Source organism: Streptomyces sp. NPDC088745 (assembly GCF_044751045.1).
GTDB lineage: Bacteria > Actinomycetota > Actinomycetes > Streptomycetales > Streptomycetaceae > Streptomyces > Streptomyces cremeus.
In genome coordinates, this window is record NZ_JBIVLB010000004.1 from 265,729 (window position 1) to 323,399 (window position 57,671).

41 protein-coding genes (1 of these 41 running past the window's edge) are annotated in these 57,671 nt (G+C 70.9%); 24 read left to right on the forward strand and 17 right to left on the reverse strand.

The features are described from left to right. Positions 1-103 precede the first annotated feature (103 nt). Entirely contained in the window at positions 104-271 is a 168-nt protein-coding gene (locus tag ACIP93_RS14055) for a hypothetical protein (protein ID WP_401758349.1), read from the forward strand. Between the two features lie 109 nt (positions 272-380). On the opposite strand, the gene ACIP93_RS14060 is transcribed toward ACIP93_RS14055, so the two are convergent. Continuing rightward, the gene (locus ACIP93_RS14060) at positions 381-794 is read right to left on the reverse strand and encodes an SRPBCC family protein (RefSeq protein WP_401758352.1); all 414 of its coding nucleotides are present in this window, start codon (positions 792-794) and stop codon (positions 381-383) included. Between the two features lie 370 nt (positions 795-1,164). Between ACIP93_RS14060 and ACIP93_RS14065 the strand changes: the two genes are divergently transcribed. Next, a complete protein-coding gene (locus ACIP93_RS14065) occupies positions 1,165-1,968 on the forward strand; it encodes an NAD(P)-dependent oxidoreductase (protein WP_345217607.1) in 804 nt (267 codons plus the stop codon). A gap of 30 nt (positions 1,969-1,998) precedes the next feature. Here the strand turns inward: ACIP93_RS14065 and ACIP93_RS14070 are convergent, their stop codons facing one another. From ACIP93_RS14070 to ACIP93_RS14080, 3 genes are all read right to left on the reverse strand, one after another. Next, positions 1,999-3,528: a UDP-N-acetylglucosamine 1-carboxyvinyltransferase gene (locus ACIP93_RS14070; RefSeq protein WP_345217609.1), complete on the reverse strand. Its 1,530-nt coding sequence runs from the start codon at positions 3,526-3,528 to the stop codon at positions 1,999-2,001. A gap of 95 nt (positions 3,529-3,623) precedes the next feature. Further along, on the reverse strand, positions 3,624-5,000 hold the full coding sequence (locus ACIP93_RS14075; protein ID WP_401758356.1) for an FAD-binding oxidoreductase: 1,377 nt from the start codon (positions 4,998-5,000) through the stop codon (positions 3,624-3,626). A 108-nt stretch (positions 5,001-5,108) separates the two neighbouring features. Beyond that, positions 5,109-6,008, reverse strand: a complete 900-nt coding sequence (locus ACIP93_RS14080; RefSeq protein ID WP_401758359.1) for a virginiamycin B lyase — start codon at positions 6,006-6,008, stop codon at positions 5,109-5,111. Between the two features lie 297 nt (positions 6,009-6,305). Here ACIP93_RS14080 and ACIP93_RS14085 point away from each other — a divergent pair, with 297 nt between their 5' ends. Further along, on the forward strand, positions 6,306-7,220 hold the full coding sequence (locus tag ACIP93_RS14085; protein WP_401758840.1) for an aminoglycoside phosphotransferase family protein: 915 nt from the start codon (positions 6,306-6,308) through the stop codon (positions 7,218-7,220). A gap of 544 nt (positions 7,221-7,764) precedes the next feature. Here ACIP93_RS14085 and ACIP93_RS14090 read toward each other — a convergent pair. From ACIP93_RS14090 to ACIP93_RS14120, 7 genes are all read right to left on the reverse strand, one after another. Next, the gene (locus ACIP93_RS14090; RefSeq protein WP_401758361.1) at positions 7,765-8,304 is read right to left on the reverse strand and encodes a hypothetical protein; all 540 of its coding nucleotides are present in this window, start codon (positions 8,302-8,304) and stop codon (positions 7,765-7,767) included. 269 nt (positions 8,305-8,573) lie between these two features. Further along, a complete protein-coding gene (locus ACIP93_RS14095; RefSeq protein ID WP_401758364.1) occupies positions 8,574-9,245 on the reverse strand; it encodes a hypothetical protein in 672 nt (223 codons plus the stop codon). Positions 9,246-10,173: 928 nt separating this feature from the next. Next, positions 10,174-11,640, reverse strand: coding sequence for an ATP-dependent nuclease (locus ACIP93_RS14100; RefSeq protein WP_401758367.1), 1,467 nt, complete (start codon positions 11,638-11,640; stop codon positions 10,174-10,176). A gap of 180 nt (positions 11,641-11,820) precedes the next feature. Then, on the reverse strand, positions 11,821-12,459 hold the full coding sequence (locus ACIP93_RS14105; protein ID WP_401758369.1) for a hypothetical protein: 639 nt from the start codon (positions 12,457-12,459) through the stop codon (positions 11,821-11,823). Position 12,460: 1 nt separating this feature from the next. Further along, entirely contained in the window at positions 12,461-13,492 is a 1,032-nt protein-coding gene (locus ACIP93_RS14110) for an ATP-binding protein (RefSeq protein WP_356738713.1), read from the reverse strand. Next, the gene (locus tag ACIP93_RS14115) at positions 13,489-15,003 is read right to left on the reverse strand and encodes a Mu transposase C-terminal domain-containing protein (protein ID WP_401758842.1); all 1,515 of its coding nucleotides are present in this window, start codon (positions 15,001-15,003) and stop codon (positions 13,489-13,491) included. The genes ACIP93_RS14110 and ACIP93_RS14115 overlap by 4 nt, the downstream gene beginning before the upstream one ends. Positions 15,004-15,359: 356 nt before the next feature. Next, positions 15,360-16,112, reverse strand: a complete 753-nt coding sequence (locus ACIP93_RS14120) for a TnsA-like heteromeric transposase endonuclease subunit (protein WP_356738711.1) — start codon at positions 16,110-16,112, stop codon at positions 15,360-15,362. 305 nt (positions 16,113-16,417) lie between these two features. Here ACIP93_RS14120 and ACIP93_RS14125 point away from each other — a divergent pair, with 305 nt between their 5' ends. After that, positions 16,418-19,216, forward strand: a complete 2,799-nt coding sequence (locus ACIP93_RS14125; protein WP_345217612.1) for an aconitate hydratase — start codon at positions 16,418-16,420, stop codon at positions 19,214-19,216. Between the two features lie 81 nt (positions 19,217-19,297). Here the strand turns inward: ACIP93_RS14125 and ACIP93_RS14130 are convergent, their stop codons facing one another. Continuing rightward, entirely contained in the window at positions 19,298-20,236 is a 939-nt protein-coding gene (locus tag ACIP93_RS14130; RefSeq protein WP_401758374.1) for an FG-GAP repeat domain-containing protein, read from the reverse strand. Between the two features lie 198 nt (positions 20,237-20,434). Beyond that, positions 20,435-21,394, reverse strand: coding sequence for a VCBS repeat-containing protein (locus tag ACIP93_RS14135; protein WP_345217615.1), 960 nt, complete (start codon positions 21,392-21,394; stop codon positions 20,435-20,437). A gap of 243 nt (positions 21,395-21,637) precedes the next feature. Between ACIP93_RS14135 and ACIP93_RS14140 the strand changes: the two genes are divergently transcribed. Together ACIP93_RS14140 and ACIP93_RS14145 are read left to right on the forward strand one after the other, a co-directional pair. Then, a complete protein-coding gene (locus tag ACIP93_RS14140) occupies positions 21,638-23,425 on the forward strand; it encodes an ABC transporter ATP-binding protein (protein WP_345217617.1) in 1,788 nt (595 codons plus the stop codon). After that, the gene (locus ACIP93_RS14145; protein WP_401758378.1) at positions 23,422-25,290 is read left to right on the forward strand and encodes an ABC transporter ATP-binding protein; all 1,869 of its coding nucleotides are present in this window, start codon (positions 23,422-23,424) and stop codon (positions 25,288-25,290) included. The genes ACIP93_RS14140 and ACIP93_RS14145 overlap by 4 nt, the downstream gene beginning before the upstream one ends. A gap of 74 nt (positions 25,291-25,364) precedes the next feature. On the opposite strand, the gene ACIP93_RS14150 is transcribed toward ACIP93_RS14145, so the two are convergent. Continuing rightward, the gene (locus tag ACIP93_RS14150; protein ID WP_401758381.1) at positions 25,365-29,225 is read right to left on the reverse strand and encodes a GH92 family glycosyl hydrolase; all 3,861 of its coding nucleotides are present in this window, start codon (positions 29,223-29,225) and stop codon (positions 25,365-25,367) included. 429 nt (positions 29,226-29,654) lie between these two features. On the opposite strand from ACIP93_RS14150, the gene ngcE reads away from it, so the two are divergent. From ngcE to ACIP93_RS14215, 13 genes are all read left to right on the forward strand, one after another. Further along, on the forward strand, positions 29,655-31,091 hold the full coding sequence (ngcE, locus tag ACIP93_RS14155; RefSeq protein WP_345217623.1) for an N-acetylglucosamine/diacetylchitobiose ABC transporter substrate-binding protein: 1,437 nt from the start codon (positions 29,655-29,657) through the stop codon (positions 31,089-31,091). Positions 31,092-31,231: 140 nt separating this feature from the next. After that, a complete protein-coding gene (locus tag ACIP93_RS14160; RefSeq protein ID WP_345219026.1) occupies positions 31,232-32,152 on the forward strand; it encodes a sugar ABC transporter permease in 921 nt (306 codons plus the stop codon). A gap of 19 nt (positions 32,153-32,171) precedes the next feature. After that, positions 32,172-33,062, forward strand: a complete 891-nt coding sequence (locus ACIP93_RS14165; RefSeq protein WP_401758385.1) for a carbohydrate ABC transporter permease — start codon at positions 32,172-32,174, stop codon at positions 33,060-33,062. A gap of 292 nt (positions 33,063-33,354) precedes the next feature. Further along, a complete protein-coding gene (locus tag ACIP93_RS14170) occupies positions 33,355-34,635 on the forward strand; it encodes an extracellular solute-binding protein (RefSeq protein WP_401758388.1) in 1,281 nt (426 codons plus the stop codon). Positions 34,636-34,695: 60 nt separating this feature from the next. Further along, entirely contained in the window at positions 34,696-35,643 is a 948-nt protein-coding gene (locus tag ACIP93_RS14175) for a sugar ABC transporter permease (protein WP_345217629.1), read from the forward strand. Continuing rightward, a complete protein-coding gene (locus tag ACIP93_RS14180) occupies positions 35,643-36,521 on the forward strand; it encodes a carbohydrate ABC transporter permease (RefSeq protein ID WP_345217631.1) in 879 nt (292 codons plus the stop codon). Before ACIP93_RS14175 ends, ACIP93_RS14180 begins: the two co-directional genes overlap by 1 nt. Before the next feature lie 250 nt (positions 36,522-36,771). Beyond that, positions 36,772-37,995 carry an ROK family transcriptional regulator gene (locus ACIP93_RS14185; RefSeq protein ID WP_345217633.1) on the forward strand — a complete coding sequence of 408 codons (1,224 nt, stop codon included), beginning with the start codon at positions 36,772-36,774 and terminating at the stop codon, positions 37,993-37,995. A 121-nt stretch (positions 37,996-38,116) separates the two neighbouring features. Then, the gene (locus tag ACIP93_RS14190) at positions 38,117-39,199 is read left to right on the forward strand and encodes a substrate-binding domain-containing protein (RefSeq protein ID WP_345217635.1); all 1,083 of its coding nucleotides are present in this window, start codon (positions 38,117-38,119) and stop codon (positions 39,197-39,199) included. A gap of 711 nt (positions 39,200-39,910) precedes the next feature. Continuing rightward, on the forward strand, positions 39,911-40,690 hold the full coding sequence (locus ACIP93_RS14195; protein WP_345217636.1) for an ATP-binding cassette domain-containing protein: 780 nt from the start codon (positions 39,911-39,913) through the stop codon (positions 40,688-40,690). Then, positions 40,687-41,985 (forward strand): sugar ABC transporter permease, encoded by a 1,299-nt coding sequence (locus ACIP93_RS14200; protein ID WP_380836562.1) that lies wholly within the window; start codon positions 40,687-40,689, stop codon positions 41,983-41,985. Before ACIP93_RS14195 ends, ACIP93_RS14200 begins: the two co-directional genes overlap by 4 nt. A gap of 236 nt (positions 41,986-42,221) precedes the next feature. Continuing rightward, on the forward strand, positions 42,222-44,147 hold the full coding sequence (gene dxs / locus ACIP93_RS14205) for a 1-deoxy-D-xylulose-5-phosphate synthase (protein ID WP_401758394.1): 1,926 nt from the start codon (positions 42,222-42,224) through the stop codon (positions 44,145-44,147). Positions 44,148-44,503: 356 nt separating this feature from the next. Continuing rightward, positions 44,504-45,943, forward strand: a complete 1,440-nt coding sequence (locus tag ACIP93_RS14210; protein ID WP_401758846.1) for an amino acid permease — start codon at positions 44,504-44,506, stop codon at positions 45,941-45,943. A 112-nt stretch (positions 45,944-46,055) separates the two neighbouring features. Continuing rightward, entirely contained in the window at positions 46,056-47,486 is a 1,431-nt protein-coding gene (locus ACIP93_RS14215) for a glycosyltransferase family 39 protein (RefSeq protein ID WP_401758397.1), read from the forward strand. A 29-nt stretch (positions 47,487-47,515) separates the two neighbouring features. On the opposite strand, the gene ACIP93_RS14220 is transcribed toward ACIP93_RS14215, so the two are convergent. After that, a complete protein-coding gene (locus ACIP93_RS14220; protein WP_345217640.1) occupies positions 47,516-47,920 on the reverse strand; it encodes an NTP pyrophosphohydrolase in 405 nt (134 codons plus the stop codon). 94 nt (positions 47,921-48,014) lie between these two features. On the opposite strand from ACIP93_RS14220, the gene ACIP93_RS14225 reads away from it, so the two are divergent. After that, positions 48,015-49,190 carry a hypothetical protein gene (locus tag ACIP93_RS14225; RefSeq protein ID WP_401758400.1) on the forward strand — a complete coding sequence of 392 codons (1,176 nt, stop codon included), beginning with the start codon at positions 48,015-48,017 and terminating at the stop codon, positions 49,188-49,190. A 121-nt stretch (positions 49,191-49,311) separates the two neighbouring features. Here the strand turns inward: ACIP93_RS14225 and ACIP93_RS14230 are convergent, their stop codons facing one another. Beyond that, positions 49,312-51,468 (reverse strand): 3-hydroxyacyl-CoA dehydrogenase NAD-binding domain-containing protein, encoded by a 2,157-nt coding sequence (locus ACIP93_RS14230; protein WP_401758403.1) that lies wholly within the window; start codon positions 51,466-51,468, stop codon positions 49,312-49,314. Then, entirely contained in the window at positions 51,465-52,688 is a 1,224-nt protein-coding gene (locus tag ACIP93_RS14235; RefSeq protein WP_345217646.1) for an acetyl-CoA C-acyltransferase, read from the reverse strand. Before ACIP93_RS14235 ends, ACIP93_RS14230 begins: the two co-directional genes overlap by 4 nt. A 432-nt stretch (positions 52,689-53,120) precedes the next feature. Between ACIP93_RS14235 and ACIP93_RS14240 the strand changes: the two genes are divergently transcribed. The 4 genes from ACIP93_RS14240 to ACIP93_RS14255 all read left to right on the forward strand — a co-directional run. Continuing rightward, positions 53,121-54,365 carry an SAM-dependent methyltransferase gene (locus ACIP93_RS14240; protein ID WP_401758406.1) on the forward strand — a complete coding sequence of 415 codons (1,245 nt, stop codon included), beginning with the start codon at positions 53,121-53,123 and terminating at the stop codon, positions 54,363-54,365. Between the two features lie 204 nt (positions 54,366-54,569). Then, positions 54,570-56,084: a glycoside hydrolase family 3 protein gene (locus tag ACIP93_RS14245; protein WP_401758409.1), complete on the forward strand. Its 1,515-nt coding sequence runs from the start codon at positions 54,570-54,572 to the stop codon at positions 56,082-56,084. A 200-nt stretch (positions 56,085-56,284) separates the two neighbouring features. Continuing rightward, positions 56,285-56,974: a papain-like cysteine peptidase gene (locus ACIP93_RS14250; RefSeq protein WP_401758412.1), complete on the forward strand. Its 690-nt coding sequence runs from the start codon at positions 56,285-56,287 to the stop codon at positions 56,972-56,974. 35 nt (positions 56,975-57,009) lie between these two features. Further along, on the forward strand, positions 57,010-57,671 hold the 5' portion of the coding sequence (locus ACIP93_RS14255) for a PIG-L deacetylase family protein (RefSeq protein WP_401758414.1). The gene runs 82 nt beyond the window's last position; the window shows 662 of its 744 coding nt (coding positions 1-662); its start codon is at positions 57,010-57,012; its stop codon lies beyond the right edge, outside the window.

Genomic DNA, 57,671 nt, shown 5'->3' on the forward strand with positions numbered 1-57,671 from the left:
CCGGAGGAGCGGTCGGAGTCGCGGGCGGAAGGCGACGGGTGGAAGGTGAGGTACGGCGCGTCACCCGTGGCGCCGACACCCCCATCGGACAAGGAAGCCCGACATGAGTGAGCAGACACCGTCCCAGGCCGAGGGCGAGCGCACCGAGGACACCACGGCCGACGAGGAGCAGCCGGCTCCGGGCAGTGACGCCCCCGAGGTTCCCCGCACGACCCCTTCGCAGGCAGAGGGCGCCGACGACCAGGACCCGGAAACCGCGGAGAGCAGCTAGCCCGTGCGCCCGCGGCGGTCCGCTCCCGGCCCGCCGTGGCGCACGAGGCCGCCGACACGGCCGGGAACGGCGCCCGGTGCTGCCCGGTGCGCCACTACCGGGCCGCCGGTCAGCCGGCGGCGTTGTCGACGCGCAGCCGTACCTGCTGCTCCAGCCGCTCCAGGCTGCTGTCCAGGGCGGCGTGCACGGCCTGTTCACCCGGGTCGTGCGCGTCCTCGAAGAACGACAGGTGCACGGTCACCTCGCTGGCTCCGCTGTCGAGGCCGGCGACCTGGAGCCAGCCGGTGTAGGAGCCCTGCTCCCGGGTGCCCCATTCGAGCCGCATCTGCTCGGGCCGGGCACGCAGCAGGGCGGCCAGGTCCTTTCCGGTGCGGTCCTCGTGCACGGTGACGGACGGCGGGTCCTCGGCACGCACGTGCAGGTCCTGAGGCATCCAGGCGTCCAGTTGGTCCATGTCGGCGGCTTGGTCGAAGACGTGCTCGGGAAGTGCGGGCATCGTGCGCGCCCGTTCGTACTCGGTCATCGCGGCACCGGTTCTCGGCTCGGGAACATGTGACGGAACGCTTGCCCGGCTCGTGTGCGCCGTATCCGGCGCCGCACAGTTCCACCCGTTCGCCACGGCGGCAGCCGTTTCGGGAACCGGCCGCCGGCTGCCGTCCCGCCGTGACCCCGGCCAGGGCCACAGCGGGATCGCGGCGTGCACGGACGGCTTCGGACAGGGGGACCGCATGCCGTTCGCCGGTGACTGCGCCGTCGCGGCTCCGCACGGCGGGCGCGGGGCCCGAAAGGCCCCGTCTCCCGTTCAGCAGGCACCCGCTCCCGGTTCCCCACCTCCTTGATGAGTGGATCAACAGGCGCGAAGATGTGTGCTTGTCGAAGCCGGAGGAGGCGCAGTGAGTCTGGGCACGGTGGCGGTGACGGGGGCGGCGGGCACCATCGGTTCCGTGGCACGGGAGGCCCTGCGGGGCGAGGCGGAGCGGTTGATCCTGCTCGACCGGGCGCCGCTGCGCCAGGAGGCCGAGAACGAGGACGTGCGCCAGGTGGATCTGCGGGACGCCGCCGCCGTGGAGTCCGCCCTCACGGGAGCCGACCGGGTGCTCCATCTGGGCGGGATACCCGACGAGGCGCCCCTCCCCGAGCTGCTCGAAGCCAACGTGCTCGGCACCCACCACGTCCTGGAGGCCGCGCGGCGCACCGGCATCGAGCGGGTGGTGCTGGCCGGCAGCAACCGGGTGACCGGCTTCTACCCTGCCGCGCACCTCACCGGCCCCCAGGAACCGGTACGCCCTGACGGGCTCTACGGGGTGAGCAAAGCCGCCGTCGAGGCGCTCGGCCGGCTGTACGCCGACAAGTTCGGCCTGTCCGTCGTCTGCCTGCGCATCGGCAGCTTCGAGCGTCTGCCCACCGAACCCCGGCACCTGGCGACGTGGCTGAGTCCGCGCGACGCCGTCGGCTACATCCGGGCCGCCCTGACCGCACCGGCCTCCACCACCTTCGCCGTCGCGTACGCCGTCTCCGCCAACACCCGTCGTTTCTGGGAACTCCCCGACCCGGCGGAACTGGCCTACACCCCCGTCGACAACGCGGAACTCCACGCTGCGGACATCGCCCCGACGGACTCCCCGGCCGACCCGGCCCACCCCCAGGCCGGCCCCTACGCCCTGCCCGAGTTCACCCTCAAGCACCTTCGGCCCTGAACGCTCACCCGCACAGGAGACGCCCCGCTCTCAGATGTCCCGGAAGATCTCGATCTGCGCGCCCACCGAGTTCAAACGCTCCGCCAGGTCCTCGTAACCGCGGTTGATCACGTACACGTTGCGCAGTACGGACGTGCCCTCGGCCGCCATCATGGCCAGCAGGACGACGACGGCGGGGCGCAGTGCGGGCGGGCACATCATCTCGGCGGCGCGCCAGCGGGTCGGGCCCTCGACCAGCACGCGGTGCGGGTCCAGGAGTTGGAGCCGTCCGCCGAGGCGGTTGAGGTCCGTCAGGTAGATCGCCCGGTTGTCGTAGACCCAGTCGTGGATCAGGGTCTGGCCCTGGGCCGTCGCCGCGATCGCCGCGAAGAACGGCACGTTGTCGATGTTGAGGCCCGGGAAGGGCATCGGGTGGATCTTGTCGATCGGCGCTTCGAGCTTGGAGGGGCGGACGGTGAGGTCGACCAGCCGGGTGCGGCCGTTGTCCGCGCTGTACTCGGCGGAGCGGTCGTGGTCGAGGCACATCTCCTCCAGGACCGCGAGTTCGATTTCGAGGAACTCGATCGGCACCCGGCGGATCGTCAGCTCGGACTCCGTGACGACGGCCGCGGCCAGCAGGCTCATCGCCTCGACCGGGTCCTCGGAGGGGGAGTAGTCCACGTCCACGTCGATGTCCGGCACGCCGTGCACGGTCAGGGTGGTCGTGCCGACGCCCTCCACCCGGACGCCCAGCGCCTCCAGGAAGAAGCACAGGTCCTGGACCATGTAGTTGGAGGACGCGTTGCGGATGACCGTCGTGCCGTCGTGGCGGGCGGCGGCCAGCAGCGCGTTCTCGGTCACCGTGTCGCCGCGCTCGGTCAGCACGATCGGGCGGTCGGGACCGGCCGGCTTCTCGACCTCGGCGTGGTAGACGCCCTCGGTGGCCGTGATGTCCAGACCGAACCGGCGCAGCGCGATCATGTGCGGCTCGATCGTGCGCGTACCGAGGTCGCAACCGCCCGCGTACGGCAGCTTGAAGCGGTCCATGCGGTGCAGCAGCGGGCCCAGGAACATGATGATCGAGCGGGTGCGCCGGGCCGCGTCCGCGTCCATGGCCGCCATGTCCAGCTCGGCGGGCGGGACGATCTCCAGGTCCTTGCCGTCGTTGATCCAGCGGGTGCGCACGCCGATGGAGCTCAGTACCTCCAGAAGGCGGAACACCTCCTCGATCCGGGCCACCTTGCGCAGGACCGTGCGGCCCTTGTTCAGGAGCGAGGCGCACAGCAGCGCCACGCACGCGTTCTTGCTGGTCTTGACGTCGATCGCGCCGGAGAGGCGACGGCCCCCCACCACGCGAAGGTGCATCGGACCCGAGTACCCCAGCGACACGATCTCGCTGTCGAGGGCTTCACCGATTCGGGCGATCATCTCAAGGCTGATGTTTTGATTGCCGCGCTCGATCCGGTTCACCGCGCTCTGGCTGGTGCCGAGTGCCTCCGCGAGCTGCGTCTGCGTCCAGCCACGGTGCTGACGCGCGTCACGGATGAGCTTGCCGATGCGTACGAGGTAGTCGTCTGCCATGGGCGGAAGGCTATCTCAGATATGAGATGACAACTCACTGGGCTGGGCCGAAGGGGTGAGGCGCCTGTCACCCCGTCAGCTCCGCCGCCCCCCGTTCAGCCGGTCGCCGGAACGATGTTGCGGTTGTGCCGGAAGAGGTTGGCGGGGTCCAGCCGGGCCTTCAGCCGCGCCAGCCGGGCGTAGTCGCCGGGCGTGTAACCCCGCCTGGTCTGCGCCTCCGTGGCCCGCTCGCCGTCACCGAACTCGAACGGCAGCGCGCAGCCCAGCGTCCGCGCGGCGAGCGCCGTCCGCAGGTCCTGCTGTACGGAACGGGCGACCCCCAGCGACGCGTTCCCCGCCACCGGTGTGATGAGCTGCACAAGGTACTGGGCGTCCCGGTGCCCGAGCGCGCTCCCGCCGCCGTCCTGCGGCATGCGCGTCAGCGCACCCCCGAGGTGGCGCACGTTGAGCACGCACATGATGTCCGCGTCCGGCCCGCCCGCCTCGACCACCCCGGCCAGCGCGTCCTCGTCGATCCCCGCCAGCAGGACGTTCGTCGCGCTGTACGCGTGCGGGGAGGGCGGGTCGCTGTAGATCTCGGCGCTGTCCGTGTACGGCATCTCCCGCAGGCCGTCCTTCAGCGGCGGCGCGACCGCCCGCAGCGGCGCCACCAGCCGCTCGCCCTCCTCGGCGGGTCCGTCGAAGGCCACCGAGACCGTGGCGACGTACCGCCCGCGCAGCAGCTCGGGCAGCATCGGCAGGTCCGGATACGCGACGAACCCGATCCCCGAGGACACCGTCTCCGGCACGGTCCGCGTCCACGCGGTCCAGGTCCGCATCAGCTCCTCGGCGTGCTCGCCGTCGAAGACGAGCTGCCCGCCGTAGACCCGCTCGACCGGTACGAGGCCGACCTCGATCGCGGTCACCACGCCGAAGTTGTGCCCGGCCCCGCGCAGCGCCCACAACAGCTCCGGGTCACCGGCCGCGTCCACCGTCCGCACCTCGCCGTCCGCCGTGACGATCTCGGCCGCCTTCAGGTGGTCGGCCGCATACCCGAACTCCCGCGCCAGCACCCCGATGCCGCCGCCGAGCGTGTACGCCACCGCGCCGACCCCCGGGAACGATCCGCTGAGCGGCGCGAGCCCGAACCGGGCCGCCTCCTCGATCACCCGCCCCCAGGTCACGCCGGCCCCGATCCACGCCGTGCGCGCGCCGACGTCGATCCGTACGCCGTCCAGCCCACGGGTGACGACCAGGACCCCGCCCTCGTTCGCGACCGACAGTCCGTGCCCGGTGGCCTGCACGGCGACGCTCAGCCGGTGTTCTCGGGCATACGTCACGGCGGCCCGCACGTCCTCGGCGCTGCGGGCCGCGACGACCACGGCGGGCCGGTGCGTGTACGCGGTGTTGAACCCGGCGAGTTCCGCGTCGTACCCCTCGTCCCCGGGAACGTGGACGGAACCCTCGACGGCCGGGAAGTCCTTGCTCACCACGGTGCTGCTCCTCAAGTCGGTACCACCGGCACGGTGTTGTGCCGGTGCGCAGCAGCCTGCCCCGGATACCTGACAGCCTCCGTCATGTATCCGGAACCGTGCCCCCGGCTACTGCTCCTCCGCCGTCTCGACGCGCCCCAGCGCCCCCGACTCCAGGGCCGTCCAGAGCGTGCCGTCGGGGCCGAGTGCGATGCCGTGCGGCTCGGAGGCGCCCGCGGGGATCCCGTACGACTCGATCCGCGAACCGTCCACCGTGACCCGCCCGATCCGGTTCGCGCCCCACTCGGTGAACCACATCGCCCCGTCCGCCCCCGCCACCACCGCGTGCGGGCGCGCGGCGCGGCCGGGGAGGGGGAACTCCGTGACGTTCCCCTCGGCGTCGACGCGCCCCACCTGGCCGGCCATGATCTCGACGAACCACATCGCGCCGTCAGGACCGGCCGCGAGCCCGACCGGGCCGGCCGCTTCGGTGGGCAGGGGGTGCACCCGTATCTCCCCGGAGAGCTCGATCGAAGCGACCGCGTTGCCCTGGTTGAGTGTGAACCACAGGCGCCCGCCGGCCGGGTCCGCCGCGATCGCCGACGGGAAACCGCCCGTCACGGGCACCGGGAACTCCGTCACCTCGCCGTCGGGGGTGATCCGGCAGATCCGGTCGGTGTTCATCTCGGTGAACCACACCGCGCCGTCGGGGCCCGGCGCGATGCCGTACGGGCCCGCGTCCGGCCGCTCGTACGAGGTGACGGCGCCGTCGACGGCGATGCGGCCGACCCGGTTCCCCCGGTACTCGGTGAACCACAGCGCGCCGTCCGGGCCGGGCGCGATCACGGCGGGGCCGCCCTCCCGGTCCGCCAGCGGGTACGAGGTGAGCTCGCCGTCGGCGCCGAGCCGCCCGATCGCTCCCTCGCGGACCTTGGTGAACCACATGGCGCCGTCCGGGCCCGCCGTGACTCCGTAGGGGCCGGCCTTCTCGTCGGACACGGGGACGACGGTGATGGATGTGCGGGGCACTCGGAGACTCTCCTCGGTCGGTGGAACGCGGACACGCAGAAACACGGAAGCGCCGTACGCGCCGGGCGGCCCGCGGGCTGTCCCAGCGAAGTTAGTCGCAGCCCTGGAACTCCCCGCGGCGGGTACCGGCGGACCCGCGTGGAAGCCGCCGAACGGGGCGGCCGGAAAACCCGGTTGATCCCGACCGCGACACCGCGATACTGACTGTCGTCCCGGCCGACCCGGCACCCGGCCCAGCCGGACCGGGCCGCCCACGGGGCTTCGGACCGGACCGATGGAGGGCCTGCGAGCGTGACCATGCACGACGACCAGGTGGAGGTGGACGCCGACACCGTCGCCGCCCTGATCGAGGAGCAGTTCCCCCGGTGGCGCGGCAGGGCGGTCCGGCGCGTGTCCTCGACCGGGACGGTCAACGCCATCTTCCGGATCGGGGACGACCTCTCCGCACGATTCCCACTGCGCGCGTCCGACGCCGCCCAGGCGCTGACGGTCCTGGAGCGGGAGGCCCGCGCGGGCGCGGAACTGGCACAGGTGTCCCCGTTCCCGGTCCCGGAGCCCGTCGCGCTGGGAAGGCCAGGAGCGGGCTTCCCCATGCCGTGGTCGGTCCAGACCTGGGTGTCCGGAACGGACGCCTTCACCGCCGACCCGGGCGGGTCGGACGCCTTCGCCGAGGACCTCGCGGCCTTCATCACGGTCCTGCGGAAGGCCGGGACGCGGGGGCGGCGGTTCAGCGGGGGAGGCCGCGGCGGGGTGCTGACCGACCACGACGAGTGGATGGCGACGTGCTTCGAGGAGAGCGAGCGGCTGAGCGGGCGGCCGGACGGCGCTCCGCTCGACGTGCCCCGGCTGCGCCGCCTGTGGAGCCGCTTCCGCACATTGCCGCGCACGGGCGCCGACGTCATGAGCCACGGCGACCTGATTCCCGGCAACGTCCTGGTCACGGGCGACCGGCTCGGCGGCGTCCTCGACACCGGCGACTTCGGCCCGGCCGACCCCGCCCTGGACCTGGTCGGCGCCTGGCACCTGCTGCGGCCGGGCCCGCGGGAGGTGCTCCGCCGGACGCTGGCCTGTGACGACCTGGAGTGGGAGCGCGGCAAGGCATGGGCGTTCGAGCAGGCGATGGGCGTCGTCTGGTACTACGTCGACAGCAATCCGACGATGAGCGCCATGGGACGCCGGACGCTGGCCCGCATCCTGGAGTCGACGGAGTGACGGCGGCGCACCGGCCCGGCGGGGCAGCCGGGCATGACCGTACGGCCGTAGGGCCGTGGACGGCGGTCTCATCGAAGTTCGAGCAGGCGGGCACTGCCGGCCGCCGCCGGCGAGCTGGTGCCGACCTCGGCGGTCGAGGCGATCGACCAGCGCCTTGAGCACCCGGCTGAGAAAGGAGAAGGCGAACTCCCCGAGTACACGGACGAGCCGCTCGCCGCAGAACTGCGGAGGCGACTGCGGGATCTGGACCTCGTCGCACGCTGCTCGAAGGATCTCCGCCACTCCGTCCCGGGGCTTCCCGTCGACACCTCCATCCGGTCCCGCGTCGAGCTGCGCGCTCCTCTTTCCTGCCGGGAGCGAGCACACCGGAGGCCATGGCGGCGAAGGCGAACCAGGTCAACTGCGACGGCACGGGCCGACCTGTCGCCATGAAGTCAGTCGGGTGGGCTCCTGCTGACCTGCGCGGACCGTGTTCGGTGAGACGGGTGCCGCGAGGGTTCCTGGTGGATTTCATCTGACTGCGTCGCGCGGTGGCGACGCCCCTTCATCGCTCTCCGCCGACCTGACGCGCTTCGAGCCATGCTGCCTCGAACTCGGCCGGGGAGATTTCCAAGTCCGCCCACTCGGGATCGAACAGGTCCACAACCGGCGAGTTGAACGACCAGTCGTCCGGACTGCTCCGCAGCGCGGTTCCGTCGTCGCTGAGTTCCACCTGGCGCAACCTGCGGCCGTCGGAGCCGACCTCCATGAAGTAGGTCGCTGGTTCATCGCCGTCCCAGCGACGCCGCAGGTGCACGATGCTCCGGTCAGCGAGCGCGCCGAAACCGGGGCGGCCGCGCTGGGCGTCGCGCATGGTCCGCAGCTCGTCCAGGCCCGGAGGCATGGCCGGCTCATCGATGTCGACTTCGTCCAGGTTCCGGCCGGCCCGCTCGATGGCCTCCGGACTGTCGATCACCTCGACTTCCGCGAAGGTCTCAAGGACCTCTCGGGCTGATCGTGCGTGGATCCACCACCACGCACCGCCCATGCCGTAGTCGTTCAGGACGAGAAAGCGCGACTTCGGGGTGGAAGGAAGGTTTGTCATACCGGCTGAGCGTAGGGGGGCCTGTCGCGCCGCCGACCGCCCCTCGTACCGGCAGTACGGAACCAGCGACACACGTGGGAGCGCGAGTGCCCTTCAAGAGGGGCCGGCGCAGCGGCCCTTGCCCGTCGACGAACACGGCGGGTGTGGAGAGGAAGGCATCGGCGTTCCTCGGGCCGTGGGCGAAGTTGAACGTGTCCAGCCAGTATCACGAGTCCCGCATCCCTGCCGCACTGCTGAAGCGGTGGTTGAGCTGCCGGTGGACCCACTGGTCAGCAGTCGCCAGGCGACGAGTCCGCTGCTTGCGGAAGGTCTCTGATCCGGGGGTGCTTCAGCGGGGGGCCGATGTCCAGGTCTTCGCTGAGCTTGGCGATCAGGGCGGGGGCCAGTGCCGGCGCGTAACGGAAAGCCCATTGACCGGCGAGGGCGAGGAAACCGTGGAGCTTGTCGTGCACGGTGTGCAGAAGGTCCGGCAGGTCGGCCAGAGGAAGCTCGACGGGGGTCTTCGTTGGCGGGTCCGTGTCGGGCCACACCCTGACGAGCGCCCCCCGGTGCTCGATGTGCGCGGCGGTGCCGTGACCGAGCCAGACCTCTTCGCCGTGCATGAGGCCGAGCCAGTCGCGCCAGCTTTCCAGGCCGAAGCAGCAACCCGGAGCGATCGCGACGCCGGTCGCAGTGTCCTGCAGGAGGATGCCGCCCGGCGCGATGGCGAGATCGGCATTCAGCAGGTTCTGGATGCGCCGGATGCCGGGCTCGGTGTCCGGGGCCTCGCCGTCGGGGTCGTCGTGGTTGCAGCCGGTCAGGACCGCCATCGCTGTCCCGACTTCCAACGGTGACATCTGGCCGGAGAGGAACAGCAGGTGGTCCGGGTTCGGGGCAGCGGCGGGCCACAGGGTGAAGTCCTCGACGTCATAGGTCTCCACGACGGCATCCATGATCAGCACGGTTCGCATTGTCGCTGTCCGTGGTTCGGAGTTCCTCTGCATTTCTCGGCGGAGTGCAGGGTGCGCTCAGGTCGGGCGTCGGGGAGGCCTCGGTTTCCCCGGTTCCTCTGCCGGCAGGCATGCGAGCAATACCGCCACCGACTGCTGGCATTTTGGGCAGCAGGTGGCCGTACTCAGTGCACCGGGAGATCATTGGCGGCAGCGAGGCGTGGGACGCAGGACGTGAAGCCTTCGCCTGCGACCGGCCGGACCTGGGCGGACGGTGGGAACAGGGGCCGATCGCTCCCTTTCACCGTCGCCCAGTGCAGCCAGAACGGCTGCGAAGCGATCCCCACCACCCCGGGATCGGCGTTCATGAGCGCAAGCCTGTCCCGTTTCAGCCAGGACTCGAAGCCGACGTGCTTGCCTGGTCGTCGCCGCCCAGTACCAACCCGAGAGGTGTCGCCCACCCCGCGACCAGCGAAACGGCCGCACCGGAGCCGCCTCCTCGAACCGGCCGTCACACCGACCGTCCGGCAGCGGACTCCGCAGCCGCTTGCGCACAGCGTCCACGTACGACAGCTCAACGTACGTCTCCGCAAGATCCACCCCAGCCGGTACAGCCACCCGGCACCCCTGGTGCGATCATCCGAACGGCTGGGGTCGCCGAGTGGACGGCTCGATTGGATGACAGCGGTTACGGGTGTCCTGTCTCACCGAAGTTTGGCGATGCCGAGTCGCTGACGTGGGCGGACTATCTTCGCTGAGACAGGACGCGGACCCGGTAGATAGTGAGACGGGCCGCAGCGGATTGGTCAGCCGTGTTTCGTCTCAGCGAAGTAGTCGTCGCGCCTAGGCTGACCTGCCTCAAGGGCAGCAGTAGCGTCCTTCGTGTGTTGCCTGGCGGGAGGGGCGGCCCAAGCGCTGTCCGCGTGAGCTTCGGAGCAGGTCATGGCTGGGTGCTGTCTCGGCGGGGAAGCTTGTCGCCGATCGCCTCCACCAGAGCCTTGACTTCCTCGGGGAACTTGTGGGCCCAGGTGGTCAGGAAAGCGCTCTTGACGATGTGGCCGGAGGTGAAGTCCAGGTCGCCGCCGATCTGCTCCCAGACCATGTGCCTGTCCCAGTTGGTCAGTGCGCGCTCCTTCACGACCTTCTTCACTCGCTCCTGGTCGTGCAGGCCGAGGTGGAGGGCCACCGCAAGCCGACCTGCTTCCTCGTCCAGACAACCCAGCACCCGATTCAGTACGTGGGCCTCGGGCGAGCTGGCCCCGGGCAGGGCGAAGATGCCCTCGTCGGGATTGGCGCGCTCGAACTGGTCACCGTCGAGAATGCAAATCGACGGATAAGTACGGGTTGGGTCGATGTTGTGGTGAGCGTTGACCTTGATGGCGGGGTCGGCGCCGCCCATCGCGTGGACCTTGACCTCATCCAACTCGATGCCGCCGTGGCTGCGAAGGGCGGTGGTGACCATGAGTTCGGCGAAGGCGTCCTCGACGAAGATCGCGAGCTTGGCCTCAATCTGACCAGTGATGGTCCGCAGGGCTTTGACGTCGAGCTTTCCCTGGATCACGTTGCCGAGGAGGGCCGCCCAGATGGCCTTGGAGGGCAGTGGGGCGAGCGCGTCATTTGAGTGCGTGGTGAAAATGACCTGGCAAGACTTGCGGTGGGCGACACCGATCAAGTATTCGACCATGCGCTGAGTGGCCACCGGGTGCAGGCCGTTCTCGATCTCCTCGATAAGAATCATGGCCCCGGGGGAGGCAGCTTCGACGTCGGCGACGATACGGATGACGCTCGCTTCGCCGGCTCCGAAGTGGAACTCGGAGTACCCCTCACCCTGAGGGGTGAGCCCGGAGAAGAGCTTGACCTTGCCAGCAGCGTCCACGTAGAGCTGCTGGAACCCCTTTATGGGCTTGGCCAGGATTTTCGCGGCATGCTCTGTGACCTCGGGAGCAAGGGTCACCTCGCGCACTGCTGCGAAGGACCCGCCAATCGCGGCCTTGAAGTTAGACCGCTCTGTGGCGGGCAGGGTCCGCTCGACTCCGAACACCAGAACCTCCCGCTCTGGGGCGGTTCGGTTCCATTTGAGCTGTTTGAAGCTTGCGGTGCGCGAGACCGACAGGCGGGGGTTAAGCTCCTTGTCGATGATTTCGTACTCGATTGACCAGTTCTGCATGCTGGCGTCGTATTTGCCGCTTTTGGCAAAGAATCGCCCTGGAGCGACGCTCTTGTAGGCCAGCGCCGCCGCCCCCAGGACGGTGGTCTTGCCCCCGCCGTTCGGCCCGACCAGTGCTGTAACCGGGAACTCGAAAGTGACTTCACGGTCGGTGAAGCCTCGGAGCTTCCGCAAGGTCAGCCGCTTGAGATACTTGCCGTAGTTCTCCTTGGAGACCTTGGTCTCCAAGTCGGTGATCACGCTCTGCCGGACTTCGCTCCTGTAGTCAGCCACCACTACCCCGTCTGAGTCTGGAAGATTTATCGGGTCATCTTCGCAGATCCGACGAACTGGGAGGCGGTGTTCCTGAGTGGGGAGTCGCCAGAGCGCGTGATCTGGATTGAAGGTTATGCACATAATTATGTGCAATTACCAGGTTGGTCAGGGTTGCCACTGCGCCGCGTGACGCTGAGGGAATCGATAGCGGACGTAGTGGCGGAGCAGGGTGTAGGACACCGAGACGTCGTAATTGTCCATGAGGTTCAGCCAGATCTGTTTCGGTCCGAGACCCTGATCCAGCATGGCCTGTATGGGCTCCATGAGGTCGCTGTCCAGATGCGAATGGCTCCGTTCGACCCCTCGGGGAGGAGGCTGCATCGTGTCGAGGGCGAGGCGGACGAGACGGCGAGGGACGTGGTGCCGCAGGGCCAGGTCCTGAATGGTGTGGCCTCTGCGGGCGTCGATGTAGATGAGCAAGGCGAGATGGGGCTGGCCGGGGAACAGCTCGGTTCGCGCAGTGCGCGGGTTGGGCTTCATGCGGCCGCGCGGGGAACTGGCGTCAGCGAGAGCCCGGTCCAAAGACTCCTCGGAGCGGCCGGAAACCGCGGCCAGGCGGCCCAATTGGGGCTTGCCGAACCAGAAGGGCGGTCCGTTGAGGAAGCAGTGGAGATAGCTCGGCTTGAGGTGGTTCGCGCGGGCGAGGCGCCGAACGTAGGAGTCCGTGATCTCGCCGACGCAGGGGCGTAGTCGGACAGGTAGCGGAGCCAGCGGGCGAGGCAGCTCTGGCAGCGAGCGGGACACCTCAGCGGCCCTTCTTCGCAGCTTCCGCGGCATGGTCCAGGGGGATTGCGTCGAGAGCTGACTTGGTCACGCGTTCTGTGCCGCTGAGGATCGCGTCGATCGCGGCGCCCCGGATCGCGTGGGAGAGTGCGCCGATCATGCCGTCGGCCCGCTTGTGGAGGTAGCGGTCCAGCTTGACCAGGCTGCCCGGCGGGTGGTCGTGGAGCAACAGGGTCCTCTCCATCGTTGCGACCAGTCCCTTCCATTCGTCGCCGTAGGGGAACGGGCGGGTGGGAACGAGGGTGAAGCGGCCTGCGATCTGGGCGCCCCGAGTGCCGGCCAGGAGCTCGCTGGTGTCGAGGTTGATGCCTGCGTAGACGAACGTTGCGGGGATGCGCTCGGAGAAGTATTTCAGGGTGTCGGAGACCTCGGCACCGGCTCGTGTGACCTGCGAGACGTTATGGATTTCGTCGACGAGGACCAGACCGGTGCGGGTGTCCGTGCAGATGCCGACCACCGCTTCGATGATGTCGGTCATGTTTGATCTGGCCCGGACCGGCAGCCCCAGGAAGCGAGCGAACTCGGCCGCGACCATGCGGGCGGACGCCGCGGGCGGGACGGTGATGTAGAGCACCGGGATGCGGTCGTTGACGTTCGGGTGACGGGCCCGGTCGAGCAGTTCGTGGGCGAGCCCGAGCTGGGTGATCGCGCTGGTCTTGCCCGTTCCGGGCAGCCCGGAGACCATCAGGCCACGGCGGGCGCTGATCGCGTGCCGGTTCAGCAGGACCAGGCGCCGGCCGCAGACCACTGTCTTCTCGACGAACGAGGTGGCGACCACGAGCATCCGTGCGTGGTGGTCGAGCCGGTCGTCGTCATAGAGGGCCCGCTCGGTAGGGGACAGTTTGGCCAGTTCGGCGGAAGTCAGCAGGACCGGTGGTCTGGGGGGCCCGGTGGCGAACTTCCGCCATCCGTCCAGGGTGGTCAACTGTCGGTTGGCCTCGGCATCGGCGTCCTGGAGCGTGGTGTGCCGGGTTGCTGGTTCGGAGATGGTCACGGACGCCTCCAGGGGTTCGCGAGCGGGTCGAATAGGCCCAGCGGGATGACTTCGGCCAGCTCCGTGTCTGCCTGGTCTTCCTGAGCGGCTTCGTCGGCGGGCGGATCGGGGGTCGGCCGGTCGGGGGTGGTGGCCCGGGTCCGTGCGGCGACGCGCCGGGACCGTTTGGCCGCGGGCCCCTGCTTGGGGGTGGGACCGTCGTGGGCCCGCCGCAGCAGCGCGGCGGCCGCGTCCGCGATCTGTTCCTCCGTGCCGCCGGAAACCTGCTCGCAGGCGTGGTCCCAGGCCAGTTCCCCGAACGGGACACCGACGCGGTTGAGGTGTTTCCAGAACACGGTGATCCACCGACTGCGCCGACGGTCGCGTACCCAGATTCGGGAGATGTCGTAGGGGTCGTGGTGGATCTCCCACAAGCCCTTCTTCTCCATCACCCCGGAGTGCTGGCGGCGCAACGGCCCCAGTTCGCCGTTGTCGTAGGTGCGGTGCTTGATCCGGATGCCGTAGCTGTTGATCGCCTGCCAGCGTTCAGGCAGCAACTCGACGTAGTCCTCGCTGTCCAGCGGAACCGGGACGTAGCCGCAGGACTGAAGCAGCGTCGTGTACTTCTCGTTCGGCGAGAACGCGCGCCCCGGCGCCTGCGGATCACGCAGCCCGTCGTGCGGCCTGGTCTGCCAGACGGCGATGACCCACTCATCGAGCAGGCTCTGGAGTTCAGGAAGAGACCACAGCGGCCCGTCCTCCAGCTTCCGGCCGCGGCGGTCCGTGGTCGATCCGGTGTAGCCCGCGACGAACTGGGCGAACAGCGTGGCCACCGAGCCCAGAGTCTTCTCGATCGTGCCTTTGTCGGTCGGCGTCGCCCTGTGGGCCGGTTGCAGGTTGATGCCCAAATACCGGCAGGAGGCCCGGAAGTTCCGCGAGACGAACACCTTCCCGTGGTCGCAGACGATCGTCTCCGGCACGATCACCGGCCGTGCCGCCGCGTGCTCCAGGCGCTCGTCCAACGTCAGCAACCGCCGGTGCGGCAGCACCGAACGGGACATCCGCAGGGCCTCTGACCATCCGGGCCGCATCGCCTCCGGGGTGACGCTACGGGCCAGCAGCGCGGAAGCGTCCGCGGCCTTCGTGGTCGGCCGCAGCACCGCCGCAGTGATCGACCTCGTCGCGATGTCGACCATCGCCGTCAGCTCGACCTTCTCCGCGATCCCGTCGTCCAGGCGCACCAGCACATCCAGCGGGGTCGAGTCGATCTGCATCAGCTCGCCCGGCGCGCTGGCCGGAACCTCCCCGAACGGGTCGGGAGGCCGGGCCTTGACCGACCGTCGCGTGCGGGCCGAACCCGTCGCGTGCGTGCCCGTCGCCAGCTTGCTGTAGAGCCGGTAGAGAGTGGCCCGGGAAGGAACCTCGACACCGGCGCCGTCCTCGCGGTCGGCCAGGATCTCCTTGGTCCGCCAGACGAGGAATCCGATCGTCTTCGACGAGTCCTCGGCCGTCTCGTTGATCGCCTGCTGCATCGCCTCCACCACCGCCGCATCGACCTTGCCGAAGACCGGCATCTGCTTGGCCGACCGGCCATCGGCCAGCCCGACCACCCCGTCACGCTGATAGCGCTGGCGCCGCTGTTTGATCCCGCTGGCAGTCACCTTGTGCCCGGCCGCCGTCAACTCGGCCGCCTTGGCCCGCTCGCGCTCAGCCAACGAGTGCTGTCTCGGGTCGAACTCCGGCCGAGCCCCTGCCTCACCGGACGCCCCCGGCGGCAGCCCGTGCAGCACCTCCAGAATGTGGCCCTCCCACCAAAGTGCCTGTTCAGCGGCTGTTTCGGGAAACTCTGCGAGTCGGGCTGTGGGCGGGACCTTCCGCCCCTGCTTGTTCACTGGGCGCCCCTTCCGATCACGCCCACGACCGTGCGCGGGCTCAGCAGCTCGACCGTCAGGTCCTCGGCGACCATTTCCTGACGCCAGAGCAGATGGAACAGCGCGGGCAGCATCGCGAGCCGGTCACCTGCCGCATCAGCCCCCGGCAGCAGCGGCCCCGGCGCCGCGAAGACCTCCCGCAGGCGGTCCGCAGCCGTTGGGCGCAGGCACCGCGGGTGCCGGTAGCGGGACAGCCACCGGACATTCGCCAGCAACACCGGCTCCGGCATCCCGACCCGCTCGAAGTGCCAACCCGCCTGAGCGCAGGCGATCCGCGTCACCTCGAATGCTTCCGCGTCCTTTGGCTCGATCCGCTCGTCCGCGCGGACATCGACGACCACGGCTGAGCCGTCCACCCGGCGCACGAAGTAGTCCGGAGCGTGCCGACGCTCCTGTGCCCCGTCCTGCCAGTGCAGCCAGAAGGGCTGCGAGGCGATCCCCGTCACCTGCGGATCGAAGTCCATGAGCACGAGCCGGTCCCGCTCCAGCCAGGACTCGAAGCCCACGTGCTGCCCAGTCGTCGCCGCCCAGTACCAGCCGGCGAAGTGACGCTCACCACGGGACCACCGGAACGGCCGTACCGGTGCCACGTCCTCGAATCGAGCCGTCACACAGTCCAGCAGAGGCCGGCGCTGCCGCTGACGTACGGCGTCCACATACGACAGCTCGACGTACGGCCCTACGAGATCCACCCCAGCCCGTACGGCCACCAGCACCCCCAGCGCGTTTAGCCCGTACGGCTAGGTTCACTGAGACGGAAGGCCGAACGACTGGGTTCGCTGAGTAAACGCCTCGATTGGATGAGAGCGGTCAACGGGCAGCCGGGCATGACCGTACGGCGGCCATGTACTAGAGTTATCTCGACATCGAGATATCTGCCCAGCGCGCCGCAGTCGCCACCTCTCGGTAAGGGTTACCTAACTAAGCCTTACCTTAGCGGATCGGCCCGGAGTCGTGGCGGCAGGATTGCTGTATTGCGGTAGAACGCGCACTTTTTTGACTGAAGGAGACTGTCGTGTCGGCGAACAGCTTCGACGCCCGCAGCACGCTGCGCGTGGGTGACGAGTCGTACGAGATCTTCAAGCTGGACAAGGTCGAGGGCTCCGCGCGCCTCCCTTACAGCCTGAAGGTGCTGCTGGAGAACCTGCTCCGCACGGAGGACGGCGCGAACATCACCGCCGACCACATCCGCGCGATCGGCAGCTGGGACTCCCAGGCGCAGCCCAGCCAGGAGATCCAGTTCACGCCGGCCCGCGTGATCATGCAGGACTTCACCGGCGTGCCCTGCGTCGTGGACCTCGCCACCATGCGTGAGGCCGTGAAGGAGCTGGGCGGCGACCCGGCGAAGATCAACCCGCTGGCCCCGGCCGAGCTGGTCATCGACCACTCCGTCATCGCCGACAAGTTCGGCACCGCCAACGCCTTCCAGCAGAACGTGGAGCTGGAGTACGGCCGCAACAAGGAGCGCTACCAGTTCCTGCGCTGGGGCCAGACCGCCTTCGACGAGTTCAAGGTCGTCCCCCCGGGCACCGGCATCGTCCACCAGGTCAACATCGAGCACCTGGCCCGCACCGTCATGGTGCGCAACGGCCAGGCGTACCCCGACACCCTCGTCGGCACCGACTCGCACACCACCATGGTCAACGGCCTGGGCGTGCTGGGCTGGGGCGTCGGCGGCATCGAGGCCGAGGCCGCGATGCTGGGCCAGCCGGTCTCCATGCTGATCCCGCGCGTCGTCGGCTTCAAGCTGACCGGCGAGCTCCCGGCCGGCACCACCGCCACCGACCTGGTGCTCACGATCACCGAGATGCTGCGCAAGCACGGCGTCGTCGGCAAGTTCGTCGAGTTCTACGGCGAGGGCGTCGCCGCCACCTCGCTCGCCAACCGCGCCACCATCGGCAACATGTCGCCGGAGTTCGGCTCCACCGCCGCGATCTTCCCGATCGACGGCGAGACGCTGAAGTACCTGAAGCTGACGGGCCGTTCCGAGCAGCAGGTCGCGCTGGTCGAGGCGTACGCCAAGGAGCAGGGCCTGTGGCTGGACCCGGCCGCCGAGCCGGACTTCTCCGAGAAGCTGGAGCTCGACCTCTCCACGGTCGTCCCCTCCATCGCCGGCCCGAAGCGCCCGCAGGACCGCATCGTCCTCGCCAACGCCGCCGAGCAGTTCGCCGTCGACGTGCTGAACTACGTCGACGCGTCCGTCCCGCAGCCGGCGAAGCCGCAGGGCTCCCCGGTCGACGAGGCCAGCGACGAGTCCTTCCCGGCCAGTGACGCCCCGGCCTACGGCAGCGAGGACAACGGCGCCGGCGCCCCCGAGCCCGGCACCGTCACCAGCGCCTCCTCCGTGCCGTCCAACCCGGTCACCGTGACCGCCCCCGACGGCTCCACCTACGAGCTGGACCACGGTGCGGTGACGGTCGCGGCCATCACCTCCTGCACCAACACCTCCAACCCGTACGTGATGGTCGCCGCCGCGCTCGTCGCGAAGAAGGCCGTCGAGAAGGGCCTGACCCGCAAGCCGTGGGTCAAGACCACCCTCGCCCCGGGCTCCAAGGTCGTCACCGACTACTTCGACAAGGCCGGGCTCACCCCGTACCTCGACAAGGTCGGCTTCAACCTGGTCGGCTACGGCTGCACCACCTGCATCGGCAACTCGGGCCCGCTGCCCGAGGAGGTCTCCAAGGCCGTCAACGACCACGACCTCGCCGTCACCTCGGTCCTGTCGGGCAACCGCAACTTCGAGGGCCGCATCAACCCCGACGTCAAGATGAACTACCTGGCGTCCCCGCCGCTGGTCGTCGCGTACGCCATCGCCGGTTCGATGAAGGTCGACATCACCAAGGACGCGCTCGGCACCGACCAGGAAGGCAAGCCGGTCTTCCTCGCCGACATCTGGCCGACCGAGGCCGAGGTCAACGACGTCGTCGCCAACTCCATCGGCGAGGACATGTTCAACAAGTCCTACCAGGACGTCTTCGCGGGCGACGCCCAGTGGCAGGCGCTCTCGATCCCCACCGGCAACACCTTCGAGTGGGACAACGAGTCCACCTACGTGCGCAAGCCCCCGTACTTCGAGGGCATGACGATGGAGACGACCCCGGTCGAGGACATCGCGGGCGCCCGCGTGCTGGCCAAGCTGGGCGACTCGGTCACCACCGACCACATCTCCCCGGCCGGTGCGATCAAGGCCGACACCCCGGCCGGCCAGTACCTCACGGAGCACGGCGTCGAGCGCCGGGAGTTCAACTCCTACGGCTCGCGCCGCGGCAACCACGAGGTCATGATCCGCGGCACCTTCGCCAACATCCGCCTGCGCAACCAGATCGCGCCGGGCACCGAGGGCGGCTTCACCCGCGACTTCACCCAGCCGGACGCGCCGGTCTCGTACATCTACGACGCCTCGCAGAACTACCAGGCCGCCGGCACCCCGCTGGTCATCCTGGCGGGCAAGGAGTACGGCTCGGGCTCGTCCCGCGACTGGGCCGCCAAGGGCACCGCGCTGCTCGGCGTCAAGGCCGTCATCGCCGAGTCGTACGAGCGCATCCACCGCTCGAACCTCATCGGCATGGGCGTCCTGCCGCTCCAGTACCCGGAGGGCGCCTCGGCCGAGTCGCTGGGCCTGACCGGCGAGGAGACCTTCTCCATCACCGGCGTCACCGGCCTGAACGACGGCGGCATCCCCGAGACCCTCAAGGTCACGGCGGGCGACGTCGAGTTCGACGCCAAGCTGCGCATCGACACCCCCGGCGAGGCGGACTACTACCGCAACGGCGGCATCCTGCAGTACGTGCTGCGCTCGCTGATCCGCAGCTAGTGACGCGGTAGGCACAGGGCACACGCGAGGGCCGCACCCCCGGGAGGGGGTGCGGCCCTCGCGCTGTGCGCGGCGTGTCCGTCAGGCGAGGATGCGGTAGATGTTCCAGCCGCTGGTGCCGATCAGTACGCGCTGGTTGTACGGGGTGGTCGGGTTGCCGGTGCCCGAGTAGCGCCAGAGGGCGCCCTTGGTGTCCCGCGCGATCAGGTCGGTGACGCCGTCGAAGTCGAGGTCGCCCGTGCCCACGATCGTGTTGTACGTGTTCCAGCCGCCGCCGACCGGGGTGCGCGCCTTGAAGGGAGCGTTCCGGTCCCCGGTGCCCTGGTAGAGCCACAGCGTGCCGGAGCGGTCGCGGGCGACGATGTCGGCCTTGGCGTCACCGGTGATGTCGCCGCGGCCGGTGATCTGGGTGTACTGGCCCCAGCCGCCGCCCACCTTGCTGCGCGCGGTCAGGTTGCCGTCCCCGTAACCCAGGTAGAGCCACAGCACGCCGTCGGAGTCGCGGGCGAGCACGTCGTACCCCGCGGCCCCGCCCAGGTTCCCCGGGGAGAAGATCTGGTTGTAGATCTGCCAGCCGCCGCCCACGCGACGGCCGCCGAGGTCGTCCTGGTAGTACAGGGAACCCTCCTGGTGCCACTCCCAGATCCCGTCCGTGTAACCGTCGGAGTCGCGGTCGGTGTGGGTGAGGAACTTGAGGCTGCCCCAGGAGGTGTTGTTCGCGGTGTCACGGGCCTGGTAGCCGCCCTTGCCGTTCGGCGTGTACCAGTAGAACTGCGGCCCGGCGAAGGCGTAGAGCTCCTGGCGCACGCCCTGCTCGGCCGCTCGCGCGACCCCGCGTGCGGCCTGCTGCGGGGCGGGGGAGACGGCCTTCAGCTCGGCGGTCCGCTCCTTGAAGGAGGGCTGGGGAGGCTCCCCGGCCTGGGCCGCGCCGGCGGTCGTGCCGACGAGGGCCGCCGCGAGCGCGGCGACGGTCAGGCGGGACAGAATGCGCCCGCGCGTGCGGGAAATGGCTCTTGCCATGCGGTTTCTCCGGAGACATGAAGGTGCCGTGGCGCGGAAGGACTGACACGCGCCACACGTTCGGCAGAAGTGGTTCACGGCATCTTCACATGCCAACTGCCGGGGGACCAGGGCTTATTGGTGCCGATGTGACGCGAGAGGGCCGCACCCCGGCAGGGGTGCGGCCCTCTCGGCCGGGCGAGACGCGTCAGGCGCCGGTCAGAACATCAGGCGGTACGCGTTCCAGCCGCTGGTGCCGATCTGGACGCGCGCCGCGAACGGGGAGAGGGGGTTGCCGGTGCCCGAGTAGCGCCACAGCGAGCCGTCGGTGCCCCGGGCGATCAGGTCCGAGAGGCCGTCGCCGTCCAGGTCGCCCGCGCCCACGAGGGCGTTGAACATGTTCCAGCCGCCGCCGATCCTGACGCGGGAGGCGAACGGGTCGTTGCGGTCGCCGTTGCCCTCGTACAGCCAGAGGGTGCCGGAGCCGTCGCGGGCGACGATGTCGGCCCTGCCGTCACCGCTGACGTCGCCGAGACCGGCGATCTGGGTGTACTGGCCCCAGCCGCCGCCGATCTTCGTCTTGGCGGTGAGCCTGCCGTCGCCGTAGCCCAGGTAGAGCCACAGGGTGCCGTCGCCGTCGCGGGCGATCAGGTCGGCGCCCGCGGCGCCGGCCAGGTCACCGGGGGAGAGGATCTGGTTGTAGACGCCCCAGCCGCCACCGAGCTCGGTGGTGCCCGCGTCGCCCGAGAAGCTCAGCTGACCGGCGTAGTCCCAGGTCCAGATGCCGGCGGAGTAGCCGCCGGGCTCGTCGCTGTTGTGGGACTGGGCGGCGAACTTGAAGCTGTAGCCGGGGGTCACGTATTCGCGGGCGCCGTAGCCGCCGGTGCCGTTCGGGCCGTAGATGTAGGCGTCGTCGCCCGTCGTGATGCCGAACAGCGCGTGCTGGGGCTGCGCGACGGCCGCGGCGCGCAGGGTTCCCTTCGGCGCGGCCTGCCGCGGGGCCTGCTGGGGCGCGGCGGCGGCCGCGGCCTTCTCCGCGGGAGAGGGCTTCGGCGCCGGCGCCGCCTGGGCCGAGCCGACCGTCGTGCCCACGAGGGCTGCGGTTATCGCGGCGACGGCGACGCGGGAGAGGAAACGCCCGCGCGAGCGGGTGGTGGACTTGGCCACGTAGAACTCCATGGTCAGGGGAGTGGCCGGGCGAATCCCTGGGGGAGCCACGGCTTGATCGTTCTTGATCCACGGTATCTTCACACGCCAACTACATTCCGACCAACGGGATTTGACGCCGGGTCGGCTTATGTCCTCATGTGGTCCTTATGTGCTTCAGTATTCGGTCGGCTGCCGCACTGGCACGGCATGAAATTTCTTAGGCTAGCCTTACCTGGGCTTTTCACGTCCTGGGCTTTTCGAGTAAGGCGGCACATGCGGAGGAACACAGTGGGGACGGCCGTCCTCGCCGGGCGGACGGCCCTCTCCGGACGGGACGTGCTGCGGCGCTCCCTCGCCGGACAGCGGCGCGAGCTGGCCATCGGCAGTGTGCTGGGCGCCTCGCACCAGGCCGCCGAGGCGCTCGTGCCCGTCGTCATCGGCCTCGTCGTCGACCGTGCCGTCGGGCGGAGCGACGGCGGCCTGCTGCTGTGGTGGCTGGCCGCGCTCGCCGTGCTGTACGTCGTGCTGTCCTACAGCTTCCGCTTCGGCGCCCGCGCCTGGGAGCGCGCCGCCGAGAAGGCCGCGCACACACTGCGTGTCCAGCTCGTCTCCCGGGTCCTGGACCCGCGCGGCGGCGCCGACGAGGGACGGTTGCCGGGCGCCCTGACCAGCATCGCCACCGAGGACGCCCGACGGGTCGGACTGGTCTCCATGGCGTCGATCGTCGGCGTCGCGAACTTCACCGCCGTCCTCGTCAGCGCCGTCGTGCTCATCCGGATCTCGCTCCCGCTCGGGCTCGTCGTGCTGCTCGGCACCCCGCTGCTGCTGTGGCTCGGCAACCTGCTCGGCAAGCCGCTGGAGCGGCGCAGCCACGGCGAGCAGGAGAGCGCAGCGGACGCCTCGGGCACCGCCGCCGACCTGGTCGCGGGACTGCGTGTCCTCAAGGGCATCGGCGCGGAGTCCGCCGCGCTCGCCCGCTACCGGGCCACCAGCCGTGACGCGCTCACCGCGACGCTGCGGGCGGCGCGGGCGCAGGCCTGGCAGGGCGCGGTCATCCTCGTGCTCACCGGCGTCTTCATCGCGCTGGTCGCGTACGTCGGCGGGCGGCTCGCCGCGAGCGGCGACATCAGCATCGGCGAACTGGTCTCGGCGGTCGGCCTGGCGCTGTTCCTGCTCGGCCCGCTCTCGGGCATGTCCTGGATCGCCTCGAAGTTCGCCCAGGGGCGGGCCTCGGCCGCCCGCATCGCGGAGGTGCTGGGGGCGGAGCCCGTGGTGGGCGACTCCGGCTCCGGCGCGGCCGGGGCAGTGGGATCTGTCGCGGACTCGTCCCGTACGGGAACGCCCGGCGTCCCGGACCCCGCCGCCCCCGCCGGACGCATCCGGCTGGAGCGGGTCAGTCTCGGGAGCCTCGACGGAGTCGACCTCGAGGCCCGGCCCGGCGAGCTGCTCGGGGTCGTCGCGCCCGACCCCGCCGACGCCACGGCCCTGCTGAGCTGCCTCGGGCGGCGCGGCGACCCCGAGAGCGGGGCCGTCGTACTGGACGGGGTCGCGTTCACCGAGCTGGAACCGGCCCGGATACGTACCGCCGTGCTCGTCGCCGACCACGACGCCGACCTCTTCGAAGGCACCCTCGCCGAGAACATCGCCGCCGCCGCCCCCGCGGGCCGCGATCTCGGCCCGGCCCTCGCCGCCTCCGGCGCCGACGAGGTCGCCCGGACCCTCCCGCAGGGCGCCGAGACCCCCGTCACCGAACGCGGTCGGTCCCTCTCCGGCGGCCAGCGCCAGCGCGTCGCCCTGGCCCGGGCGCTCGCCGCCGACCCCTCCGTGCTCGTCCTGCACGACCCCACCACCGCCGTCGACGCCGTCACCGAGGCCAGGATCGCCGCCGGGGTGCGGGAGGTCCGGCGCGGCCGTACGACCGTGGTCGTCGCCACCAGCCCGGCCCTGCTCGCCGTCACCGACCGGGTCCTCTTCCTCGAAGGCGGACGCGTGACGGACACCGCGGCGCACGCCGAACTCCTCGACCGGTACGACTCCTACCGTACGGCGGTGCTCTCATGACCAGCCCCGAGACCGGCCCCGCCAAGGACACCGGGCTGCTGCCCGTCGCCACGCCCGCCCGCACCAGGGCCGCTGTGCGCGAGCTCGCCCGCCCCTACCGCCTCCTCGCCGTGGGCGGCTTCGGGACGCTCGTCGTCGCCACCGCCGTCGGGCTGTTCACGCAGCCGCTGCTCGGGCGGATCGTCGACCTCGCCGCCGACCGCGAGGCCGAGGCGGTCACCGGTGTCGTCCTGCTGCTCGTGGTGGTCGCCGTCGTGCAGGGCGTGCTCACCGGGGTCGGCGTCGCGCGCATCGCGAAGCTCGGCGAGACCGTTCTCGCCCGGCTGCGGGAACGATTCGTCGAGCGGGTGCTCGGGCTGCCGCTGGAACGCGTCGAGCGGGCCGGGTCCGGCGACCTCACCGTCCGCGTGACCGGTGACGTCTCGCTGGTCGCGGAGGCCGTGCGGTCCGCGCTGCCCGAGCTGGCGCGCTCCGTCGTCGCCATCGTGCTCACCCTCGGCGCGATGGCCGTCCTCGACTGGCGGTTCCTGGTCGCGGCCCTGCTCGCCGTGCCCGTCCAGGCGTACACCGCGCGCTGGTACCTGCGCCGGGCCGTCCCCCTGTACGCCGAGCAGCGCGTCGTCACCGGCAGGCTCCAGCAGCAACTGCTCGCCACCATCGGCGGGGCCGTCACCGTGCGCACCCTGCGGCTGGAGCGGGCGCACACCGAGCGGGTCACCACCCGCTCCCGGGCGGCCGTCGGCATCACCATGCGCGGCGTGAAGCTGGTGCTCAGCTTCTACTGCCGCCTGCACGTGGGGGAGTTCATCGGCCTGGCCGGCGTGCTCGGCGTCGGGTACTGGCTGGTCCGCGACGGCTCCGCCTCGCTCGGCACCGCGACCGCCGCCGCCCTGTACTTCCACAGCCTCTTCGGCCCGATCAACGCGGCCCTGGTCCTCCTCGACGACGCCCAGAAGGCCACCGCGGGCCTCTCCCGCCTGGTCGGCGTCGCCGACCTCCCGCCGCCCGAGGAGCCCGGACGCCCGGCCACCGCACGGGACGCGTCCGTCACCGTCGCCGGTCTGGCCCACTCGTACGACGACGGCCACCCCGTCCTGCACGGCATCGACCTGACCCTGGCCCCCGGTGAGAAGGTCGCCCTGGTGGGGGCGAGCGGCGCGGGCAAGACGACCCTCGCCAAGCTGATCGCGGGCATCCACCGGCCCAGCGCCGGAACGGTCCGCCTCGGCGGGGCCGACCTCACCGAACTCGGCCCGGCCGCCGTGCGCGGGGCGATCGCCCTGGTCACCCAGGAGACCCACGTCTTCTCCGGCCCCCTGGCCGAGGACCTGCGCCTGGCCCGCCCCGGCGCGAGCGACGCCGAACTGCGCGCGGCCCTCGCCCGCGTCGACGCCCTGACCTGGGCTGAAGCCCTGCCCGACGGGCTCGCCACGGTCGTCGGCGACGGCGGCCACCGGCTCACCAGCGCCCAGACCCAGTCCCTGGCCCTGGCCCGCCTGGTGCTCGCCGACCCGCCGGTCGCGATCCTCGACGAGGCCACGGCGGAGGCGGGCAGCACGGGCGCGCGGGCCCTGGAGAAGGCGGCCGCGGCCGCGGTCGAGGGCCGCACGGCCCTGATCGTGGCGCACCGGCTCACCCAGGCGGCCACCGCCGACCGGGTGGTCGTCCTGGACGCGGGCCGCGTCGTCGAGACCGGCACGCACGACGCACTCCGTGCGGCGGGCGGCCGCTACGCCGCGCTGTGGGAGGCATGGACGGGCACCCGGGAGGCCGCGCACCGGACCCCCGCGCCCGCGCCGTCCCAGCACCCGGCCGCACGGCCGACGAGCAGGACGCCGGCCGCCCCGGCCGGGCCGCAGACGTGACGACGGCCGCCGGAAACCGGCGGCCGTCACACGAACGAACACACGTCAGGCGTCCCCGGGGCGAGGACCCCGGCTCAGGACAGCAGCTCCAGCTCCGCCAGCACCGCCGGACCACCGCCGGCCGGCACCAGCCGGTGGTGCGCGTACGTTCCCGGCCGGGCCACCGTGAAGACCCGTGTCTGGCGGTCCCAGGCGAACGACTCGCCGGAGCGCCGGTCCAGGGCCGTCCACGTACTGCCGTCCTTCGAGCCCTCCAGGACCCACCCGCTCGGCGCCTTCGTACGGTCCGACGAGGTCAGGGTGTACTGGAGCGCCCGGGTCGGCGCGGCCACCGGCAGGCTCGTGGCGGACGTCAACGGACCCTCCGTGAGGGAGGAGTCGTCGAAGAGCGGGCCCGGACCGGCCAGGGCGTCCGTGTGCGGGGCCGGGACCTCGTCGTCCCGGGTGATGGAGACCGGGGCCGCGCCCCGGCCGGAGCCCCAGGCGGACGGGCGGTCGCCCATCGCGAAGTCCAGGGTGCCGCCCCGGGCGAGGAGGTCGTGGGGGAGCGCGGTGGAGTTCCAGGCGCGCCCGTTGACCTTCAGCCCTTGGACGTAGACGTTCTTCGCGCTGTTCTCCGGGGCGCGGACGGTCAGCGTGCGCCCGTTCTCCAGGCGCACGGTCGCCCGGGTGAAGAGCGGGGAGCCGACCGCGTACTCGCCGCTGCCCATGACCAGCGGATAGAAGCCGAGCGCGGAGAAGAGGTACCAGGCCGACTGCTCGCCGTTGTCCTCGTCGCCGTGGTAGCCCTGGCCGATCTCGCTGCCGGTGTAGAGCCGGGAGAGCACCTCGCGCACCTTGGCCTGCGTCTTCCAGGGCTGCGCGGCCGCGTTGTACATGTACGTCGCGTGGTGGGCGACCTGGTTGGAGTGCCCGTACATGCCCATCCGCACGTCACGCGCCTCCGTCATCTCGTGGATGACGCTGCCGTACGAGCCCGTGAACTCCGGCGACGCGGTCTCCGGGGTGGAGAAGTACGCGTCGAGCTTCTTGCCGAGCCCGCCGCGCCCGCCGTAGAGGTTGGCCAGGCCCCGGCTGTCCTGCGGGGCGGTGAAGGCGTACCCCCAGCCGTTGGTCTCGGTGTAGTCGTACCCCCAGACGCGCGGGTCGTAGGAGGCGGAGGGCACGCGCCAGGCCCCCGCGAGGTCGCGGCCCTGGAAGAAGCCGGCCCGGGTGTCGAAGAGCTTGACGTAGTTCCGCGCCCGGTTGAGGAAGTACGCGGACTCGTCCCGGTAGCGGGCCTTCCCCGTCTTCTCGTACAGCGCCTCGCCCATCTTCGCGAGGCCGTAGTCGTTGAGGTAGCCCTCCAGCGACCAGGACAGGCCCTCGTGGGTCCTGGTCGAGGCGTAGCCCAGGAAGGGTGAGGTGTCCATGCCCTTGCGGCCGACGCCGGAGAAGGGCGGCAGGACGGTGGCGTTCTTCAGGGCCGCCTCGTACGCGGCGGTGGCGTCGAAGTCGACGCCCTTGACGTAGGCGTCGGCGAACGCGACGTCCGACGAGGTGCCGGTCATCAGGTCCGCGTAACCGGGCGAGGACCAGCGGGAGATCCAGCCGCCGTCCTTGTACTGCTGCACGAATCCGTCGACCAGGCGGCCCGCGGTCCTCGGCGTGAGGAAGGAGTACGCGGGCCAGGTCGTGCGGTAGGTGTCCCAGAAGCCGTTGTTGACGAAGACCTCGCCGTCGACGATCTTCGCGCCCGTGCGGGTGGGCGTGTCGGGGCCGGTCTGCGGGGAGAAGGGGCTCGCGTACCGGGTCCTCCCGTTCACCTTCTCGTGGCCGGAGTTGGGGTAGAGGTAGAGCCGGTACAGGCTGGAGTACAGGGTGGTGAGCTGGTCGTGGCTCGCGCCCTCGACCTCGACGCGGCCCAGGATCCGGTCCCAGGCGTCCTGCGCGCGCTCCCGGACCCGCTCGAAGCGGGAGCCCGCCGGGATCTCGTCGGCCAGGTTCGCCTTCGCCTGGTCGACGCCGATCAGGGAGGTGGCGAGGCGGAGGGTGACCTGCTTGTCCTGGCCCGGCCGGAAGCGCAGATAGCCCGTCACGTCCGCGCCTCCGCCGCCGCTCAGCTTGCCGCCCGCGGTCACGGGAGCGTCGAAGACGCCGTACACGAAGAGCCGGGTGGCCCCCGTCGACAGGCCGCTCTTCACGTCCGAGAAGCCGGTGAAGGAACGGGTCGCCGGATCGAGGGTGAGGCCGCCGTCGTTGGAGACGTTGTCGAAGATGACGCTCGCGTCGTCGCCGGGGAAGGTGAAGCGCATCATGGCCGCGTGGTCGGTCGGGGTCATCTCGGTGCGCAGACCGTTCTCGAACCGCACGCCGTAGTAGTGCGGCTTCGCCGTCTCGTTCTCGTGGCGGAAGGGCAGCGCGCGGGCGGTACGGGTGGCGTCCGGGGTGCCGGACACCGCCGAGGGCATGAGCTGGAAGGTCTGCCGGTCGCCCATCCAGGGACTCGGCTCGTGACTGGCGCTGAAGGCCTGGAGGGTGGGGAGGTTGTCGGCGTTGTTGCCGCGCGCGTAGTCGTACAGCCAGCTCGTGGAGCCCGCGTTGGTGACCGGCGTCCAGAAGTTGAAGCCGTGCGGGACGGCGGTCGCCGGGATGTTGTTGCCGCGCGAGTAGGAGCCGCTGGAGTGGGTGCCGCGGGTGGTGAGGGCGTAGTCGGAGAGCCGGTCGAGCCGCTTCTCGGGGGCTCTCGCGGCTATCCGCACGTCATCGATCCAGCCGCGGAACTCCGCCGGGCCCTTCGGGTTGTCGTACGCCACCAGGATCCGGTCGACCGTCTTGCCTGCCGCGACCGTGCCGATCCGTGCCGCCTTGTGGTTCCACTGGTTGGCGTACAGCGTCTTGGACGCGCCCTGGCCCCGCGGCGAGAGCACCGCGCCGTGCTGGTCGAGGGCGCGCAGGTCGCTCAGGTACGTGCCGTCGGTGAAGGCGAGGTCGACCGCCACGTTCGTCGCCGGGTAGCCGAGGTCCGCGCCCTTGTCGCCCGAGGGGAGCTGGGGGAAGACGCGGTAGGACAGCTCGGTGTCCCGGCCGACCCGGGTGTTCACGTCGAAGACCTTGTTGTACGAGTACGCCCGGCCGGCCGGCTTGTGCGTGCCCGCGTAGCGCAGCGCCCGCCTGCCGGTGAAGCCCGCGCCCGACTTGGCGGTGGGGGAGCCGGACGGCCCCCGGTCCACCTGGCTGCGCATGTCCTCGGGGGTGGGCGTCGAGGTGTCGCCGTTCGAGAACTGGACGTCCGCGAGCTGAAGGAGCGGTGCGCCGCCGTTCGCGGTGATGTTCAGCCGGTAGTGCCGGAACGCGGTGTCGTTCGCGATGCCGTACGTCTTCGTCTGGAAGCGGGAGGTGAAGGTCTCGCCCTTGCGCGTGTCCAGGGTGGTCCAGGACCTGCCGTCGGCGGAGCCCTCCAGGGTCCAGTCCTTCGGGTCGCGCTCGGCGGCGTCGTTGGCCGAGGTCAGGGCGTACGTCACGACCTTGACCGGTTCCTCCAGGTCGAACTCCACCCAGCCGACCGGCACGAAGGCCAGCCACTTGCTGCCGGGGGTGATGTCGATCAGGTTCTCCTTGACCTCGCCGCCCGCCGCGTTCTCGGCGCTCGCCCGCAGAGCGGTCACCCGGTCGGTGACGTTGCCGGGGATGCCGGGGGACTCGCCGCCGTCGACGCCCGAGGCCTTCTTGCGGCCCCCGGCGTCGGTCTCGACGGTGTCGCGCCAGGCCGGTGCGGGCTCGCCCGGCTCGAAGGAGGAGCTGAACGTGCCGCCCGCGGGGGCGGGCGGGCCCGGCCGGGCGGTGGCGGCCGGGGCGAGCAGGGTCACCGCCAGGGCGGTCGTGGCGAGGCAGGCGAGCACCGCCGAGGTGCCTCTGCGACGTCTGGTTCGGGTGTGTCCGGGTCTGGGCTGCATCCTGCGGCATCCTTCACTGAGACAACGTTGTCAGGTGTTCAGGCGCTCTCCGTGGTGAAGCAAGTATCCAGTGGTGTCAAGGATGTTGGGGAGGCGTCAGTTGGACAAATGTGCGCGCGGATATCCAAGAGGTCTCAACTCGGGAAAGAAGCCCGGTCAACCTTGCTTGCGATCTTGCCCAGTTGGCGGGAACTGGACTATACCTATCGGCGTCCGCACGACCCGGAAGGCCGTACGGCCGGGAAACCGGACGCGGAGCCGTGAGCCGGGCGCGCAGTCGTCCAAGAGTTGCGTCCAACATTTGCGTCCAAGAGTCGATCAAGTCATCTGACCGCGGTGGCGGGGCCCTTCGCCGTAGGCGAATTCCTTACGGGGGACGGGGGCGTACCGGTACACCGCCTGAGTCCTGGAGAAGGCGAGGACTTGAGCATGGGACCCACCAACGTCAATCGTCGTGACGTGCTGAAGCGGACCGCGGCCGCGAGCCTGCTCGCGCTGCCCGGAGTCGGCGCACTGAGTTCCTGTGCCGCCGGCGGTGGAGGCGACACGAAGGACCAGCCCGCGAAGGGCGAGAAGTCCAAGAAGAACCCGCTCGGCGTGAAGGAGGACGCCGCGCTCGCGGTGTACATCTTCAACGGCGGCTACAAGGACAAGTACGCCCGGTTCGTGTCCGACATGTACGCCAAGAACCATCCCAAGGCGAAGGTCGACCAGAAGGCCACGGAGAAGATCGCCACCCAGCTCCAGCCGAAGATCGTCCGGGGCAACCCGGCGGCGGACGTCATCAACAACTCCGGCGCCGACCAGATGAACATCGGCAAGCTGGTGACCAACCAGCAGGTCGCCGACTTCACCGAGATGCTGGACGCGCCCTCCTGGGACAACCCGTCGGTCACCGTCCGCGACAGCCTCTACCCGGCGATGCAGTCCATGGGCGCCTTCGGCACCAAGGGCTGCTACCAGCTCAACATCGCCATGACGGTCTACGGCAACTGGTACTCCCGGCGGATGCTGGAGGAGACCCTGGAGTCGCAGTACCCCAAGACCTGGGACGAGATGCTGGCCGTCTGCAAGAAGGCCAAGGACAAGGGCATCCACGGCTGGAGCTACCCCGGCGGCCACCCGCGCTACATGCTCTTCTCGATGTACGCGATGTTCGCCCAGGCCGGCGGCCGTGCGGCGGTCGAGGCGATGGACTACCTGGAGCCGAACTGCTGGAAGAGCGACGCCGTGAAGTCGGTCTTCGAGGCGTTCGAGGAGCTCGTCGCCAAGAAGTACGTCCTCACCGGTTTCGACGGTCCGCAGGGCCACACCGAGATGCAGACCGCCTGGACCAAGGGCAAGTGCGTCTTCGTGCCCAACGGCTCCTGGGTGGAGAACGAGGCCAAGGACACCACCCCGGCGGGCTTCGGCATGACCGTCGGCGCCACCCCCGCGCTGTCCTCCGGCGACAAGATGCCCTTCGGCACGCTGTACTCGCCGCCCGGCGAGCCCTTCATCGTCCCGGCCAAGGCCGCGAACGTACAGGGCGGTCTGGAGTGGATGCGGATGATGTACAGCAAGGAGGCGTCCGTCAACCTCTTCAAGGAGACGGGCGGCATTCCCGCGCTCAAGGGCGCCATCGACGGCATGAAGCTGCCGCCGGGGACCGACAGCTCCCAGAAGGCCATCACCGCGGCCGGCGACAACATCGTCATCCCGTTCTGGAAGGAGTGGTACGGCGAGCTGTTCACCGCCGACTACGACAAGGTGATGGGCGACTTCATGATGGGCCGCATCGGCACCAAGGAGGCCCTGGACATCATGCAGAAGGCCTCCGACCGGGTCGCCAAGGACCCCGACATCACGAAGATCAAGAAGGTCTGAACCACCGTCGGCTGAGCCACGGCCAGTTGAGCGCAACGGGTGAAAATCGGAGCGGCATGAGTATCGAGAAGCGGGCGGCCAAGCCTCCCAACCGGCTGTTGTTCTTCGCGGCGATACTCCTGCCGCCCCGATTCACACCGATGAGTGTCCGGTACGACCGGAGGTACCGGACACTCGACAAATACCGATTCGTCGCGGGATTCCTGGCGGTTCCGCTGGCCTTCTACGCGATATTCGTCATCTCGCCGTTCCTCCAGGCGATTTACTACTCGCTCACGGACTGGTCGGGCGGGCCGATAGCCAACTTCATCGGCTTCGACAACTTCGTCAAAATGTGGAACGACGAACGGTTCTGGGACTCCACGACCACCAGCCTGACCCTGCTGGTGATCGCCCCGGTCGTCACGCTCGTCCTCGGCGTCTTCTTCGCGTACATGATCACGGCGGGCGGCAGGCACCGCAAGGGCCAGGCCATCTCCGGCGTCGCGGGCTCCTCGCTCTACAAGGTCGTGTACTTCTTCCCGCAGGTGCTCTCCGTGGCGATCATCGCGGTGGTCTGGGGCCGGGTCTTCAACACCAACGCCGGACTGGTCAACGGCGGCCTGGACCTGGTGGGCGTCAAGGGCCCCGCCTGGCTGGGCGGCGAGTACGGCCTCGCGCTGATCGCCGTGCTCACCGTGATCTGCTGGAGCTTCGTCGGCTTCTACGTCGTGCTCTTCTCGGCGGCCATGGGCGGCATCCCCAAGGACATCTACGAGGCGGCCCTGCTGGACGGGGCGGGCCGGGGCACCACCTTCTTCAAGGTGACGCTCCCGCTGATCTGGGACACCGTGCGCACCGGCTGGGTCTACATGGGCATCCAGGCCCTGGACTCCTTCGCGATCGTGCTGGTGATGATGCCCTCGCACGCCATGAAGGTGACCCCGGTCTTCCTCTACGAACGCTTCCGCGAGGGACAGTTCGGCTACGCGACCGCCATCGGCGTCGTACTGCTCCTGCTGAGCGTGGTGTTCTCCCTGATCGTCATGCGGCTCGGCAACCGCGACCGGATCGAATACTGAGAGCGGGGGAGACCACGTCATGGGCACGAGCACACTCACCGAGTCCCGTCGGGGCACGGCCGATCAGATCAAGGCCAAGGAGGGCGGCGGCACCCTCAACGTCTTCTCGCACGCCTTCCTGGTCCTGTGGACCCTGATGGCGGCGGGCCCGCTGGTCTGGGTCGCGATCACGGCCTTCCGCACCTCGTCCGACATCCTCAACGACCCGATGGGGCTGCCCTCGTCCTTCCACTGGGCGAACTTCGCGAACGCGTGGACGCAGGCGCACATCGGGCAGTACGCCCTCAACTCGCTGATCATCCTCGCCGGATCGCTGACCGGCACCATGCTGCTGGGCTCGATGGCCGCCTACGTCATCGCCCGGTTCACCTTCCCCGGCAACAAGTTCGTCTTCCTGCTGTTCGCGGGCGGCATGATGTTCCCGGTGATCCTGGCGCTGGTGCCGCTCTTCGCGGTCATGGAGAACTTCCAGCTCCTGGACACGCGCGCCGGTCTGATCATCGCGTACATCGCCTACTCGCTGCCCTTCACCACCTTCTTCCTGACCTCCTTCTTCCGCACGCTGCCCACCGGCGTGCAGGAGGCGGCCATGGTGGACGGCGCGTCCCACACCCGGACCTTCTTCCAGATCATGCTGCCGATGGCCAAGCCGGGCCTGGTCAGCATCGGCATCTTCAACTTCCTCGGCCAGTGGAACCAGTACCTGCTGCCGCTGCTCCTCAACAACGAGAACGAGTCCAGCTACGTCCTCCCGCAGGGACTCGCCTCGCTGGCGATCGCGCAGGGCTACCGCGGCGACTGGGGAGCGCTCTTCGCGGGCCTGACCATCGCCATGGTGCCGGTGCTCGTCGTGTACGCGGTCTTCCAGCGGCAGGTGCAGGCGGGCCTCACCGCGGGCGCCCTCAAGTAGCCGACCCGATTAGGCCGTTCGGCCCCGGTCCGTAGCCCTGTTCGGCCGTACCTCAAGTAACCCGGGGCGCACCTCGGGTGACGCCGGAAGTACCCCAAGTGACTTTCGAAGGAACCCTGTTGAACCAGGTTTCGACTTGAACACGAAAGTGGTCTAAACCTATTGCGCCTTCGCGGGGCGTGAGTAGTGTCCGTGCCACGGCGCTGCGGGGGATCTTCGCCCGGCCGGTGGTCCGGGGGCCGACCTCCGGTGAATGCAGCAAGTCGACGCTGAGGTCGAAGGGTTGAAAAGCATGAGGAATCGGGTTATCGCCACCGGTGCGGCAACGCTCGTGATGGCACTGGGGCTGACCGCCTGCGGTGGCGACGGCGACGGCGGCGGGGACGGCGCCGGGGGCGGCAAGACCATCAAGGTGGTCGCCGCCGACTACGGCACCAGCGCGGCGGACGCCTCCAAGCCGTTCTGGGACAAGGTCGCCAAGGACTTCGAGGCCGCCAACGCGGGCTACAAGGTCGAGGTCCAGGTCATCAACTGGAACGACATCGACAAGACCGTCAAGACGATGATCGCGTCGGGCAACGTGCCCGACGTCCTCCAGACCGGCGGCTACGCCGACAAGGTCGCCGACGACCTGCTCTACAAGGTCGACGACGTCATGTCGCCCAAGACCCGGGCCAACCTCTCGAAGGGCTTCGCCGAAGCGGGCAAGGTCAAGGGCGCCGCCTACGGCATCCCGTGGGTCGCCTCCACCCGTACGTTCTTCTACAACAAGAAGGCGTTCGCGGCCGCCGGCATCACCAAGACCCCGGCCACCTGGGCCGACGTCGCCGACGCGGCGAAGAAGCTCAAGGAGAAGAAGGCCGCGGAGATCCCCTACGGCCTCCCGCTCGGCCCCGAGGAGGCCCAGGGCGAGACCCTGATGTGGGAGATGGGCAACGGCGGCGGCTACAAGGACGAGGCCGGCAAGTACACGATCAACAGCGCCCAGAACGTCGAGACGTTCAAGTGGCTCCAGGAGAACCTGGTCAAGCCCGGCCTGACCTACCCCAACCCCGCCTCCACCGACCGCAAGACGGCCTTCGCCGACTTCGCGGCGGGCAAGGTCGGCATGATGAACGGCCACCCGAGCGTCATCAAGATGGCCGAGGAGGCCAAGGTCGAGTACGGGATGGCGAAGATCCCCGGCAAGAACGGCCCGCTGGACTCCACCCTCGGCGTCGGCGACTGGACCATGGCCTTCCAGGACGGCAAGGCCGGCAAGGACGCGGTGAAGAAGTTCCTCGACTTCACCTACACCAAGGACAACCTGGTGAAGTTCGCGTCGATGTACAACTTCATCCCCGTCACCACGGACGCCGCCGAGGCCATGCAGGCGGACCCGAAGAACGCCAAGCTGAAGGACTTCTTCGCGGCCCTGCCGACGGCCACGTTCTACCCGGTCAACGACACCTCCTGGGACCTGGTCTCCGCCGAGATCAAGAAGACCGGCGGCAAGGCCGCCGGCGACGACCCGAAGGCGGTCCTGGACGACCTCCAGAAGAAGGCCGAGGACGCGGCGAAGGACGTCAAGTGACGCGCTGATCCGGCCCGCTCGCCCCGTCGATCGCCCCCTCTCCCTCTCCCAGGAGAAACCGTGTCACTCAAGGCCCCTCCGTCCCCCGCCGAGACCGGCGGGGGACGGGGCGGGCGCGCCCCCAGGCCGGTGAGCCGCCGCAGCGGACTGGCCAGGCTCGGCCCGCTGCCCTGGATTGCGCCCGTCATCCTGCTGATCCTCTTCGTGGTCGTCTGGCCCGTCGTCGAGCTGATCCGCACCTCGTTCCTCAACATCTCCATCTCCGGCAAGGTGCGCGGCAGCGCGGGGACGGACAAGTACAAGAAGCTCTTCGAGGAGACCGACCTCGGTGCCGTCCTGCTCTGGACGGTGATCTGGACGGTCGTCGTCGTGGCCTGCACGATGCTGATCTCGCTGGCCCTCGCCCAGCTCTTCAACCAGAAGTTCCCCGGCCGCACGATCACCCGCTGGGCGCTCATCGCCCCCTGGGCCGCGTCCGTGCTGATGACGGCCATCGGCTTCAAGTGGATGCTCAACCAGACCGCCGGCGTGCTCAACACCCTGATGATGGACCTCGGCCTCATCGACGGGCCGAAGGACTGGCTGGGGGAGTCCTCCACCGCCTGGCCGTGGATGATGGCGGTCGCGATCTTCGTGTCGCTGCCCTTCACGACGTACACCCTGCTGGCGGGCCTCCAGACCATCCCGGGCGAGGTCTACGAGGCCTCGCGCATCGACGGCGCGGGGACCTGGCAGACGTACCGGCACATCACGCTGCCGATGCTGCGTCCGGCGTTCCTGATCGGCGTCGTCATCAACCTGATCAACGTCTTCAACTCCTTCCCGATCATCTGGGCCATGACCCAGGGCGGACCGGGCTACGACACGTCCACTTCGATGGTGTTCATGTACAAGCTGAAGGAGACCGACATCGGCGAGTCGGCGGCCATGTCGGTGGTCAACTTCGCCCTGGTCGTGGTGCTCGTCCTGATCTTCCTGAAGGTCAGCCGCTGGAACGAGGAGGACTGATGGCCACCGCTACGGCCGCCCGGCCGAAGACGCAGAGCCCGTCGGTCACGCCCCCCAAGCGCCCCTTCCGGCCGCGCACGCTGGTCATCGCCGTGGTGGCCTGGGGCCTGGCCGCGCTCTTCCTCGCTCCGTACCTCGAAATGATCATCACGGCGCTGCGGCCGAAGGCGGAGCTGCGCGACCGCACCTACCTGCCCAGCGACTTCGAGTGGTCCAACTTCATCGAGGTCTGGAAGCAGTCCGAGCTGGGACAGAACCTCCAGGTCACCCTGCTGGTCGCGGGCGGGGCCACGGTGCTGGTGCTGCTGGTGGCGCTGCCGGCCGCGTACTACACGGCACGGATGAAGTTCCGCGGGCGCAAGGTCTTCCTGCTGCTCGTGCTGGTCACCCAGATGTTCCAGCCGACCGCGCTGCTCATCGGCCTCTACCGCGAGTTCTACCAGTTGGGCATGCTCAACTCGGTCTGGACGCTGATCATCACCAACGCGGCCTTCAACCTGGCCTTCGCGGTGTGGATCCTGACCGCCTACATCGGCTCCATCCCGGCGGAGCTGGAGGAGGCGGCGATGGTGGACGGCACCAGCCGCTTCGGCGCGATGATCAGGGTCACGCTGCCGCTGGCGCTGCCCGGGGTGGTGACCGCGCTCATCTTCACGTTCATCACGACGTGGAACGAGTTCGCGATGGGCCTGACCCTGACCACCGATCCGGCCAGCCAGCCGCTGACGGTCGGCATCAACAACTTCATCGGCGCCTACACCGTGCAGTGGAACTACCTCTTCGCGGCCTCCGTCGTCGCGATCGTCCCGGTGATCATCCTGTTCGCGTTCATCGAGCGGCACGTGGTGTCCGGACTGACCGCGGGGTCGGTGAAGTAGGACAGCACGCGAGGGAGGACCCCTTCGCACGGCCTTTCCCCCGGTCCCGTACGGAACGAAGCGCCCGCAGGCCCCCGCCGGCGGGCGCTTCGGCGTGATCCGGCCCCTCTTCGGTCCAGGCCTTGACGGGAGCGGGCGGGAAAGTCTCTGCTTAGGGTTCACATGTTGGAAGAACGGCGGGGCCCCGCAGTCGTGGCCCCGGAGCGGGCGGCCGTCGTGCCGGCCGTCAGGATCGGGAGTGGATGAGTCAATGGAGACTCCGGGGTCGCAGACGTCTCTGCACCGGGCCAATCTGGAGCGGGTCGTGCGCGCGGTGCGCATGGCGGGCTCGCTGACCCAGGCCGAGATCGCGAGAAGCACCGGGCTCTCCGCCGCCACGGTCTCCAACATCGTGCGCGAACTGAAGGACGGCGGAACGGTCGAGGTCACGCCCACCTCGGCGGGCGGCCGCCGGGCCCGCAGCGTCTCGCTCAGCGGGGACGCGGGCGTGGTGATCGGCGTCGACTTCGGCCACACCCACCTGCGGGTGGCCGTCGGCAACCTGGCCCACCAGGTGCTCGCCGAGGAGTCCGAGCCGCTGGACGTGGACGCCTCGGCCGCGCAGGGCTTCGACCGGGCCGAACAGTTGGTCAAGCGCCTCATCGGGGCCACCGGGATCAGCCAGGACAAGGTCGTCGGCGTCGGCCTCGGCGTCCCTGGACCGATCGACGTGGAGTCCGGGCGCCTGGGCTCCACCGCGATCCTGCCGGGCTGGCAGGGGATCAACCCGAGCGAGGAGCTCTCGGCCCGGCTCGGGGTTCCGGTGTACGTCGACAACGACGCCAACCTCGGGGCGCTCGGCGAGCTGGTGTGGGGCGCGGGGCGCGGGGTGCGCGATCTCGCGTACATCAAGGTCGCCAGCGGCGTCGGCGCCGGGCTGGTGATAGACGGCCGCGTCTACCGGGGGCCCGGCGGCACCGCCGGCGAGATCGGGCACATCACGCTCGACGAGTCGGGCCCGGTGTGCCGCTGCGGCAACCGCGGCTGCCTGGAGACCTTCGCGGCGGCCCGCTACGTCCTGCCGCTGCTGACGCCCTCGCACGGACCCGACCTCACCATGGAGCGCGTCGTGCGGCTCGCCCGCGAGGGCGACCCGGGCTGCCGCCGGGTGATCGCCGACGTCGGCCGGCACATCGGCAGCGGGGTGGCCAACCTCTGCAACCTCCTCAACCCCAGCCGGGTCGTCCTCGGCGGCGACCTCGCGGACTCCGGCGAGCTGGTGCTCGGGCCGATCCGCGACTCGGTCTCGCGGTACGCGATCCCCAGTGCCGCACGGCACTTGAGCGTGCTGCCCGGCGCGCTCGGCGGACGGGCCGAAGTGCTGGGCGCGCTGGCCCTCGTGCTGAGCGAAATGGGCGATTCGAGCCTGTTGGACACCGCTCAGCCGGTCAACTCGCACGACAGGGACCAGCATTCGGCCCCTGCCTTCACTTAGATAACGAGTGGCACCGTTGTCATCTCGTTAAGGGTTTACTCCTTGACGGTGGTGGCGGCACACGAGTTGACTTCCAGACACCTCGGCCGCAACGACGCGGCCTCGTCAGGGAGGTTGGACTGTGAAGACCCATCTGCGTCGTGCCGCTACCGCCGTCACCGCTGCGGCCGTGCTGACCCTGTCCCTCGCCGCGTGCGGCGAAGCGGGCGCGGGCAAGGAAGAGAAGAAGGACGACAAGACGATCGGCCTGCTGCTGCCGGAGAGCAAGACGACCCGTTACGAGTCCTTCGACTACCCGCTGATCAAGGCCAAGGTCACCGAGCTCTGCTCCGACTGCAAGATCAACTACAAGAACGCGTCCGAGAACGTCGCGACCCAGAAGCAGCAGTTCGACGACCTCGTCGACTCCGGCGTCAAGGTCATCGTCCTCGACGCCGTCGACTCCGCCGCCACCAAGGCGTGGGTCGAGGAGGCCGACAAGAAGGGCATCAAGGTCGTCGCGTACGACCGCCTCGCCGAGGGTCCGGTCTCCGCCTACGTCTCCTTCGACAACGAGAAGATCGGCCAGCTCCAGGGCCAGGGCATCATCGACGCGCTCGGCGACAAGGCCAAGGACGGCCGCGTCGTCATGATCAACGGCAAGGAGTCGGACCCCAACGCCGGGCTGTTCAAGAAGGGCGCGCACTCCGTCCTCGACAGCAAGGTCAAGAAGGTCGTCTACGAGCAGACGGGCGAGTGGGACCCGAAGATCGCGGGCGAGAAGATGGGCACCGCCATCACCTCCCTGGGCAAGGACGGCTTCGACGCCGTCTACTCCGCCAACGACGGCATGGCGGGCGGCATCGTCGCGGCGCTCCAGTCGGCGGGTGTCAAGGGCATCCCGGTCGGCGGCCAGGACGCGGAGCTCGCGGGCATCCAGCGGATCCTCGCCGGTACGCAGGCCTTCACCATCTACAAGCCGTACAAGCCGGAGGCGGACAAGACCGCCGAGGTCGCGGTGAAGCTGCTGAAGGGCGAGAAGCTCTCGCTGGCCACCACGATCGACAGCCCCAGCGCCAAGGGCATCCCGGCGGAGCTGATCCAGGCCACGGTCATCACCAAGGCCAACATCAAGGACACGGTCGTCAAGGACCAGCTCTACAAGACCGCCGAGATCTGCAAGGCGGAGTTCGCCAAGGCGTGCGCGGACGCGGGCATCAGCTAGCCGCGTCGCGGCGACGGGCCGGGGGAGCCCGCCTCCCTCGTCCCGGGCGACGCGGGGTCGCGGTCCCGTCAGGGGAGCGGGACCCCGCGCACGGCGGGCTCGGCCCGGCGAGTCCCGGGGCGGCCCGGAAACGGCCTCCGAGGAGGCCGCGTCCGTGGGGCTCCCGGGCTCCCGCCGGCGCGGCCGCGGCGGTCGGTCGGTACGGTCCCGGCTTCGGGCGGCAGCGCCATGGCTGCTGTCCGTACGGCCCCGGCTTCGGTCGGTGTCGTCGCGGTGTCCGTCAGGGCGGCCCCGCGCCCGGTCGGCGTCGCTTCGGCGGCTGTCCGTACCGCCTCGGCCCCCTTCGGTGTCGTTGCCGCGTCCTTGGGGGCGGTCCCGGTCCGGTGTCGGCAGGCGCTCGGTCCGCGTCCGTACGGGGCCGGGGCCCGTCGGGCGGCCGGAACGCCGTGCCCCCGTGCTCTCCGCCCATGGCGTGCCCGCCCCCGTACCGCCGTGCGGCTCCCGCCCGTACCGCATCCGTCCATATCGTCCCGGCCGACGTACGCGGTCGCGTACGAGGTCCCGGTCGTCGTCCGCCCGCCGGACGCGGACCGGGCCCCGGCGCGGCCACCACGCGTCCGCCCCTCCATCCACACGCCCCGTCCCGTCGCACGCGAGAACGCTGCGGCGGCCCTCCGCCGCACCCGTCGGCGGACGAAGGAGATGGTTCACATGTCCGCTGCGCCCGTCCTCGCGCTACGCGGAGTCTCCAAGCGGTTCGGAGCCGTGCAGGCCCTGACCGACGTCGACCTGGAGGTGCACGCCGGTCAGGTCGTCGCCCTGGTCGGCGACAACGGCGCCGGAAAGTCCACCCTGGTCAAGACGATCGCCGGGGTGCACCCCATCGACGAGGGCAGCATCGAATGGGACGGCCGACCCGTCTCCATCGCGCGCCCGCACGACGCCCAGGGCCTCGGCGTCGCCACCGTCTACCAGGACCTCGCGCTCTGCGACAACCTCGACGTCGTCGCCAACCTCTTCCTCGGCCGCGAGCTCGGCCGGGCCAAGGTGCTCGACGAGGTCGCCATGGAGAAGCGCGCCAAGGAACTCCTGGACACCCTGTCCATCCGCATCCCGAGCGTCCGCATCCCGATCGCCTCGCTCTCCGGCGGCCAGCGCCAGGTCGTGGCCATCGCCCGCGCGCTGGTCGGCGACCCCAAGCTGGTCATCCTCGACGAGCCGACCGCCGCCCTCGGCGTCGAGCAGACCGCCCAGGTCCTGGACCTGGTGGAGCGGCTGCGCGAGCGGGGCCTCGCCGTCCTGCTGATCAGCCACAACATGGCCGACGTCAAGGCCGTCGCCGACGAGGTCGCGGTCCTGCGCCTCGGGCGCAACAACGGTGTCTTCAAGGTCAGGGACACCACCAACGAAGAGATCATCGCCGCCATCACCGGAGCCACGGACAACGCCGTGACCCGTCGCGAGGCGCGAGGCGCGGAGGCCGTGAAGTGAGTGAGACCGTGAACACCCCGCCCCAGAAGTCCACCCCGGTGGACGCCGACCCGGACGTCGCACCAGGCGCCGTCCCGGCGGTCGACCCCCGGCTGCTCGTGCGCGAGCAGGGCTTCGCCGGTTACCTGAGCGAGTTCAAGCGCAAGATCAAGGGCGGTGAGCTCGGCTCGATACCGGTCGTCACCGGCCTGATCGTCATCTGGGCGATCTTCGAGATCAGCTCCGGCCGCTTCCTGGACCCCTCGAACCTCAGCAACATCGCCCAGTACATCGTCGGCCCGGGGCTCATCGCCACCGGCATCGTCTTCGTGCTGCTGCTCGGCGAGATCGACCTCTCGGTCGGCTCGGTGGCCGGTCTCACCGCCGCCGCCAGCTCGGTCCTCGCCATCAAGCAGGACATGAACGAGGGCCTCGCCGTCGTCGTCGGCCTGCTCGGCGCGGCCGCCATCGGCGCCCTGCACGGCTTCTTCTTCGCCCGGATCGGCGTGCCCGCGTTCGTCGTCACCCTCGCGGGCTTCCTCGGCTGGAGCGGCCTGCAACTGTTCGTCCTCGGGAACACCCTGAGCCTGAACAACATCTCCGGCGGCGTCATCTACCACCTCAACAACTACTACTTCAGCGACATCGCCGCCGCCTACGGCCTGGCCGCCGTCGCGGTCGCCGCCTACGCCTGGTCGCAGTGGAACGAGCACCGCCGCCGCAAGGCCGCCGACCTGCCGCACCGCCCGATGAGCGAGCTGGCGCTGCGCACCGGTGTGGTCGCGGTCCTGGTCTTCGCCGCCGCGTACGTCCTGAACCAGGAGGACGGCCTGCCGCTCGGGCTGACCGTCTTCGTCGGCGTGGTCGTCCTCGCCGGCTTCGTGCTGCGCCGCACCACCTACGGCCGTCAGGTCTTCGCGGTCGGCGGCGGCGTCGAGGCGGCGCGCCGGGCCGGCATCAACGTCGTCTGGATCCGGATCTCGGTCTTCACCATCTCCGGCTTCCTGGGCGGGCTCGGCGGTCTCTTCATCGCCTCCCAGTCCGGTGTCGCCGACTCCAACCTGGGCGGCGGCGACACCCTGATGCTCGCCATCGCGGCGGCCGTCATCGGCGGCACCAGCCTCTTCGGCGGCCGGGGCACCCCCTGGTCGGCGCTGCTCGGCATCCTGGTGATCCAGTCGATCATGACCGGCCTGTACATGGAGGGCTCCTCCAGCAAGGCGGTCCAGTCGATGATCACCGGCGCGGTGCTGCTGGCGGCGGTCGTGCTGGACTCGGTGTCGCGCAGGAGCCAGAAGGCGGCGGGACGCGCCTAGCGCCCTGCCGCGTGCCGGGAACCACCCCGCCCGCCCGACGCGCCCCGCAGAGCGGCCAAACCCCTACGTGCCCGGCACCGAAATCAAGGTGCTGGGCACGTTTGTGCGTATGTTGGTCCGTACGGGTGAGGCAGGTCGCACAACCCGCCGATCGCCGCCGCGCGCGGAACATTAGACTCGGCAGATCGGCACGAACGTCCACAGCACAAGCCAGTTCAACCGCAGAGGAGGCACGGGTGGCCTTGCTGACCCGCATCAAGGGACCGCGCGACCTGGACCGGCTGTCCCCGGAGCAGCTCGACCAGCTGGCCGAGGAGATCCGTACCTTCCTCGTCGACGAGGTCTCCAAGACCGGCGGCCACCTGGGCCCGAACCTGGGCGTGGTCGAGCTGACCATCGCGCTGCACCGCGTCTTCGAGTCGCCCAAGGACAAGGTCCTGTGGGACACCGGCCACCAGAGCTACGTGCACAAGCTGCTCACCGGCCGCCAGGACTTCACCCGGCTGAAGATGAAGGGCGGCCTCTCCGGCTACCCGGCGCGCGCCGAGTCCGACCACGACGTGATCGAGAACAGCCACGCCTCCACCGTGCTCGGCTGGGCCGACGGCCTGGCCAAGGCCAACGAGGTGCTCGGCAAGGACGACGCGGTCGTCGCCGTCATCGGCGACGGGGCGCTGACCGGCGGCATGGCCTGGGAGGCGCTGAACAACATCGCCGTCGCCAAGGACCGCCCGCTGGTGATCGTCGTCAACGACAACGAGCGCTCCTACGCGCCCACCATCGGCGGCCTCGCCAACCACCTGGCCACCCTGCGCACCACCGACGGCTACGAGCGCTTCCTGGCCCGCGGCAAGGAGTTCCTGGAGCGCACCCCGGTCGTCGGCAGGCCGCTGTACGAGACCCTGCACGGCGCGAAGAAGGGCCTCAAGGACTTCATCGCCCCGCAGGGCATGTTCGAGGACCTGGGCCTCAAGTACGTCGGCCCGATCGACGGCCACGACATCGAGGCCCTGGAGTCCGCGCTCCAGCGCGCCAAGCGCTTCGGCGGCCCGGTCATCGTGCACTGCCTCACCGAGAAGGGCCGCGGCTACCAGCCCGCCCTCGCCGACGAGGCCGACCGCTTCCACGCCGTCGGCAAGATCCACCCGGACACGGGCCTGCCGATCGCCTCCTCCGGCGTCGACTGGACCTCCGTCTTCGGCGAGGAGATGGTCAAGCTCGGCAAGGAGCGCGAGGACATCGTCGCGATCACCGCGGCCATGCTCCAGCCGGTCGGCCTGGACAAGTTCGCCAAGGCCTTCCCCCACCGCGTCTACGACGTGGGCATCGCCGAACAGCACGGCGCGGTGTCGGCGGCGGGCCTGGCGACCGGCGGCCTGCACCCCGTCTTCGCGGTGTACGCGACCTTCCTCAACCGTGCCTTCGACCAGGTCCTGATGGACGTGGCCCTCCACAAGTGCGGTGTGACCTTCGTACTGGACCGCGCGGGCGTCACCGGAACCGACGGCGCCTCGCACAACGGCATGTGGGACATGTCGATCCTCCAGGTCGTCCCGACCCTGCGGATCGCCGCCCCGCGCGACGCCGACCAGGTCCGCGCCCAACTGCGCGAGGCCGTCCAGGTCGAGGACGCCCCCACCGTGGTCCGCTTCTCCAAGGGCGCGGTCGGCCCGGCGGTCAAGGCGGTCGGCAGGGCCGGCGGCATGGACGTGCTGCGCAGGCCCACCACCGACGTGGACCGCCCGGACGTCCTTCTGGTGTCCATCGGCGCGCTCGCCCCGATGTGCCTGGAGATCGCCGAGCTGCTCGACGCGCAGGGCATCTCCTCCACCGTCGTCGACCCCCGCTGGGTCAAGCCGGTCGACGCGGCGATGGCGCCGCTGGCCGAGCAGCACCGGGTCGTCGTCACCGTCGAGGACAACTCCCGCGCCGGCGGCGTCGGTTCCGCCGTCGCTCAGGCGCTGCGGGACGCGGACGTGGACGTGCCGCTGCGCGACTTCGGCATTCCGCCGGTCTTCCTGGACCACGCCTCCCGCAAGGAGGTGCTGGCCGAGATCGGGCTGACCGCGCCGGACATCGCCCGTCAGGTCACCGGCCTGGTCGCGAAGATCGACGGGCGGCTGGAGCGCGAGGTGACGGCGAAGGCGGCCGTACGCGACTGAGCCGTACGCGACGACTGAGCCGTGTGCGGCTGAGCCGTACGCGACGACTGCCGTACGCCGCATGACCGGGCAGCCCGTTGACGGGGCTCGCGCCGTCTGAGTCCGGGCCGGAGGGAAACCTCCGGCCCGGACTTTTTCGTACATTCGCCCTATCGGGTGAAAACCTGTTCGCGCAGTCGCGAATCCACGCGAATGATCACGATGATTGCGGGTGACCCTCCACTCAGAGGTGGGACGGCCCGAGCGGCGGAGGTGCTGCGGTGAGCACGGAAGACCACAGTTCAACGGGTACATCATCGGCGTCACCGCCTGCGCGGCAGCACGGCGTCTTCCGCACGAAGACCGTCGAGCAGTCCATCCGGGACACCGAGGAGCCGGAGCACGCCCTCAAGAAGTCCCTCTCCGCCCTGGACCTCACCGTCTTCGGCGTCGGCGTCATCATCGGCACCGGCATCTTCGTCCTCACCGGCAAGATCGCGAAGGAGACGGCCGGCCCCTCGGTCGCCCTCGCCTTCGTCGTCGCGGGCGTGGTCTGCGGGCTGGCCGCCCTCTGCTACGCCGAGTTCGCCTCGACCGTGCCGGTCGCGGGATCGGCGTACACCTTCTCCTACGCCTCCCTCGGTGAGCTGCCCGCCTGGATCATCGGCTGGGACCTGGTCCTGGAGCTGGCGCTGGGCTGTGCGGTGGTGGCCGTCGGCTGGTCCGGTTACATGCGTTCGCTTCTCGACACGGCGGGCGTCCACCTCCCGGACTTCCTCTCCGGGACCCACGACGGAAAGTTCGGCTTCGACCTGCTGGCCTGCATCCTGGTGCTGGTCATCACCGCGATCCTGGTCGCCGGAATGAAGCTCTCCTCCCGCGTGACCGGCGTCGTCGTCGCCATCAAGGTGACCGTCGTCCTGCTGGTCATCATCGTCGGCGCCTTCTTCGTCACCGGCGCCAACTACCAGCCCTTCGTCCCGCCGTCCAAGGCCACCGAGGGCGGCGAGGGCTTGACCGCCCCGCTGGTCCAACTGATCTTCGGCTTCACCCCGACCAGCTTCGGCGTCATGGGCGTCTTCACCGCCGCGGCCGTCGTCTTCTTCGCCTTCATCGGCTTCGACATCGTCGCCACGGCCGCCGAGGAGACCAAACTCCCGCAGCGCGACGTCCCGCGCGGCATCCTCGGCTCCCTCATCATCTGCACGCTGCTGTACGTGGCGGTCTCCGTCGTCGTCACCGGCATGCAGAAGTACAGCGACCTCTCCACGGACGCACCGCTCGCCGACGCCTTCAAATCCGTCGGCCACCCCTTCTGGGCAGGCCTGATCAGCTTCGGCGCCGCGGTCGGACTGACCTCCGTCTGCATGATCCTGCTCCTCGGCCAGTCCCGGGTCTTCTTCGCGATGAGCCGCGACGGACTGCTCCCGAGGGCCTTCTCGCAGGTCCACCCGAAGTTCGGCACCCCGTACCGCTCCACCATCCTGCTCGGCGTGCTGGTCGCCGTCGTCGCGGGCTTCACCTCCATCGACGAGCTCGCCGAACTGGTCAACATCGGCACGCTCTTCGCCTTCGTCGTGGTCGCGCTGGGCGTCGTCATCCTGCGCCGCAAGCGCCCCGACCTGCCCCGGTCCTTCAAGACCCCGCTGGTGCCGCTGATCCCCGCCCTGTCGGTCCTGGCCTCGCTGTGGCTGATGCTGAACCTGCCGGCGGAGACCTGGCTGCGGTTCGGGGTGTGGATGCTGATCGGGATCGCGGTGTACTTCCTGTACGGGAAGCGGAACAGCAAACTGGGCAAGGGCACGCTGCCCGGGTAACCCGGCGCGAGCAGCCCCCCGGCCCCGCCCGACGCGCCGTTCCCCGCCCCCGGCCGGGACGCCCCGGCACCCTCCCGGGCGTCCCGCTCCCGGGGGCGGATAACTTGGGCCCATGCTCGCCGAGCCCGCGACCGCGCCCGCACCCCCGACCCCGCACACCTACTGGTGGAGGCTCCTTCCGGCGCTCCTCCTCCTCGCGGCGCTCACCCGCATCCCCTCCTTCCGTCACCCCCTCTGGAACCCCGACGAGGGCTTCCTCGCGGTGCAGGCGGGCCGGCTCGCCGCCGGAGGAGTCCTGTACGACACCGTCGTCGACCGCAAGCCCCCCCTCGTCCCCTGGCTGTACCAAGCCGCCCTCGGCCTCTTCGGCGACCGTTCCCTCCTCCCGCTCAAGGTCCTCGCGATCCTGGCCCTGTTCGCGACCGCCGCCCTCCTCGCCTCCCTGGCCCGCCGCAGGTGGGGCGACCGCGCGGGGGCGGTGGCGGGCACCGCCTTCCTGCTGGTCTCCGTCGGGCTGCACCCCGAGGACACCCAGGCCGCCTCCTTCGGCCTCTTCACGCTGCCCTTCACCGCGCTCGCCGTGTGGTGCGCCGACCGCCGCCTCTGGGTCTGGGCCGGCGCGGCCACCGCCGGGGCGTTCCTGGCCAAGCAGACCGGCGGCGCGGTGCTCCTCCCGGTGCTCTGGCTCGCCTGGGGCGCGTCACGGCGGGCACGGGCCCTGACCCGCGCCCTCGCCGGTTTCGTCGTGCCCGTCGCCGCCGTGGCCCTCCTCACCGGCCCCTCGCGCTTCCTCTTCTGGGTGGTCACGGGTTCCGGTTCGTACGCGGACCTGACCGGGTCGGGGCTGCACGCGCTCGGCCGGGGCCTCGGCAACGCGGGCATCCTGGCCGCCGCCTGTCTCGGCCTGCTGGTCCCGCTGGTACGCCGGTGGCGGGCACCCGGCGCGGACCTGTGGCTGTGGCTCGCGGCGTCCGCCGTCGCCGTCATGACCGGATTCCACTTCTTCGGCCACTACTACCTCCAACTGATGCCGCCGCTCGCCCTGCTCGGCACGGCGGCCCTGCGGACCCTGCCCCGCCGCTGGACCACCGGCGCGCTGACCGCGCTCGCCTGCGCCTGCGCGGCCTTCCTGGCCTGGGGTCTCCTCGCCCCCCGGCCCGAACTCGCGCACGCCCAACGCCTCGCCGACGCCGTCCGTTCCCGTACGTCGGCCGCGGACCCCGTACTGATCTGGGGCATGCACCCCGAGACGTACTGGCTGGCCGACCGCGCCCCCGCGAGCCGCTACCTGACCGCGGGCCTGCTGACGAACTTCAGCGGCGGCCGCGACGGCTCACTGGTGGGGGAGCGGTACGGCGTCGAGGGGAGCTGGCCCGTCCTGCGCCGCGAACTCGCCGAGCGGCGCCCGCCCCTGATCGTCGACGACTCCCGCGGCAAGCCGTACGGCCCGGACCGGATGCCGACGCTCCGGTCGATCCTGGCCGAGGAGTACGTACGGGTGGCGACGGTGGACGGGGCGGTCCTGTACGCCCGCGCCCGCTGACCGCGGGCGCCCGCCCGAGCAGGGTGCGCTCAGCCCCGTACGGTACGGGGCCCCACGCACTCCGCGCCGTACGCCTCGACCCGGCGCCGCAGCTCGCGGTCGGCGGTGACCACGACGCAGTCCCGCCCGGCGGGCTCACGCGTGGCCACGACCTCGACGATGCGGTCGTCGCCGCTGCCGGCGGCCGCCACGACCCGCACCCCGGGCACCGACTCCACCTTCCTGGCCGCGCCCTCGACCACGAGCACGACCTCGACCGGCCCCGGCCGCCCGGCGACGCCTCCCGCCGCGTACACCGGCAGGCGGTCCCGCAGACGCTCGGCGGCTCCGTGCCGGTCCTTCCACCACCCGTCGGGGACGGACCCCACGACGTTGGCCGCGTCGACGACGAGCAGCGGCAGCGGGGCGGGGGACGCGGGCGGGGTGGAGGTCATGGGCCCAGCGTCCCACGGCGGGAAGTGCCGGACCGGCCGCCTATCCTTGGTTCGAATAATTGAACGGACGGCGGGGAAGGCAGGGCGGGCGACGATGGGGCTGGAGAGCGCGGAGGGGGCCGGGAGACCGGCGTCCGGCCCGGTGGCGGGGCGGAGCTGGCTGCTGAGCGGCAAGGACGGCAGGCTCACCGCGTACGCGGTGGCGGCGGACGGCGCGCTGCTGCGCTGGACCGAGACCCGGCCCGGCGGTCCTGACTGGCGGGGCCCGGAGGTCTTCGCGGCACCGGACACGGAGGGCCTGGCCGTGGCGCAGGGCCCGGACGGCTTCGTGCACGTGGTGGGGCGGCGACGGCTCGCGAACGGCTCCGTGGAGTACGTGCACGCGACGCAGTACCAGTCGGGCCGCCCGCTGGCCGCGTGGTACTCGCTCGGCAGCCATCCGTACGAGGACCCGGCCCGGGTGGCCCGAATGGGCCTGCCCGCGGTCGCGGTCGGCGCGGCGGGCGCGGTGCACGTGTTCGTACGGAACGGCTTCGGCGGCGTCCTCATGCGGCGGCAGGCGGCGAACGGCAAGTGGGAGGGCTGGCGGGACCTGAAGGGGGCCGGCTGCGAGATCCCGCTGACCGCGACCCCGACCGCGTCCGGCCGGGTGGACCTGCTGGCGGTGACCACGAAGAACACCATCCTGCACTGGACCCAGCCCGCCCCGGGCGCCGCGTTCTCCGCGCCGGTCCCGCTGCCCTTCACCGCGTCGCCGGGCACGTTGACCGGCCTGGAGACGACGGAGGACGAGCTCACGTACTACGCGCTCACGCCCCCGCGCTCCGGGACGGACGCCGAAACGGAGCCCGGTACGGCGACGGACGCCAGCACGGAGTCCGGCACGGCGAGCGGGCGGCCCCCGGCGACGGCCTTCTCCGCCCACCACCCGGGCCGTCCCGCGGCCCTCCTGCACTGCAGCGAGCCCGCCACCGCCCCCGCCGCACCGCTCGCGGTCCTGCGCACGCCCCTCGACGGCCACGACTGCACGGTCCTGGCCCACCGCGCCGCCGACGGCCGCCCGGCCGTGGCCGCCTGCCGCACCCTCGCGGAGGACGAGGGCCTGTGGTGGACCCCGACGGGCCCGGAGTGCGTGGGCCCGCCCGCCCTGGCCGTGGACGCGGCGGGCCGGGTGGTCGTCTCCGCGATCGCCCCGGACGGCAGCCTGCACATCGCCCGTCGGCGCACCGACGAGAAGGGCCTGTCCCTGGCGGCCTGGACGCGCGTCTGACCCGTCCGCGCGAAGAGGGGCGGCTGCCTCCCGTTCCGGGGCCTGCCGGTCACGGCGAACGGTCATGACGAAGGGGCCGTGCGGAAACCAGCTCCGCACGGCCCCACGGCACTTCAGCGCACTACACGGGCACGCTCGCCACGCCCGGCGCCAGGAACTTCCTGCCGGTCGCGCGCTCCGCGTAGCCCTCGCGGTCCAGGTACGGCGTGATGCCGCCCAGGTGGAAGGGCCAGCCGGCGCCCGTGATCAGGCACAGGTCGATGTCCTGCGGCTCGGCGACGACGCCCTCGGCGAGCATCAGGCCGATCTCCTCGGCGACGGCGAGCATCACGCGGTCGCGGACCTGCTCCTCGGTGAGGACGGTGTCGCCCTGCTTCAGGAGGGCGGCGACCTCGGGGTCCAGGACCGGGGCGCCCGAGTCGTGGACGTAGAAGCCGCGCTTGCCGGCCTTGACCACGGCGGCCAGGTTCGGGGAGACCGTGAAGCGGTCCGGGAAGGCGCGGTGGAGCGTCTCCGAGACGTGCAGGCCGATGGCCGGGCCGACCAGCTCCAGCAGGACCAGCGGCGACATCGGCAGGCCGAGGGGCTCGACGCCCTTCTCGGCGACGGCGACCGGGGTGCCCTCGTCGATGACGTTCTGGATCTCGCCCATGAAGCGGGTCAGGATGCGGTTGACCACGAAGGCCGGGGCGTCCTTGACCAGGACGGCGGTCTTCTTCAGCTTGCGGGCCACGCCGAAGGCGGTGGCCAGCGACGCGTCGTCCGTCTGCTCGCCGCGGACGATCTCCAGCAGGGGGAGGATCGCGACCGGGTTGAAGAAGTGGAAGCCGACGACCCGCTCGGGGTGCCGGAGCTTCGAGGCCATCTCCGAGATGGAGAGGGAGGAGGTGTTGGTGGCCAGGATCGCGTGGGCGGGGGCGACCGCCTCCACCTCGGCGAACACCTGCTGCTTGACCGACATCTCCTCGAAGACCGCTTCGATGACGAAGTCGGCGTCGGCGAAGCCGTCGGCCTTGTCCAGGACGCCGGTGACCAGGGCCTTGAGGCGGTTGGCCTTGTCCTGGTTGATGCGGCCCTTGCCGCGCAGCTTCTCGATCTCGGTGTGGACGTAGCCCACGCCCTTGTCGATGCGCTCCTGGTCGATGTCGGTCAGCACGACCGGCACTTCGAGGCGGCGCAGGAAGAGCAGCGCGAGCTGCGAGGCCATCAGGCCCGCGCCGACGACGCCGACCTTGGTGACCGGGCGGGCCAGGTTCTTGTCCGGGGCGCCGGCCGGGCGCTTGGCGCGCTTCTGGACCAGGTTGAAGGCGTAGATGCCGGAGCGGAGCTCGCCGCCCATGATCAGGTCCGCGAGGGCCTGGTCCTCGGCGTCGAAGCCGGCCGAGAGGTCGCCGGACTTGGCGGCGGCGATGATGTCCAGCGCGCGGTAGGCGGCCGGGGCCGCGCCGTGCACCTTGGAGTCCGCGATGAAGCGGCCGCGGGCGACCGCCGCGTCCCAGGCCTCGCCGCGGTCGATCTCCGGGCGCTGGACCTGGAGTTCGCCGCGCAGGACCGCGGAGGTCCACAGCAGCGACTGCTCCAGGAAGTCGGCGCCCTCGAAGATCGCGTCGGCGATGCCGAGCTCGAAGACCTGACCGCCCTTGAGCTGGCGGTTCTGGTTGAGGGAGTTCTCGATGATGACCGAGACGGCCTTGTCGGCGCCGATCAGGTTGGGGAGCAGCGCGCAGCCGCCCCAGCCCGGGACCAGGCCGAGGAAGACCTCGGGCAGCGAGAAGGCCGCGATCGAGGTGGAGACCGTACGGTACGAGCAGTGCAGGCCGACCTCGACGCCGCCGCCCATCGCCGCACCGTTGTAGTACGCGAAGGTCGGGACGGCGAGGTGCGAGAGGCGGCGGAACACGTCGTGGCCGCCCTTGCCGATGGCGAGCGCGTCCTCGTGGCGGCCGAGCAGCTCGACGCCCTTCAGGTCCGCGCCGACGGCGAAGATGAACGGCTTGCCGGTGATGCCGATGCCGACGATCGTGCCCTCGGCGGCCTCCTTCTCGACCTGGTCGATGGCGAGGTTCAGGTTCGCCAGGGACTGCGGTCCGAAAGTGGTCGGCTTGGTGTGGTCCAGCCCGTTGTCCAGGGTGATCAGCGCGAAGTTGCCCCCCGCGGCGGAGCCGCTGTTGGACCACGTGCCCGGGAGTTCGAGGTGGCGTACGTGCGCCTGCGTGACGACCTCGTCCGGGAACAGCTCGGCCGCGCCCTTCAGGAGCTCGGCGGTGGTGGTGCTCACTTGTCGTCGCCTCCGTTGAAGTGCGGGTTCTCCCAGATGACCGTGCCGCCCATGCCGAAGCCGACGCACATGCTCGTCAGGCCGTAGCGGACGTGCGGCTGGTCCTCGAACTGCCGGGCGAGCTGCGTCATCAGACGCACGCCGGAGGAGGCCAGCGGGTGACCGAAGGCGATCGCGCCGCCGTACTGGTTCACGCGCGGGTCGTTCTCGGGGATGCCGAAGTGGTCCAGCATGGCCAGCACCTGCACGGCGAAGGCCTCGTTGATCTCGAACAGGCCGATGTCCTCGATCGACAGGCCCGCCTTGGCGAGGGCCTTCTCGGTCGCCGGGACCGGGCCGATGCCCATGACCTCGGGCTCGACGCCCGCGAAGGCGTACGACACCAGGCGCATCTTGACCGGGAGGCCCAGCTCGCGGGCGACGTCCTCGGCGGCGATGAGGGAGGCGGTGGCGCCGTCGTTCAGGCCCGCCGCGTTGCCCGCGGTGACCCGGCCGTGCGGGCGGAAGGGGGTCTTGAGGTGGGCGAGCGACTCCAGCGTGGTGCCGGGGCGCATCGGCTCGTCGGCGGTGGCCAGGCCCCAGCCCGTCTCACCCGCCTCGGCGTTCGTGCGGCGCACCGACACGGGGACCAGGTCGGCCTGGATCTTGCCGTCGGCGTACGCCTTCGCGGCCTTCTCCTGCGAGCGCACCGCGTACTCGTCCGCGCGCTGCTTGGAGATGCCCGGGAAGCGGTCGTGCAGGTTCTCGGCGGTCATGCCCATGAAGAGGGCGGACTCGTCGACCAGCTTGTCGGAGACGAAGCGCGGGTTGGGGTCCACGCCCTCGCCCATGGGGTGGCGGCCCATGTGCTCGACGCCGCCGGCCAGGGCGATGTCGTACGCGCCGAAGGCCACGCCGCCCGCCACGGACGTCACGGCGGTCATCGCGCCGGCGCACATGCGGTCGATCGAGAAGCCGGGGACGGAGGTCGGGAGCCCCGCCAGGATTCCGGCGGTACGGCCCAGGGTCAGGCCCTGGTCGCCGATCTGGGTGGTCGCGGCGATGGCGACCTCGTCGACGCGCGCGGGGTCGAGGTCCGGGTTGCGGCGCAGCAGCTCCCGGATCGCCTTCACGACCAGGTCGTCGGCCCGGGTCTCGTGGTAGATGCCCTTCGGGCCCGCCTTGCCGAACGGGGTGCGGACGCCGTCGACGAAGACGACGTCCCTGACGGTACGAGGCACGATTGGCTCTCCTCCGGGGTGCGGGGTGGTGCTGCTGCCGGTATGCGGGTACGCCGAGGTGGGCGGGCCCGTACAAGGTCATGCTACTTGCGGGTAACCATGCTGCCCAGTCCCCACGGCCCAAGCGGCGAAGGTCACACTCCGCGTCGGCGGACATCGGGTGCCGGGGGTGGCGGAAAGTCGCCGGTGCGCCGGTGGCGGCGGGGTGCGGGCGGCGGTGGCCCGGCCCGCGCGGGAGGGTTCCGACTCGGCTCACCCGTACGGGATTCAGGGCCTTTCGGTTCCCTTTCGCGGCCGGAAAATTGGTCTGGACCATACTGCTCGGTAGCGCTTAGGCTCGCCACCAGATCGCCCGTTCTGGACGTGCGATACCGCTTTGACCTGCCGTTTTCTGCTGTGCTGTGCCGATCGACGGGATAGACCGTGCATGACGTGCTCCCTGTAATGGACTTAGTGGTGGTACTGCGGGCCGAGGACGCCGTCCTCGACTTCCTCTCCGTGACCCGGGGTTCCGCTTCGGCGGACCAGGAGGCCGGGGAACACTCCGGCCGGGCGGCTCCGGACCCCGTGGAAGGGTCGCGCGGCGGGACGGTGCGGGTGCTGTGCTGCGACACGCGGCAGTGGATCGACCTGGCGCCCGGCGACTCCCTCGCCGACCGGCTCGCCGCCCTCGCCCCGCACGTAAGGGCCCCCGACGCGCCCTGCGACCCGCCCGGCCCCGAAGCGCTCTCCCGGCTGCTGCGCGAAGCCGCCGAGGGCCGGGCCGCCCGGGTCTGGACCCACTCGCCCGCCGACAACCGCCGCGGCCGCGGCCGGATCGGACGCGACGTGGCCGCGGGCGACCACGGACTGCCGGTGCGGCACGCGGTCGGCTACTCCCCGTACCTCCAGTTCGTCAGTGACGAGGACCGTCCGCTGGACCGCGCCCTGGTCGCCGCGAAACTCGACTTCGTCAACCGGCACTGCGCACCGCTGCTCAGCACCGACTCACCCGAGTTCGTGGTCTACACCGCGCGGGTCCCGGCCGCCGAACGCTTCTTCACCACGGAAGGGGCCCGCGAGCGCGAGGGGCTCTTCGCCCTGCTCGCCAGTCTCGACGACGAGGCCGCCACCGTCGCCGACCCGTGGGAGTTCGAGACCTCCGCCTACGAGAGGTCCCGGCTCGAAGCCACCACCCTGTGGGTCGCCGGGCACCGGGCCCCCGCCGAGGGGCCGCTCGTCGAGGTCGGCGCGTGCGAAGGCGCCCTCACCGCACGGCTCGCCGCCAAGGGCTACGAGATCGACGCCACCGAACCCAACGCGCTCTTCCGCGACCGGCTCGCCGGACGCCCGGAGACCGGCTACGACATCGTTCGCGTGCACGGCGACGCCCTCGAAGCGCTGGCGGCGACGCGCAGGCTGCCGGGGACGGCGTACCTCCTGATCGAGATGCTCTACTACGGGCAGGACCTCGACCTCCTCGACGGCCTCCCCACCGATCTCGTACTCCTCGCCCTGGAGCCCGCCGCACTGGCCGAACGGGTCCGCCCGTGGCTCGCCGGAAGCACCCGCTGGACCCAGGTGGACGAGACCGTGCTCGTCGCCCCCGCCCTGGAGCCGGTGTGCGGCGGCCGGGCCTACCTGAGCAAGCGCGGCAGCACGGGAATCGCACTGCGCCGGAACGCCACCGCACGCTGAACCAGGGCCCCGCACCGCCCCCTCCCGTCGGGCGGACCGCCCCGCCGCGCCCTCCCGTCGGGCGGACCGCCCCGCCGCGCCCTCCCGTCGGGCGGACCGCGCCGCCGCGCCCGCCCATGTGCCCCGTGCGCGCGCCCGCCGCGCCGCCGCGCGTACGCCGGGGCCGGGCGTCCCCGCACTCCTCCCTCCCGAAGGTGACCCGTCATGACCCGCCATGCCCTCGTCCCCCTGGTGAACGCCTGCCTCCTCCCCGCCTACGACGGCCGCACCCCGCCCGACTGGGTCAAGCACGCCCTCGACCAGGGCCTCGCCGGGGTCGGCCTCTTCGGCACCAACCTCCTCCCTCCGGGCGGCCCCCTCCGCGAGGACATCGTCGACCCCCTGCGCGCCGTACGCCCCGACGCCCTGATCGCCCTCGACGAGGAGGGCGGCGACGTCACCCGCGTCGACTACCACCGGGGCAGCGTCTACCCCGGCAACCACGCCCTGGGCGCCGTGGACGACCCCGCCCTGACCCGCCGGGTCGCCGAGGCCGTCGCCGACGACCTCCTCGAAACCGGCGTCAACCTCTGCCTGGGCCCGTGCGCGGACGTCAACTCCCGCCCCGGCAACCCGATCATCGGCGTACGGTCCTTCGGCGCGTCCCCCGACCTGGTCGCCCGGCACACCCGTGCCTTCGTGGCCGGCCTCCAGGGGCGCGGCGTGGCCGCCACCCTCAAGCACTTCCCCGGCCACGGCGACACCGGCACGGACTCCCACTCCTGGCTGCCGGACATACCCCGCTCGCTCGACGAGCTCCGCGCCCTCGAACTGCCGCCCTTCGTCGAAGGGTTCGACGCGGGGGCCAAGGCCGTGATGACGGGACACATCCGCGTCCCCCAGGTGGACGGTCTGCCCGCCACCCTGAGCCGCCGCGTGGTCACCGGTCTGCTGCGCGAGGAGCTCGGGTACGACGGCGTCGTGATCAGCGACGCGCTGGAGATGGCCCCCATCCTCGACCGCTGGGGCTTCGGCGGGGCGGCCGTCCTCGCCTGGGCGGCGGGCGTCGACCTGGTCCTGCTCGGCGCCACCGACGGCGAGAAGATCCTTCCCGAGGTGCACGCGGCGGTGGAACGGGCCCTGGAGACGGGCGAGCTGACGACCGACCGCCTGGAGGAGGCAGCCGCCCGGATCGCCGCACTGCGGGCCTGGGCCGCCCCCCGCGCCACCGCCGAGGCCCCCACGCCCGCCGCCACCGCCCCCGGCACTGCCGGTGTCGGCCTGGTCGCGGCCCGCAGGGCGCTGGCCGGTGCGGCGCTCCCCGTGCTCCCCGTGGCCGCCCCCGTCCACGTCCTGCGGCTGGCCGTGGGGGCCAACCTGGCGGTGGGCGAAGCGCCCTGGGGCCTCGCGCGGAGCCTGGAGCGCCTCGGCGCCCTGGGCTCCGCCACCGACGTCGAGCCCGGCACCGACCCGCACCGGATCGGGCTGCCCGACGGTGACGACGCCGGTGCGCCGGTCGTCGTGGTCGTCCGGGACGCCGTGCGCGACCCCTGGCAGCAGGAGACGCTGGCCGCTCTCCGCGCCAGGCGCCCCGGTCTGCTGACCGTCGAGATGGGCCTGACGCCCGTGCCCCTGCCGGACGCGCCGACGCTGCTGACCCGTGGCGCGGGACTCGCCAACGCCGTGGCGGCCGCCGAACTGCTGACCGGTCGCCGCTGGACGGGCCCCCTGCGGGCCTGACCGTGCGCCCCGGGCCGCGTCCGCGCGCCCGTGCGGGTGGCCTCCGCACGTCTGTGCGAGCGGGCGGGCCGCCGAGTCCGCTCCGGCCGCCGCGCACTCCGGCCCCACGGGCGCGCCCCGCACGGCCCCGCGTCCCGGAAGAGGCCCGCCACGCCCCGTACCGCACCCCGATCCCCTCGTACCCCACCCCGGAGAGCCACGTGACCCCGGCGCAGCACCCCGAACCCCGCCACGACACCCTGCCCGAACCGCCCGCGCCGCCCTACGACACCTGCGTCGGCCTCGGCTACCACTGCGAGTCCACCCACCAGATCCGCCGCATCACCGGCGACGCGCGGGCCCACTTCTTCGACTGGCTCGACCTGGACTACGCGTCCGTGCTCGCCCTCCTGGACACCGACTTCCGCGACGTGCTGCTGCCCGGCGGTTCCGAGCCGTTCAACGACGGGCGCTGCGCGCACGACCGGGGGACCGGCGTCCGCTTCTTCCACGAGTTCCGCCCGGCCGTCGGCGACCGGCTCACCCAGGCGGACATCGACCGCCAACTCCCCGCCGTACGGGAGAAGTTCCTCAGCCTCGCCGAGAGATGGCGGACGCGGACCCGTTCGGGCGAGCGGACGCTGTACGTCCACCACGACGCCTTCGACGAGCTGACCGACGCGGATGTGGCCCGGCTGCCGGAACTGCTGGCCCAGCGTTTTCCGGGCCACCGGTCCGCCGTGCTCTGGCTGCGCCGGACCCCGCCCGCGAGCGTGGCCGCGCTGCCGCCCGGCGTCGTCTGGGACACCGTCCCCGAGGCGCCCGGCCGGTGGCAGGGCTCCGACGCCGACTGGGACCGCGTCTTCGCCGCGCTCGACCCGGCCGCCCTCTGGCCCGCCGCCTCGTCCTGAGCTTCCCGCGCCCGCAACGCCCCGGAGGAATCCCGATGCCCCACACCCCGCCCCGCCCCTGGCACACCGTCGTCCTCTCCCCGCACTTCGACGACGCCGTCTTCTCCCTCGCCGCGACCCTGGCGGGCCTGCCGGGACCGACCGCCGTGGTCACCGTCCACGGCGGCGCGCCCCCGCCCGGGGCGCCCGTCTCCTGGTGGGACGCCGCCTGTGGCTTCTCGTCGGCGCGGGAGGCGCACCGGGCCCGCGTCGCCGAGGACGCCGCCGCCCTGGCGATGATCGGCGTCGAGCAGATCGTCCTGGACCACCCCGACGGCCCCTACGCGGACGGCCCCGAACTCCCGGGCCTGGACGCCTTCCTGGCCGGGCTCCCCGCCGGAACCGACGTCTGGGCCCCCCTGGGCAGCAACCAGACCGACCACGAGAACGTCCGGCTGCGCGCCTCCCGGGCCCTCGACCGTCTCGGCGCCCCCCTGCCCCGCGTCTACGCCGACCTCCCGTACACCGGCCACCTCCCGGAGTGGGGCACGGACCGGGCGGGCGAGGCCCTCGCGAAGAGCCCGATGTGCGGTCTCGCCTACCAGGAACTGCTGCGCACCCACCGCACCACCGTCCACCACCACCTGGTGCCGGACGACGCCCAGTGGGCCGCCAAGCGCGCGGCCGCCCAGTGCTACGGCTCCCAGCTCGCCCCGGT

Bases quoted from the DNA above. Each gene is read 5' to 3' on its own strand.
- ACIP93_RS14070 (WP_345217609.1), bottom strand. From the start codon at position 3,528: ATGGCAGACGACTACCTCGTACGCATCGGCAAGCTCATCCGTGACGCG.
- ACIP93_RS14090 (WP_401758361.1), bottom strand. From the start codon at position 8,304: ATGACAAACCTTCCTTCCACCCCGAAGTCGCGCTTTCTCGTCCTGAAC.
- ACIP93_RS14245 (WP_401758409.1), top strand. From the start codon at position 54,570: ATGACCCGCCATGCCCTCGTCCCCCTGGTGAACGCCTGCCTCCTCCCC.
- ACIP93_RS14180 (WP_345217631.1), top strand. From the start codon at position 35,643: ATGGCCACCGCTACGGCCGCCCGGCCGAAGACGCAGAGCCCGTCGGTC.
- ACIP93_RS14195 (WP_345217636.1), top strand. From the start codon at position 39,911: ATGTCCGCTGCGCCCGTCCTCGCGCTACGCGGAGTCTCCAAGCGGTTC.
- ACIP93_RS14220 (WP_345217640.1), bottom strand. From the start codon at position 47,920: ATGACCTCCACCCCGCCCGCGTCCCCCGCCCCGCTGCCGCTGCTCGTC.
- ACIP93_RS14150 (WP_401758381.1), bottom strand. From the start codon at position 29,225: ATGCAGCCCAGACCCGGACACACCCGAACCAGACGTCGCAGAGGCACC.
- ACIP93_RS14170 (WP_401758388.1), top strand. From the start codon at position 33,355: ATGAGGAATCGGGTTATCGCCACCGGTGCGGCAACGCTCGTGATGGCA.
- ACIP93_RS14135 (WP_345217615.1), bottom strand. From the start codon at position 21,394: ATGGAGTTCTACGTGGCCAAGTCCACCACCCGCTCGCGCGGGCGTTTC.
- ACIP93_RS14185 (WP_345217633.1), top strand. From the start codon at position 36,772: ATGGAGACTCCGGGGTCGCAGACGTCTCTGCACCGGGCCAATCTGGAG.
- ACIP93_RS14130 (WP_401758374.1), bottom strand. From the start codon at position 20,236: ATGGCAAGAGCCATTTCCCGCACGCGCGGGCGCATTCTGTCCCGCCTG.
- ACIP93_RS14160 (WP_345219026.1), top strand. From the start codon at position 31,232: ATGAGTGTCCGGTACGACCGGAGGTACCGGACACTCGACAAATACCGA.
- ACIP93_RS14060 (WP_401758352.1), bottom strand. From the start codon at position 794: ATGACCGAGTACGAACGGGCGCGCACGATGCCCGCACTTCCCGAGCAC.
- ACIP93_RS14215 (WP_401758397.1), top strand. From the start codon at position 46,056: ATGCTCGCCGAGCCCGCGACCGCGCCCGCACCCCCGACCCCGCACACC.
- ACIP93_RS14055 (WP_401758349.1), top strand. From the start codon at position 104: ATGAGTGAGCAGACACCGTCCCAGGCCGAGGGCGAGCGCACCGAGGAC.
- ACIP93_RS14115 (WP_401758842.1), bottom strand. From the start codon at position 15,003: ATGCAGCAGGCGATCAACGAGACGGCCGAGGACTCGTCGAAGACGATC.
- ngcE (WP_345217623.1), top strand. From the start codon at position 29,655: ATGGGACCCACCAACGTCAATCGTCGTGACGTGCTGAAGCGGACCGCG.
- ACIP93_RS14225 (WP_401758400.1), top strand. From the start codon at position 48,015: ATGGGGCTGGAGAGCGCGGAGGGGGCCGGGAGACCGGCGTCCGGCCCG.
- ACIP93_RS14085 (WP_401758840.1), top strand. From the start codon at position 6,306: ATGCACGACGACCAGGTGGAGGTGGACGCCGACACCGTCGCCGCCCTG.
- ACIP93_RS14140 (WP_345217617.1), top strand. From the start codon at position 21,638: ATGCGGAGGAACACAGTGGGGACGGCCGTCCTCGCCGGGCGGACGGCC.
- ACIP93_RS14165 (WP_401758385.1), top strand. From the start codon at position 32,172: ATGGGCACGAGCACACTCACCGAGTCCCGTCGGGGCACGGCCGATCAG.
- ACIP93_RS14145 (WP_401758378.1), top strand. From the start codon at position 23,422: ATGACCAGCCCCGAGACCGGCCCCGCCAAGGACACCGGGCTGCTGCCC.